Genomic DNA, 54,772 nt, shown 5'->3' on the forward strand with positions numbered 1-54,772 from the left:
GGTCGGCATACTGAAAGTTACCATCGTCCAGTGTCTGGTCCGGGTGCGATACCTCCTCGTCATAAATACCTTTACCAACCGTGGTGTTATCCTCAATCTTAATGGTGAGGGTGCCACCAACAGTTTCTACAAACACCTTGTCGAGTATCGACACATGCGGGTGCTTGCCATAACGCTGCATATCGCGGGTGGTTTCCTGCAAGCGGAAATCGTGCTGGCGCGGGAATTTGTATTCGTGGTCGCTGCGGTTATCTATATAAGTAAGCGTGTTGTCCTTAATCAGCCACTTAAAGGTCTTTATGTCGCTAAGGCGGTCGCTTATCTGGAACACCATGTGCAGGTAGTTGCCGGCAATAAAGAATTTACGGAAACTGGTATCCCTGTAGTATTTATAAAGGTTGAAGAAATCGGAATGGAAGGTTTCGTCATTTATAAACTCAAGCCCTTCTTCACGAAATTCTTCATTTTCATATATATAGATGCTGAAAACATCTTCCGCCTTAATATCGGTACGCAGCCCAAAGTGCACGTTATAGCCCAGTATGCACCTTTCACCTATCGACACAATATCGGCAGGGATGCAGTTGTTTTGGGTAATAATGCGGTTATTGGCTATGAGTTTGGTTTCTATACTGCCAAAAACTTCCTTACGGGCTTCATTAAGCTTTTGCAGCCTGCCCAAAAGGTCGTTTTTCTGGGTTTGCAAACGCCCCTGTATAATCTCATAGGTACCGCCTTCCAGTGTACTCATGTTTATTTTTAATTAAAGTTAAAAGGTTTGAAGCAGCAGTAACTATATGCTTAACAAACTTTTATGCGGTAATAAGGAAAAGTAACCTCCGGCACCATGGGGCGCCGAAGGCATTATTTAAAAAAATCAACTAAACTGCCTATCCCAGCTTTTTATCCGATAGGCCCATGCTTTTGGCCATCAGCATCAGGTTAGAGAACAGGCCTTTCTCGCCCGAGTCGTCACTGCGTTTTTGCAGCTCCATCAATAATCCGGCAACGGTAAGGTTCTTAATGTCCTCGCTTGAAATGCCATATTTATCAGCAAAACCCTTTATACGGTCCAGCAGGTTTTCCCTGCTTTCGCCGCCCTCGCCAAGAATGGCATCTTTTATCTCGCTGATGTTCTCGCTGTGGTTTACCAGCCTGTCAAAGCCTTTAGCGCGGGTAATCTGGTTCACGATCTGGTCAAAGAACATCGTTTCGCCACCCACAATATCAATCTTGGCAGCCTTAAGCGCTTCGCCTATAACATTGGCTTGTGCATCGGCTATATCCTTCTGTATGTTGATGTGGGCAAGATCTACCTGTAGCTCTTTGTTAAGCCTTAGCTTGAACTCTTCGTGCTCTTTACCTACACCGTCAAGCTTTTTCATCGCTTCGGCTTTTTCTTCTATGCCGCTTGCTTCTGCCATTGCTTTTTCTTTAATAACAGTAGCTTCAGAAAGTCCAAGTTCCCTTTCGGCTTCGGCTTTTGCCTTAAGGCCTGCGGCCTCGGCAAGCGCCTTCTTCTCAATAACAAGGGCATCAACAATACCCTGCCTTTCGTTAGCATCGGCTTTGGCGTGCATTACCTGCGCTTCAGAAAGTCCGAATGTAGCATCTTCCTTCGCTTTGGCTTCGGCAAGTATTTTGCGGGCTTCGGCTTCTTTTTCGCTGGCAGCCATCCTTGCGGCAGCCTCTATGTTAATCTCTTCGGCTTTTTGCTTGGCGGCTTCTTTCTCTGCCTCGGCAGCCTTAAGACGCTTAATGTACAGCTCTTCACTTTCTTTTTCAGCAAGGGTAACCGCTACTTTTTTCTTCCTCTCGGCATCCTTAAATGCCTCGATATCCTTAACGCTTTCCTGCTCTGTAACCACTCCTTTTTCGAGCATTACCCTGTCGCGGATAACATTTTGTATGTTTTTGCGCTCAACCTCAACCGCCTTGTCTTTTTCAATCTGGGCAAGGGTAACAATACGCTCCCTCTCGGTTTGCTCTAATGCGCGGTCTTTTTCTACCCTTTCGGTTTCTACGGCGGCGGTACGCTCTTTGTTCTTGGCGGCTACAATAACCAGCCTGTCTTTATTTTCTTCTGCAACAAGCACTTTTTCAGCCGTGTTGATTCGGGCTGTTTCACTCTTAAGCCTTTCTTCTTCGTTTACTTTTGCTATCTCGGCTTCCTCACGGGCTTTGATGTTCGCAATTTCACGTTTTTGTATCTCTTCCTTCTCGGCAAGCTGGCGGTCTAACGCCAAGATAGCCTCACGTGCCTCAACGTCCTGCTTGCGGATGGTTTTCTCTTCATCCCTACGGATAAGGTTCGATTTTATGTTTTGTGCCGCTGTAAGCTCTGTAATCTTCTTAATACCTTCAGAGTCAAGAATGTTATCGGTCTTAAGGTGGCTTAATGAAGTCTGCTCCAGGTCGTCTATAGCACAGTCATCCAGTATATACCCGTTAAGGTCGGTACCGATGATAGAGATAATCTCTTCGCGGAACTCGCTGCGCGCTTCGTATAATTCGATAAAGTCGAACTTCTTACCTACTGTTTTAAGTGCTTCAGAAAATTTAGCATCAAACAGGTTGCGAAGTACTTCTATTTCGCTGGCCCTTTCGCAGCCAATGGTTTGTGCCACATTGATAATATCGGCAGCCGATTTGTTTATCTTGATAAAGAAGGTAACCTTAATATCGGCACGGATGTTATCTTTACAGATAAGCCCGTTTACGCCGGTGCGCTCTACTTCGAGCTTTTTTACAGAGATATCCATTATCTCCATTTTGTGCAGTACCGGCACTACAAGCCCGGCATTAAAAAATACCTTGGTACCGCCTGCGCCTGTGCGCACAAGAACTTTGCCCTGTATGGTTTTCTTATACATAGAGATAACCCATACCAAAAGGCCGATAACCACAATGATAATGGCTATCATAGTAATTAACAGAGTGTTTCCTAACATTGTAATTTAGTGTTTAATTGATTGGTTTATAAAATAAATTCAAGAACAGATGTTATCAGGCCTATTAGTGCCCTGATAAGCGTGGTAAAAAAATATATCATGGTTGTTGGATGTTATGATGGTTATGCAGTTTAAATCAATAGTCAAACTTTTCTACAAGGTAATACCTCCTGTCGTCGCTTTCGCGCACTATTACAGCCTGCTGCCCTGCGGCAATATCCTCTTCTGTATTGCTTCTGGCATACAGCTTCATAGGGTCGCCGTTAACGGTTAACTCTATCATGCCTGTTTTTTGCGGCCCTACTGTTGACACCACACTACACCTGCGCCCTAAAAAATCTATTTCGGGCTCACCTTTGTGGTTTACCTGCCTGTACAGGTAACCCAGCGGCTTTGCCAGCAGCTTTACAAAGAAAAGGCTCAGCAACAGGTTGGGTATTATCAGCAGGAAGCCCAGCAGGGTGCTCTCTATACCCAGGTAATAGGTAATGTTTACACCTATAAGCCACATGCTGAAGAACATAATGGTAACAATAAACATCAGGGGCAGCTCATCAAAGTTAAAGTACTCCAGTACCTTCATAAAACTGCTGCCTTCTGTAGCGCCTTCGCTGCTGGTGGGGTCGGCATCAAAATCAGCATCAATATCAGCCGAGTCAAAGTCTATGCTGAAATGGTCGGGGTCAAGGCCGGCAATAATTACCAATATCCAATATATCACCATAACGATAGACATTATGGTAAAAAAGGCATTTACGGGCGAAAAAGAAATTTCTATTAATTCCTTCATTGGGTTTGTTTGTTACTCGTTCTTTTCGCCGCCGATGCCCATTTGCGCCTTTAGCTTTTCAAGCTCGCTCACCGCTTTGGATTTTTTTACATCAACAGCATTATCTATCTCTGCATCTATAGATTTAGATGCACCGGCAATTTCGCCATAAGCTTCGGCAAGGGCTTCTTCCTGCAACACCTTTTCCTTCATGCGCTCCAGTAAAGAAATAGTTCCGTTACTGTCTATCTTTGCCATCTGCTTGTTCAGGTTCTTAGTGGCATCGGCCACCTTAACACGGCTGCGCAGTATTTTAAGCTCGTTCTCCCATTTATTTATGTTCTGCTTAATGGTCTGCACGTTGGCTTCCATCTGCAGTACATTATGGTCAAACTTCTCTTTATCGGTTTCTGCCCGCTTTTGGTGTACTAACGACTCTTCTTTCTTAACAAGCGCTTCGGTAGCCAAACGGTCTGCCTCCTCCGGCTCTATGCCGCCTTTCTGGGCTTTTTTGAGTATCAGCATGGCTTTTTCACTGTAATCTTCAGCTTTGTTACCATACTCTTCCACCTCATTCTTGGCACGTATGCTCATTGCCTTAACCTGTGCAAGCGCCTCAAGGCTCTTGTCAAGGTCGTCTTTCATATCCCTTATGCCCTGCTCGGTCATTTTTATCGGGTCTTCCATCCCGTCTATCGCATGGTGCACTTCGGCCTGCCCAATTTTGAATAATCTTCTTAAAAATCTCATCGCATTAATTTTTTGAAAAGTTAATAATCTGTTCCGAATACTCGCTTAGCAGCAGGCTCAGCGAATTTAACGTTGCCCCAAACTCGTTCTGGTCTAAATTTTCGAGTTGAAGCGAGTCCCTGAAAATTACTTTTCTGCCTGTATCATCAAGCACAAACGCCCCGTGAATAATATCGCGGTTCTTTTGGAGCAGCTCCTTAAACACCGGGTAAGCATCCGGCTTTACCTCAAACAGGAACTGTTCGAAAATAACAATTGGGTATGCCACACAGATAATAAGGTTAACTATACCCTCCTGCTCGTTGCTGACCATGAAAACGCATTCGCTCTTGTTTTCATATTTAATTTCCAGCTGAAGCTCATTCAGGTAATTCTTTACCACTCCGAAATAGTCTTTCATGTTACAGTAATTAAATAATTTTATAAAACTCGCTTTTTTTTCGTGTGTTCACAAATATTGTTTTAAGTAGTTTTTAACAACATACTACTCAAATAATCTTCGCAACACGCTCATCATATTAGCAATATTTGTATATTTGCTCATATTGTTAGCACAAAGTTATATAATTTATTCTACATTGCAAATATTATTAGCAAAATATTTTAGGTTATGTTCGGAAAGAATTTAAAAAAAATACGCAGCGTTCACGGTATGAGCCAGCAGGAATTTGCAGAACTATTTGATTTAAAGCGTGGTACGCTTGGCGCTTATGAAGAAGACCGCAGTAATCCAAAGCTGGAAACGGTAATGAAAATTGCTAAACATTTTAGCATAGGTGTAGAAGACCTGCTCACTAAAGAGCTTACCGTGAATAAATTACTACGCTTTAACGAAGCCATAACCACAGGAGATGCGGCAGAACAAGATACTGCATTTAAAGGCATTCCCTGTATTATTGAAGGAAAGGCAGCAGAATTTATAGCAATTTACACTAATACTAATAATATTAGCAAAACGAAATTGCCTCTTGTTTGCCTGCCTAATGTAGAAGGCGACGATAAAATAGCACTGGTTGTAGATGACTTAACTATGTCGGGCGGGGCTTCCGGTTTTTTACCAAAAGATATGGTTATAGGGCAAAATATTGATTTAAAAGACATAGCATCAACCAACAGGGAACTTGTAATAGCACTAACCGAAACAGCACTGCTGCTGCGTAAAATGAGTTATCAGGGCGACAAGGTAGTGCTTAAGGCCAACCACCCGGGGGTAGAACCTGTAGCACTGGACACAACAGAAGTTAAGGGCATCTGGAGAGTAGTACATGTTTTTAGGTACACCATGCCTACCGGCGAAAATGAACTGGAACAACGACTTGCCCAGCTTGAAAATACAATTGCTGCTTTACGCCAAAGGCCGGGATGGTAAAAATGATAATAGCTGATATATTAACTTCAATTTAGATGGAAGAATTTAATATGTTTAAAATACTAAATAAGGATGATAAGGAATTAATACATTCAGCCTTTATAAGGTATCTTATGTTAAGAAATAATTGTTTTTATAACTTTATAAATGCTCCTTTATTAAAATATGACATACCTATTTTAGAAAAGGCATACACTACAAAAGTAAACCGAAAAAACAAAAAATACAGAATTGATATTGAAGTAAGTAGTTTTGATAAAAGTACGATAATAATAATCGAAAATAAATTCAAGTCGTTTCCTAACAACAAACAGTTAGAGTGTTATGATCGAATATATAACGAAAAATACAATGGGATCAGAATAATTAAATATTTATTTTGTTTTGATAAAAATATTTTTAAAAACACTACTGAATGGATAGTTTTTGATTATAATGATTTAATCGATTATATTAAAATTATTCTTTCAAAAGTCAATTCAAAAGATGAAAGAATATTTATTCAACACTATTTAAACTTTTTAAATGAATACATAGAAAAATATTCAATTTTAAAAGCTGATTTTAGTAAACTACTTATAAATCAATCTAATAATGAAAATAAATTTTGGCTTAAAATCTTTTACTCTGCATTAGAAATTAGATTACATGAATATTTTAAAAAAGAAGGAATAACAATAAATTTTTTTTTTTAGGTGCGGGTAATACTACAATCCCACTACTAAACATACATCCTACTCATTGGAATAAAAACTCTAAAGATCTGCTTATACAATTACAAGGAAATGTGATTAAGTTTTATTCACATTGTGGTGATAATGAATTTTTAGAGCCTCTTATATTAAAATCTAAAAATTGCCCATATAATATAAATACTAAATACAAAAAACTCACATACAAAAAAGAAAAAACTGCTTTTATTCATATGGAAAATGTCTTGGAATCAAACGAAGAGAGTTTAGATATTTCTAAATTTGCAAATATTGTAATTAAGTTTTACTGGCATATTGAAAATAATGGTTTGTATAATTAACAGCTCATTAACCATCAGCATATACTTACAAAAGGAATGATTTTGTAAATTTACAGATAAACGTAAATTGATATATGCAGATAGAGATTAGCAAGGTTGAGCTGCGCAACCTTAGGATTGAAGACTATAAACAGCTAAAGCTGAGCATGCAGCACGCTTATCATGACATGGATGAGCCCTACTGGGGCGAAAAAGATATTGAAAGGCTTTTAAAGATTTTTCCTGAAGGGCAACTTGTGGTACTGGTTGACGGTAAGGTAGTCGGTTCGGCACTTTCTTTAATTGTAGATTATAAAAAAGCAACATCTAACCATACCTACGAAAAGATAACCGGGAACTACAGCTTTGACACTCACGACTATGATGGTGAAGTACTATATGGTATTGATGTGTTTATAGACCCTGAATATCGTGGCCTGCGCCTTGGTAGGAGGCTTTATGATGCGCGCAAGGAGCTTTGCGAACAGCTTAACCTGAAGTCGATAATTTTTGCAGGCAGGATACCTAATTATACCGAGCATTCAAAAGAATATTCCCCTAAAGAATATATTGAAAAAGTGAGGCTTAAAGAAGTACACGACCCTGTGCTATCTTTTCAGCTAAGTAATGACTTTCACGTTATACGGGTTATGCGCAACTACCTTGAGGGCGATAAAAGCTCTCAGGAGTATGCGGTGCTTATGGAGTGGAACAACATTTACTACGATAAAAGCCCCAAACTGATAAACGCGCGTAAGAGCGTGGTGCGCCTGGGCCTTGTGCAGTGGCAGATGCGACCGCTGGCGAATGTGGAGGCGCTTTTTGAGCAGGCTGAATTTTTTATTGATGCCGTTTCGGGCTATGGGAGCGATTTTGCATTATTTCCGGAACTGTTTGTTGCCCCGCTGATGGCCGACTTTAACCACCTTACCGAAGCTGATGCCATACGTGAAATTGCCCGCTACTGCGAACCCATAAGGAAGCGTTTCCAGGAAATGGCAATATCCTATAATATAAACATCATTACCGGCAGTATGCCGATGGTAGAGGATGGCAACCTGTATAATGTTGGCTTTTTATGCAAGCGCGATGGTACCAGCGAGATGTACCGCAAAATACACATTACCCCTAACGAAATACACTACTGGGGTATGAAAGGCGGATCTGAAATACAGACTTTTGATACCGATTGCGGCAAAATAGGTATTATGGTGTGCTATGATGTAGAGTTCCCTGAGCTTTCCAGGCTCATGGCAGATGAAGGCATGGAGATATTGTTTGTACCTTTCCTTACCGATACACAAAACGGCTACACCCGCGTTAAGCACTGCGCACAGGCACGGGCCATAGAAAATGAGTGCTACGTAGCCATTGCGGGTTGCGTTGGTAACCTGCCCGGCGTTAATAATATGGATATTCAGTATGCACAAACCGCGGTGTTTACACCGTCAGACTTTGCTTTCCCGTCAAACGGAATTAAAGCTGAGGCTACACCGAATACAGAAATGACACTTATAGTGGATATAGACCTTGACCTGCTTAAGGAGCTGCACGAATATGGAAGTGTGCGGATATTAAAAGACCGCCGTAATGATTTGTATAAAATTAAAAGGCTTAGTGCATCTGCAAAGCAGGAAACACCTGATAATGTACCCTCTAACAAAAAACAGCCTGTAAAATAATGGCGGGTAAGCATATTTCGATACTCGGTTGCGGGTGGCTTGGGCTTCCGCTTGCAAAGCACCTTATAAAGCTTGGATATAGTGTAAAAGGCTCTACTACAACAGCAGCAAAGACAGAGAGCTTAAAGCAACAGGGTATAGTGCCTTATCTTGTAAAACTTGGTGAAAACAATATTGAAGGAGATATTAAAGGATTGCTCGAAGATACTGAAACACTTATTATTGATATACCGCCCGGGCTGAGAAGCAACAGCAACGCAAACTTTACAGCAAAAATTGAACGGCTTATTCCGCATATTGAGGAAGCACAGGTAAAAAATGTACTTTTCGTAAGCTCAACTTCAGTGTATGGAGACAGCCAGGGCATAGTGACCGAAGATACTGAGGCACTGCCGGCAACAGAAAGTGGCAGGCAGTTACTGGAAACAGAGCAACTGCTGCAGGAAAACAAAATGTTCAACACAACAATTATACGCTTCGGGGGGCTTATAGGTGAAGACAGGCACCCTGTAAACCATTTGGCAGGCAAGGAAAATATTAAGGATGCAGACGCGCCAATTAACCTTATACACCAAACAGATTGTATTGGTATTATAACAGCAGTAATAGAAAAAGGTATATGGGGAGAAATCTTTAACGGGGTTGCTCCATACCACCCTTCGCGTAAGGAATATTATACGGAAAAAGCTAAACAAAAAAACCTTCCATTACCTTTGTTCAGCCGGGAAGAAGCATCAGGAGTGAAGGTGATAGCTGCCGATAAGGTAACGGAGGTTTTAAAGTTTAGATTTAAATTTGCTGAACTCTAACTTAAATACTGCCCCCGGCAAACGCATTGGCAGGAGCAGTAATTAAAATTAGCTGAATGTATAACATTAGTTGGATGTGATGTAAAATAACATATAATTAACGACTTAAAATTGCGGTTTTTCCGCAATTAACATTTTTTTAAGAAATTTTTATGTATAGAAAATCTGCTTTAATCTGAGTATATTTGTTATACCAACAGGCCGCAAATGAAGTACCTCTTAAAATTATGGCTCACAACGCTTTTAGTTTCGCCCTTTGTGGTGTGCTGCCTGCTCGCTTTAGGTGATGATAAAAGCTGGATAAACAGTGGTACCGCGATACTCTTACTTTCACTTATGGTGCTTACAGGCCTTACTATGTCAGTCCCTGCCATGGCAATACTTTTTGTACTAAAAACGTATCTCGAAAAAAAGAATATAGGCATAGTTAAGCTGAAAGCACTTATAAGCCTTTATGCCATAGCCGCCATATACATAACCTTTGTTATTGCAGATTATACTTTTGTATTCAGCCTGCGCAACAACCTTTGGTGGCCTGTGGTATATTGCATATCAGCATTATTTTCCATTTACTATTTCAGAATAAAAACGGACACAATTCAGTCCCAAATAAACCGCAATGAGCAACCCCGCACTGATACATAAAACAATACTTTTCGTAAAAGAACAATTAAAAAATGCCGAAGGCGGCCACGACTGGTTCCACATTCAGCGGGTGTATAATAATGCGCTTAAAATAGCAGAATCTGAAGAATGTGATTTACTCACAGTACAACTTGGTGCACTATTACATGATATCGCTGACAGCAAATTTCACGATGGTGATGAAGCCGTAGGCCCTGCCTTAGCAAGGCAGTTCCTTGAAAGTGAAGGTACGCCCGAAGATGTTATCAGCCATGTTGAAAACATAATAAAGAACATTTCTTTTAAGGGTGGTAACTTTATGCCCGATTTTAATTCGGCTGAACTGCAGATTGTTCAGGATGCCGACAGGCTTGATGCACTGGGCGCTATAGGTATAGCGCGTACCTTTAACTATGGCGGATTTAAAAACCGCCCGCTTTATAATCCGGAAATAGCACCGCAACTTAACATGACAAAAGAAGAGTATAAAAACAATAACGCTCCTACCCTTAATCATTTTTATGAAAAGCTGCTGTTGCTTAAAGACCGTATAAATACCAAAACCGGTAAAGAAATGGCAGAAGCGCGGCACAAGTATATGGAAGGTTTCCTCTCACAGTTCTATGCTGAATGGGAAGGTGAGCGTTAATGCTTATTGTTTACCATTTCTATGATGGTATCATAAACAGGCTTTCTTTTAACCTTAGCTGTAAGCCACCCTATAAAGCTTATAATAAAAATATCGCCTTTTTTTGCCATTGTACTAAATGCTTCTATACGCTCTAAATATTTTTTATCGTGTATGCTTTCCGGTTTTAAAAGTAACTGTTCTAAAAGCTGCACATAGGTTAGCACCCTATCTTCATTAACCTGCATAAGATACTTCTTGTAGCGTTTCCTAAAGCTTTTAATGCGCGATAGGGCAAGCTCTTCTTTATCAAATTCTGTATAAAGCAATATTTCTACCAGTACTTTCTTTATTGCCCAGTCCATACCCATACGGGTTTCATACCAACTGTCAGAGTGGGTATATCGCAACATGTACTGTATAGCTTCCTTATCAGAATTTTGCAGATGCATTACAGCAAGGCACAACCAAAGATCATTTATATCTGTAGGGTCGCCTTTCTTTTGTTTCAACAGGGCTTTTTGTGCTGTGGCTACTGCCTCTTTTGCCCTGCCGGAATAATTTAATGCAAGCGCTTTCAGTAATTGATGGCGCAGGAAAAAGCGGTTAAAATATTTTTTCTGCTTTAGCTCCATTTGTTCACCCATCTGCTCCAGGTAAAGCAATGACTTGTCAAACTGCCTGTTGCGTAAATAGCCATTCGCAATAAAATAGAGTACATATATGTGGTAGTATAAATGGTGGCTTCCGTCTTTTTCATCAATAAATTTCAGGCTGCGCTCTATAAAAGGTTCAATGATAGTAAAGTCGCTGTTTATAGAGGAAAATTCGTTGGCTATATATAATATCTGGTACAGTGATTTGTATGAAAGTATTTCATTCAGCGAAACTCCCAGTGTCTCGATAGTATTACGCACAATCGTACGGAAGTCGGTTATCTTGCCCTTATGATAAATCTCGGCAAGTTCGCGGCGCAGCAAAGCATAACCAATGTTTAACTGTTGCTCATGGTAGAGTTTTTTGCTGTTAGCTTTAAACTTTACTATTGTTTCATCGAGTTGCGGGCTGGCTGATAAGTGAGCAAACTGTATTTGCGTAAGATATATTTCATTCAGCAAGCTGAATTGCTCTAATGGCAACGCTTTGCTTTCGGCTTTAGCAAGGCATTTAAATGCCGTTTTGTACAATTTATGTTCTAAGAAAACACGGCTTACTACCAGAAGTTTCAACACTTCGTGTTCAGCGGAAGTATCTACTTCAAAAGTCCGGTTTGCCATAAATTCTATCATACAATCATATACCCTTTTACGCAAAGCATGATAAGCATCTGCATTTTTACCTGATATAAATTCATTTTTTAAAATATTTATATCGTCAGTTTCAAGCAAGTTAAAAAAGTGGATGTTTTTTACATTATGCCTTTTGTTCCGTTTAGACATAAAGCTTTTGAAAGCCTTTCTATCTTCATTGGACATGATTGAGAGTATATCAGTAACAGCATTCATAAAGCAGAATTTAAGACTCAATAAATATATATAATTAAAAGTATATCGTCAGTTTATAAATGAAATTAACTTTAGCAGGTTGCAGATTAAACGGAGATTTGCCTCATAATCTTAAAACAAAGAAATTATGGATCCGCTAACATCTAATGAAGTAAATGAGAATTTTAAAGCTGCTAAAAAGCAGCATAGCAAGAGTGTTTCACTTTTAAAACCGAGCCCTGCCTTTGTAGGCGCATCATGGGTAGCGTTGCTGACCGGAATGGTATCGTTTTGCATTGGCCTGATTAATGCCGACATGGAACTGAATGAGAAAGGGTATTACTTTACCATATTACTCTTTGGTTTGTTCTCGGTAATATCAGTTCAGAAAAGCGTGCGCGACAGGCAGGAAGGCCTGCCTGTTACCGATATGTATTATGGCATAAGCTGGTTTACCACAATAGCATCTTTACTGCTGCTGGTAATAGGGCTTTGGAAAGCCGACCTGTACCTGAGCGAAAAAGGATTTTACGGCATGTCTTTCGCACTAAGCCTTTTTGCTGCTATAGCCGTACAAAAAAACACCCGCGACCTTAAACATTTTGAAGAGCTATAACACTTAGCGGATGCCCCGTAGCTATGTGCCAACTACAGGCTGCGGGGTTTTTTATATATTTATTCACTCAAAAATTAATTCATGATACCTTTCAATGTTTCATTTGGAATATTTGCATTCCTACCACAAGGATGGCTGTTTATGCTTTTTGTTATATTTATTGAAGGAAGCCTGCTCTCCAAATCCCTTACCGGCAGTTGGAAGCAAAAGAAATTTTACCGGGTTTCATTAGTAACAAATGTGGTAAGCGGGATTGCCGGGTTTCTTCTTTCGATGGCACTTAATGGCGGGTGGTGGTTGGTAATATGGATTCCTTGGGTTAGCCGCAATGAGGTTAATATTTTTACTCGCACAGGCTTGTTTAATTTAGTGATATATTACACTTTAGCTTTTGTGCTAACAATAGTTATAGAAACTGTAATCAATTTACTTTTGCTTAAAAAGCAATATAATAATATAAGAATTATTAAAACAACGCTGGCAGTTAACCTGATAAGCTATCTTATAGGCTCTATAGTTTTGTATTCCTACAGTTTCAGTTAAACATGAATTATCTCATCTTCTATTAACAAATCTTCACGGCGCATGCGCAATAACACCTGTGCAACGGCTACCACATCTTTTTCGCAATAGGTTACAATACGGTCTATGTCTTTTTCATTATAAAACACATGGCTAACCTGGCTGCCGTCTATATCACCTTTAGAAGATGGTATTCCCAATATCTTGCACAGCAGCTTTAGCGATGTAAAACTTTTATAATCGCCGAATTTCCATAATTCCATAGTGTCGAGGTGCGGCACCTCCCACGGCTTCTTGCCGAAAAGGTTAAGCTTGGGCGGCAATGGCATCCCGTGAATGATCATGCGCCGGGCTATAAATGGAAAATCAAACTCTTTGGCATTGTGCCCGCACAATATGTGCTGCGGCCCGTTAAAATGATTGATAAGCAGGTTGCTGAAATCCTTTAATATCTGTTTTTCTTCTCCGCAGAAAGAGGTAACTCGAAAGTGGCGTATATCTCCCCTAAAGGTAAAGAACCCGGCAGATAGGCATATTATCTTGCCGAACTCTGCCCAAATGCCAGCACGCTCGTAAAACTCTTCGGGGGACTGGCCGTCTTTGCGCTGGTATTGGGTTTTAAGGTCATATAAAAGCTGCGTTTCCTCATCCAGGTGCCCGAAATGGGGCTGTTCTGGAACGGTTTCTATATCCAGGAAAAGTATATTTTCAAGGTTTACTTTTTCAATCATGCTTATTCTTGTAGTAAAACATCTGCTTCGGTAAGGGCTTTGCTGTTGCCTGCACCCTCATTTGGCTGCATCATACCCATCATTTTATAGGCTTCATCCACATACACATAAAAATCATTGCTATGCGGGTCGGTATCCGTTTGCAGACCCTTAAGGTGCCCAAGCCTTGTAATGATAATATTATCCTGCGGAATTACAATAACAAACTGCCCTAAGTGCCCGCGCATATAGTACATTTTTTTGCCGAGGTAATTGTGTATCCACCAGCCATAGCCATATTGCGGGGACTCACCAAAACGGGGTGTTACCATTTTTTGTACTGATTCAGCCGACAATATTTGTGTACCGTTCCAGTTGCCGTTGTGCAGGAACAGCCTGCCAAAACGTGAAAAGTCGCGGGCATTGCTTGCAATACAGCAATATGCCTTTTCTATGCCATCGGGGTTATCTACTTGCCATAAGGCATCATTGGCTGCGCCCATTGGCTTCCAGAATTTATCTGAAACATATTCTGAAAGCGTCTGCCCGGTAGCTTTTGTTATTACCATACCTAAAAGCTCTGTTGCGCCACTAAGATATTTAAACTCTTTGCCGGGCTGCTCGGTAATATCAAGGCCTAATATTACATCTTCAAGGTTATCATCAAAATAGGCACGTGTAACGATAGAAAAAGGGCTGTAGTAACGCTCATCCCAACTAAGCCCTGATGCCATGGATGAAAGGTCGCCTACTGTCATATCAGCGCCCATGCCAGTGCCGAACTTCGGGTAAAAATCGCTTACCTTCTGGTCGAGGCTTTTAATCTTTCCTTCTTCAATGGCTTTAAACAGGGCTGCCGACACTATGCTTTTTGCCATAGAGAATGAATTGGAGCGGCTGTCTTTGCCGTAACCGTCATAATAGCTTTCGTGCCATATACTGTCGTTCTTTATAATAAGGTAGGCAACTGTTTCAAGGTCTTTATGTGCTTCGGTAAGCCTTTGGGTAGGTTTTACTTTATTGTAGTCTTTATGCAATGCCCAGGGCTGCGCTGTGCCTTTTTCTATTGTCCTGTTGGGGAACTCACGGTAATCATCTAAAAAAGCGGTGGTTTCGCCACGGAAATAAATCGTGCGGACAGCACGCAGCAGGTAATCTACATCAAAAATATACATGAGTATAATGATGAAGCCAAAAACAACAATCAGCCAGAAAAGGAAATTTTTAATGAAACGCATAACTACTGCATAATGGTTATGCAACGAATTTAATTAAAAATGTAATGCAAACGCGATTAAAATAAGCTTTGCTGTATAGGTGGGCATTCATGCTCCAGCAGCCATTTTTTACGCCATAGCCCTCCTGCATATCCGGTTAATGAACCGTCAGAACCTATTACCCTGTGACAAGGCACCACAATCCAAAGCGGGTTTTTACCGTTGGCAGCGGCTACGGCACGTATGGCTTTTACATCTCCCAGCTTTACGGCAAGTTCCTGGTATGAGGTTGTTTTACCAAAGGGTATTTGCAATAAAGCACTCCATACTTTTTTCTGGAAATCAGTTCCCTGCGGGTTGAGCTTAAACGTAAATGCAGTGCGGTTACCATTAAAATAGTCGGTAAGCTGGTTTACCGCTTCCTGCAGTGCTTCCGGAACCATATCTGCCTGTATAGATTCAGCTTTGTTATCGAGCACCGTTATTCTGGCAATACCTGTCGCATCGCCTTCTATTGCGGTGATTCCCAAAGGAGTATTTATATAGGCTGTTTCCATAAGGATAAAATTAGCATTAAATACTAATCGTTCGCTTCCAGTTCAAATATTTCATTAACAGGCTTATCAAATAACTTCGACAGCTTTAAGGCAAGCACTGTAGAGGGTATATATTTACCTGCTTCCAGCGCGTTGATAGTCTGCCTGCTAACCCCTATCTTTTCAGCAAGTTCCTGCTGGGTAAGGTTTAAAATAACGCGCTGCACTTTAATATCGTTCTTCATTACCCTCTGTTTTGTAAAAGCGAAACATCCTGTAGCGGAAAAGAATTATAAAGATAAGGAGTTGCGAGACCATTGCAAACATCAGAACATTCAAAAACACTATTCCGTAAATAAACAAATAACCAAAAAGGATTATGGTATAATTTGCGATTGTAGCCCACGCAAGGCTGTTAAGCCTGATTGTGTTTAGCAGCTCATCTTCAAATTTCTCTTTTGAAAAAGCATAAATTATCCCTGAAGGGATTACTAACAACATCAGCAACTCGTCGGTAATAGAAGTTTCAAGCCAGTAAAAGTCACCTTCGTCTCCCAACAGTCCGGAACCGCCGGCAATTGAAAAAACCTTCGCCTTAAATTCAAAAGTTCCGAACTCGCCAATAATGTATAACAAGGCTAACAATACAAAACTGATGACAAACAAAATCCCGCTTACTTTCTTAAAGCGATAAGGAAATAAAAAATTTGTTTTCATGATTAATAGTATTTATTAATCCAAATGTAAAACAAATTTTCCAATATGTAAAATAAACTTTACATACAAATTTATAATAAAAGCCACTTTAAGTGGCTTTTATTATAAATTGAGGTATAACTTACGACTTTGTTCCTGTTGCAGGTGCCTCTTCATTTTCAGGAGTAAGCACTTTACCCTTAATAATAAGCACTTTCTTTACATCACTATCACTTGTGGTTACAGTAACAGTTTTGTTGAAGCTTCCAACGCTATGGGCATTGTATGTTGCAGTTACATTACCTGTTTCACCCGGCTTGATAGGTGTTTTAGTGTAGTTGGTAGCCGTACATCCACATGATGCCTTTACATTTGTGATCAGGATTGTCTGGTCTGTAGTGTTTTTAAAAGTAAACTCATGAGAAACAGGCTTTCCTTTCTCTATATCACCAAAGTTATAAGAGTCTTCTTTCCAGCTAATCTTGCTTGGCTGGGTGTTCTTTTCTTCGGTAGAAGCAGCTGCTGCAACCGATGTACCGGTTTTAATTGTTGGTTTGGCAACACTTTGTGCCTGGGCAGCTACAGTAAGCATAAATGCACCTGCGGCAGCAAATAAACTAAGTTTTAATGATTTCATAATTTTTAAATTAATTATAGGGTTAATATCAAATTTGTTGTTTTAGCATTACAAATATATTTACTATTGTAAAGAAATATGTTAACCGGCTTCAAAGTCTTGTTAATGACATGTTAATGGTTTGCTGCACATCCTTTTTTATAGTAATATCGGGCAATATATTGTGCAAAGAGCGTTCCAAAGCAAATGAAAGTCAGTAAACTTAACATAATTGTTTTTATAGGTCTTATAGCCATAACGGGGGTTTTAACCATGCAACTCGTTATGTTAAAGGAAGCTTTTATGTTTGAGCGCAAAGAGTTTGCCGAGAAAATTCACTTTGCATTGCAGGATGTGGTAGATAAAATTTACAGTGATAATAAAAGCGAACTGCCTGCCACCAGCCCTATAAAAAAAGTTTCGGACGATTATTATGTGGTGAATGTGGATGATGTTTTTGAAGCTGATATCCTGGAGTATTACCTGAAAAGCGAGTTTGAAAAGGTAAAGCTTGAGCTTGATTATGAATATGCCATTTATGACTGTGCCAGTGATGAGATGGTATATGGTAATTACATAAATGCCGGAGGTGAAAGTAAAGATGAGAATGCACGCTGCGAAAAATGCTTTACCAAAAAAGAAGGGCTTATTTATTATTTTGCCGTAAGGTTTCCGCAACTGCGGTATAACTACATAGCTTCATTACAGCAATACTGGATATATACCGGGGTTTTATTCCTCGTACTGGTAATTTATGTTTATTCGGTGTTTATGCTGCTGAAACAGAAAAAATACAGCGAACTGCAAAAAGATTTTATCAATAACATGACGCATGAGTTTAAAACACCTTTGTCGTCTATACTGATAGCTTCTAACTATGCGGTTAAGCAGGAAGAGATAGAGAACAACCCCAAGCTGAACAAGTACCTGAAAATTATTATTGAGCAGAGCAATAAGCTGAACCAGCACATAGAGCGCATACTGAACGTGGCTAAGGCCGACACCCGCCTAATGCAGCTTGATAAGCAAGAAATTAACCTAACAGAAACGCTGGAGCTGGTAAAAGAAAATGCAGCAATGAAATATCCGCATGCTGCAATTAGCCTGGATACTCCCGAAAACAACATCCCTATTCTTGCAGATGCTTTCCATCTGTATAATATCACTTATAACATTGTGGAAAATGCAGTGAAATATGGCAACAATTCCCCACAGGTGGCCATAACAGCAATAAAAACCGACAATGGGCTTAAAATACTTTTTAAAGATAATGGCCCCGGCATACCTCCTGCCCATATCGATTATGTGTTTGACCGGTTTTACCGTGTACCGCGCGAAAACAAAAAGGAAGTGGAAGGTTTTGGGATAGGGCTGTTCTATGTAAAAAAGATATGCGAGCTGCACGGGTGGAAAATAAGCATTAAGAACAACTTCGATGCAGGCATAACCATAAGCATTGCCATACCTAAAAGCAGTTTAGCATGAAAAAGAAAATACTGTATGCCGAAGATGACAATACACTTGCATTTTTAACTGCCGATAACCTTGAGCAGCATTATGATGTAGTGCATTTTGATAATGGCAAAGCAGCGTTTGACGCTTTTAAGCAGGATGATTTTGACCTGTGCATATTGGATGTTATGCTGCCGCAGATGGATGGTTTTGAGCTGGCTGCCGCCATTCGTGAGCGTGATGTGGAAGTGCCGATAATTTTCCTTTCGGCAAAGACATTGAAAGAAGACCGTATTAAAGGCCTTCGCCTGGGCGCCGATGATTACCTGGTTAAGCCTTACAGCATGGAAGAGCTGATACTAAAGATTGAAGTGTTCCTGCAACGCAGCCAAAAGCAAACGCCGCAGAAAAACAGCATTTTTACGTTATGCGACTTTACGTTTGATGCCGTAAATTATACTATTAGTAAAAACGGGGAAGAAACACAGCTTACCGAGCGCGAAGCGGCACTCTTACAGCTTTTTATTGAAAATAAAAATACTATACTAAAGCGCGAAAAGATACTTACCTCTATTTGGGGAACAGACGATTACTTTATGGGCCGAAGCATGGATGTGTTTATATCGCGCCTGCGGAAGATTTTTAAAGATGATAACCGCATCCGTATAGAAAATATACCGCGTGTAGGCTTCAAGCTTGTTGCCCCATAGCCCCCTAACCCCAATGGGGTGAATCATATAAAGTAACACATAGGCATCTGAAGGCTGACAGCTAACTGCTAAAAGCTGACAGCTAATTACTGAAAACTCATTACATAATCTACCACTGCCTGCATTTCCTCATCGGTAAAATGCTTGGTAATATAAAAATTAGTTTTCATGGTAGCATATTGAGACGGGTCAACTATAGGCTCAGCCTTTTCCCTTAAAAATGCAGCCATGTCGCCGCCTTTTGCTTTATATGCCTTTGCGATTACCTGTAACGACGGGCCTATTGCCTTTTGCTCAGGTTTGTGGCAGGTGTAGCAATTGCCTTTACCATTAAATATTTCCTGCCCAAGCTTTTGTGAGGCAGTCATGTTAGCAGTTGCCCCCTCTGATACTTCAGTTTGCCCTGTAGAGAAATCTTCTTTTTGCTTATTGTCTTTACATGACAAGAACGTAAAAACCGCTATTATAAAAAGTAACTTTTTCATTTGCTTTCCGATTATTTATTTAAAAGTATTGCAGCCTCTTTAGCAAAATAGGTAGAAATAAGGTCGGCTCCGGCACGCTTAATACAGTGCAACTGTTCCAGCATAATCTTATCATGATCCAGCCAGCCCTTTTCAGCGGCAGCTTTTACCATGGCATATTCGCCCGAAACGTGGAAAACACTAACCGGTACATTTACTGCATTCTTAACTTCACGTACTATATCAAGATAGGCCAGCCCTGGTTTTACCATTACCATATCGGCGCCCTCTTCTACATCCTGTAGCGCTTCTTTTACAGCCTCTGTGCGGTTAGCATAGTCCATCTGGTAGGTTTTTTTATCTTTTGGCACCGGCACACCCGATTCTTTAGGGGCACTGTCCAGCGCATCGCGGAATGGCCCGTAAAATGAAGAGGCATACTTGGCACTGTAGCTCATAATACCCACATTGTGATGGCCTGTTTCCTCAAGCGCCTTGCGGATTGCATATACACGCCCGTCCATCATATCGCTGGGTGCTACAAAGTCGGCGCCTGCATCGGCATGGCTCACGCTCATACGGGTAAGGGCATCTACAGTAGCATCGTTAACCACATAACCATTTTCAATAATGCCGTCGTGACCGTATATGCTGTAAGGATCCAGCGCAACATCGGGCATTACTATCATGCCGGGTACGGCATCTTTTATGGCTTTAATAGATTGCTGCATCAGCCCATCAGGATTCCATGCCTCTTTCCCTGTATTGTCTTTAAGGTCGTCACTGACTTTTACATAAATGTTTACAGCCTTAATGCCCAAATCCCAAAGCTCCTTAACCTCCTTTACGGTAAGGTCAAGCGAACGGCGGTATATGCCCGGCATACTTGGTATTTCAACCTTTACATCTTTCCCCTCTGCAATAAACATAGGGAATATAAAATCGTCAGTGCTTATGGTTGTTTCGCGAACCAAAACACGAATGCTGTCATTGGTTCTTAGTCTTCTGTTTCTTTGTATTGGATACATATATTATAGCTTTTAGCTGACAGCTATTAGCTTTCAGCATTTGAATTATTAATTTTCTTAATCAGGCCATTAAGCATTTTCTTAACCTCTTCTAACTCCGTTAAAAGTGTGGCACTTTGTTCCTGATCAAGATAGCTTAGATCAGTACTTAAAATAACCTGATATTCAAGTTCATTAGCTGAACCGAATGCAATCACTAAAAATCTTGCAAAATCTTTATCAGTATTCCTGCCACATCCTTCTGCGATGTTCATCGGGATTGAGGATGCTGCTCTTTTCATTTGACTTGTCAGTCCATATACTTCTTCTTTCGGAAAATTCTTGGTAACCCTATATATTTCCAGGGTAAGCTGATGTGCTTTCTGCCAGACTAAAAATTTTTTATAATCTTTCATGTTTTGTACTTATCTGAAAGCAAATTGCTGAAAGCTGACAGCTATTTTACCCATTCCCTCGGCTCCTTCAAAACCTTCAATAGCCTCTCTTCCTCGCTGCCCGGCTCCGGGTGGTGGTTATATACCCACTGCACGTGTGGCGGTAAGCTCATCAATATACTCTCTATACGCCCGTTGGTTTTTAAACCGAAAAGCGTACCCTTATCGTGCACGAGGTTAAACTCTACATACCTGCCACGGCGTATTTCCTGCCAGTTACGGTTAGCTTCGGTATATTCAATATTTTTTCTTTTCTCCACTATCGGCACATAGGCCTCAAGGAAGCTGTTACCGACCTCTGTTACAAAATTGTACCAATGCTCCATGCTGAAATCTACAGAAGCCTTACAATGGTCAAAGAACAGGCCCCCGATTCCCCTTGCTTCGTCGCGGTGAGTGTTGCGGAAGTACTCATCGCACTGCTTTTTATATTTCGGGTAAAATTCAGGGTTGTGCTTATCGCAGGCTGTTTTACAGGTTTGGTGAAAATGCACCGCATCCTCATCAAACAGGTAGTACGGCGTTAAGTCCTGCCCGCCGCCAAACCAGCTATCAACCACATTACCCTCTTTATCATACATTTCAAAATAGCGCCAGTTGGCATGCACTGTAGGCACAAACGGGTTTTTAGGATGAATTACCAAACTAAGCCCACAGGCAAAAAAATCGACATCGCCCACATTAAAATAAGCCTGCATGGCTTTAGGCAAAGGCCCGTGTACCGCCGAAATATTAACTCCGCCTTTTTCAAAAACATTACCATCCTCTATAACACGGGTACGGCCACCGCCACCTTCAGGACGCTCCCAAAGATCTTCGCGGAATTTTGCCTTGCCGTCAACTGCTTCAAGCCGGGCGGTTATAGAATCCTGTAATTGCTGTATGTATGCGTAAAATTTATCCTTCATTGCTAACTGTTAACTGTCAACCGTTAACCGTAAACTGATTTTATTTATACTCCTTTACTGCATCAATAAATGCCTTTGCATGATCTACCGGAATGTTTGGCAGTATGCCATGCCCTAAATTGACGATATAGCTGTCTTTACCAAACTCATCTATCATTTGATGTACCATTTTTTTAATGGTTGGGATAGGTGATAGTAAACGGCTCGGGTCAAAATTACCCTGCAGGGTTATCTTTCCACCGCTCAGGTAGCGTGCATTGCGCGCCGAGCACGTCCAGTCCACACCAAGTGCCGAAGCCTTGCTCTGCGCCATATCACCCAATGCAAACCAACAGCCTTTGCCGAATACTATCACGTGGGTTTCAGGAGCAAGCGCCTCTACAATTTGGTTAATGTACTTCCACGAAAATTCCTGGTAATCAACCGGGCTGAGCATACCGCCCCAACTGTCGAAAACCTGTACCGCATTTACGCCTGCTTTTACCTTTTCTTTTAGGTAGGCTATGGTTGTATCGGTTATATTTTGCAGCAATGCATGCGCGGCTTCGGGCTGGGAAAAGCAGAAACCTTTTGCCGTATCAAAACTCTTAGACCCTTTGCCTTCTACCGCATAGCAGAATATCGTCCAAGGGCTGCCCGCAAAACCAATTAGCGGAACCTCATCGTTCAGCATTTCTTTGGTTAGCTTTATGGCATCCATTACATAACCCAGCTCTTCATTTACATCCGGCACGCGCACCTGCTCTACATCCTGCGCAGTGCGTATAGGGTTAGGCAGGAAAGGCCCGACATTCTCTTTCATCAGCACCTCTATGCCCATTGCCTGCGGCACCACCAGTATATCACTGAATAAAATAGCGGCATCCGGCTTTACTATGCGTATGGGCTGTACCGTTATTTCCGCGGCAAGCTCGGGTGTCTGGCAACGGGTAAAAAAATCATATTTATCACGAAGCGCACGAAATTCAGGCAGGTATCGCCCGGCCTGGCGCATCATCCATACGGGTGGGCGCTCAACAGTTTCGTTGCGTAATGCTTTTAAAAAAAGGTCGTTCTTTATGCTCATATCGTTATATTAGGTTAAAAACCTGTATTCATTACTCTTTCTTTATACTTTTTATCTTTTACCACAAACACAAGGCAATACCCGCCGGTGCCATCACTATTTAAAGTAGTTATGTATAAAGCATCGGCTGCCTTATCATAATAGGCACGTGTATGTGTAAAATTGGGCTGGTACAGGTTATACAGGGCTTCTTTAGGCAAGGTAACTGTATCACCATTAAAACTTATAGTAACCGAGTTATACTCGGTTGTGGGCATACCACCGTCAGTCCCCCATACCCGTTTATCGTCTATAGCAATTATATATTTGCCCGTTTCATCATATTTAAAAGTATGCTGCTCTTTATCAAAAGGGTTTGTGCTAATTATAATCTCTATTCCCTGTCCTTGTAAAACAAGCTGATGCTCTTTTGTATCAATTGTTTTTAACTCTGTAAATGCATGTATCGGGGTTGCAAAACTTTTATATATATATCCCTGCTTTATTTCATTTCCTGTCATGGTTTCAACGTCTGCCCAGTTGCCATTACTCCCAAAACAAAACATTACAGTGCCATTAGGAACTACATTAATAATACTGCTTTTCGCAGAATTGCTTTCCCTTATATTAACAATAGTATCTGTCGGGTCTTTAATAACCACAAATTCCATAATATCCTGAGCCCAAAGTACCTGGGCAGATAACACTAAGAACACTATGGATATAACGCTATTCAAAAAGCTATTTGTAATAATTAATACACTGTATTATAACATTCTCTATGCTTGGCTTATTGGCAATAACTATGTTACCTGTAACACACTCTAAAGCCTGAGCTGTTGTAGTGCCAATGCAAAAACATACGGCATTACCTATAGTATTTTCTTTTAAAAACCCCTCTACCCCGCTTGGGCTGAAGAACAAAATGCCATTTGGCACTGTATTAATTTTATGAGGTGTTACAATTGTTTCATAAACCTCAGTTTCATTCAGCGCAACCCCGGCTTCTTTAAGCATTTCGGGCAGGGTGTCCCGCCTCAGGTTACCCGAAGAAAAGGTAAACGCTTCATGGCGGTACTTCTCTGTTATTATTGCTGCAAGCGCTTCGGCATAATCGGCTGCGGCCTCTACCCTGCAGCCAGCACGTTCAAGCAGTGCCTTTGTTTTGCTGCCTACGCAAAAAAGCTTTTTACCCGCTAACAACTCCAATCCGCACTTTTCTGCAACAGCCTTAACTGCATTCTGGCTTGTGAATATCAGGTTGTCTGCAATATCCCGGGCAGCAAAGTCTTTATACTTAATCCCGATAAAATCGGCCTCTGTAACAGCAAAGCCTGCATTAAGCAGGTATTGCCGCTGGTTAGGCTGCAGCTTTTTTGCCGAGAGTATCCGGATGTTTTGCATTAGCGGTTGGCACGGTTACAAAACTTACCAATATCTTTATTAAGCCCGAACACCACCAATATGTCATCTGTGGTAATAACGCTGTCTTTGGTTATAAAACCCTCCGACTGGTTTACCACATTTGTAGTACCCAAAATGGTTTTGCGGTCTTTTTTACGGATAATGGTTACCACCTGCAAATGGTACTTTTCCCGAAACTCCAGTTCCTCTAAGGTTTTGCCGTCAAATTCCGGCAACGCCTTTATTTCAGATATACTGTAATTTTTATCTATCGTAAAGTTATCTACTATGCCCTTTAAATTAATTTTGCGGGCCAGCCTTTCGGCAAAATCCTGCTCAGGGTGAATAATGGTCTCTATACCCATGGCGTGCAATACCGTATCATGTATGGGCGAAAGCGACCTGCCGATGATTTTAGCCTTTGTCAGTTTTTTTACTACCGCAGTGGCAATAATAGCTGCGCCCTCATTCTCGCCAATGGCAATAACGGCAAGGTCGGCATCTTTAACGGGCAGCGCCTGGTAAGCCAGCTCATTGGTAGCATCCATGCAAATGGCATGTGATATCTGGTTCTTAACAATATTTACCTTGTTCATGTTGTTATCGATACCGATAACCTCATTTCCGGACTCTGTAAGGTTAACTGCCAGCGACATCCCGAAATTCCCTAAACCGAATATGATAATTTTCATAAAATCCTTTTTTTAGTTAATTAAAATGTTCTCTTCAGGATATTCATAACTATGGGCCTCCATTGTTTTAAGCATACCTATAAGCAGGTTTAAAAGCCCTATTCTGCCCAGGAACATTACAACTATTATTACATATTTGCTGCCAAGGCTAAGGCTTGCGGTTATACCCAGGCTAAGCCCTACGGTACTGAAAGCCGAGAACACCTCGAAAGCGATTTGTATGAGCGAAAAATCTTTTTCAAAGAACAGCAGCATTAAAATACCCATGCCTATCACCATAAGTGATATGCACACAATGGCAAATGCCCGCTTTACAGACTGGTTGTTGATTTTCCTGCAGCGCATTTCTATATTTTCCCTGCCGCGCGCTATTGCAAAAATATTCATAGTAGCAAGCGCAAACGTACTGGTCTTGATACCACCCCCTGTTGAGCCGGGCGAGGCGCCAATCCACATAAGCAATATGGCAAACAATATGGCAGGCATAGACAGCGCTGCAAAATCGAATGTGTTAAAACCTGCTGTACGTGTAGTTACCGATGTAAAAGCGGCAGAGGTTATCTTACCAAATACTGTTTCGCGGGAAAATGTAGTACCCGACTCTGTACAGTAAAAGAAAATAGTTCCTGCCGTTAGCAATATGGCTGTTGTGGTAATAACAATGCGCGAATTGAGCGTTAGCACCCTTACAGGTGTGTGCAGCCTGCGGTTTACAATGCTGTTTACCACAAAATCGCGCACATAGCGTATAAAGTTGAATACTATGTTATAACCAAGCCCGCCCAGTATGATCAGGTGCATTATTACCCACTGAAAAGCATAAGCCTGATTTATAGAAGGATCGCTAAGCCCTGCCGAAAACGTTGAAAAGCCCGCATTACAAAACGCCGACACCGAGTGGAAAATCGAAAAGAATATTTTGTTTTCGACAGCAGATATATCGGCAACAAAAGAATAAATTAATATCGCGCCCACAAGCTCTATACCCAAAGTAAAAGCTACAACACGCATGGCAAACCGCATTACGTTCTGCAGGTTTTCGCTGTCCATAAAACTCCCTACGTTCATACCTTCACGAAAGGTAGAGCCCTGTTTAAAGAAGAATGAAAAGAAAGAGGTAAACGTTAGCATACCTATACCGCCAAGCTGTATAAGGCACAGTATAACGGTTTTACCCATAAAGGTAAAATCGTTAGCGGTATCAAGCACTACAAGGCCGGTAACACAAACCGCGCTTATAGAGGTAAAAAGTGCATCGGCAAAGTCTATCCCTTTTGTGGTGGCATTGGGCAGCATCAGTAAAAATGCTCCTATAAAGCCTGTAATGGCAAAACTGCCAACAAACAAAATGGTTGGGTTATAATATAGCGCATACAGTTTCCGGATAAGGCTTGTAAGCCTCAGGAAAAAGTAAAGTATAAGCCCGGTGTCTATAACAAGGTTGGTATTGTAAAGCCTGTCAAGCTCATCGGCGGAAAGGTAAACAATAGCAGCGCTTATAAGCGTGAGTGCCAGTATAAGCACATTAGCTTTAAGCATTTTTTTCATCGGGGGCTTGTGGGTATAAATATAGCGCGCCACATTAAAGCCTATCAGGGCTATAATCAGCAACCCGAATATTACGGTTTTATTATCGAACCAAGATGAAAGGGTATCTTCAAATCCAAAGTCAAAAATCAGGAATACGATGAGGAGCACATCCACAAAGCCGTAAATTTTTGACAATACATTTGAAATATTCTTAAACATCGCCCTGTTCTTTTTTATTCAGTACTGCGCGTATCTGCTGCATAACTTCAGCACCTCCGTTATCAAGTACTTCCTGTGCACACATAGTACCGAAATCCGTATAATCGGCATCTACCGGCAATGTGCGCTCTATATGTATCTTTTGCTTACCATCTACAGAGAGCAGTACGCCTTCAAATCGAATCTCTCCGTCTAAAAAGGTAACCAACGCACCTATTGGCGCGGTACAGCCGCCTTCCAGCTTTTTAAGGAACTGCCTTTCTATAAATGTGGCTATTTGTGTAGGCTCGTGGTTGAGCTGTGCCAGTGCTTCGCGGCAGTAGCTGTCGTTTTCCATGGCTACGGCTACCATAGCGCCCTGTGCAGGTGCGGGTATCATCCAGTCCAGCGGTTCTGCAAACCCGTTAAAAGTAGGGCTGCTTACTGTTTCACCGTTCAGGAACTCCAGCCTTTCCAACCCTGCGGCGGCAAATATAGCCCCACCCCAGTTACTATCATGCAGCTTTTGCAGGCGTGTGTTAACATTGCCCCTAAGATCGGTTACATTATGGTGCGGATAGCGGTTAAGCCATTGCGCCTGCCTGCGAAGGCTGCCCGTGGCTATAGTAGTTTCGGTAGTATAAAAAGAAGTGTCGCCTTTGTGCACAAGCACGTCCAGCGTATTGGCACGTTGCAGCACGGCTGCCTGTACTATACCTTTTGGCAGGGCGGTTGGCACATCTTTCATAGAGTGTACCGCTATATCCACCTCGCCTTTAATCATGGCAACATCAAGCGTTTTAGTAAAAATGCCCGTAATGCCGAATTCATAAAGCGGCACATCCAGCACTACATCCCCGGCAGATTTTACGGCTACAATTTCGGTAGTATATCCAAGCTGCTCCAGCTTTGCCTGTACGGTATGGGCCTGCCATAGCGCCAGTTGGCTGTCGCGTGTGCCTATTCTTATGGCTTTGTTCATTTTGCAGTATTTTCGATACGGAAGACTTTTTCTATCCATTCGATACTTTCGTCTACCAGTGTATCTCTTTCTTTGAGGTGGTTGGCAAAGTGTGTTGTAATTTTATGGATTATCCTCTGGCTGATAATTTCGGCCTGTTCCTCATCAAAATTACTGATTTTTTTGCGCTGGAAGTTTAATTCGGTTTCTTTTATTGTGTTAAGCTTTTCTTTAAGCGCATTAATTGTAGGGGCAAATTTCCTGGCGTTCATCCAACTAATGAAATCTTCCTCAATTTCTGCTATTATGGCTTCGGCAGCCGGAATGTGACTCTTCCTGCTCTCAAGGGTGTCATCTGTTATCTTCGAGAGATCATCCAGATGCACTACGGTAACACCTTCAAGCTGCTTTACATCATCATCTACATTTTTGGGTATAGAAAGATCCAGTATCAGCAACGGCTTTTTCAGCATCAGTATATCCCTGTCAATAGTTGGGGTTTGTGCGCCTGTTGCCACTATAAGCACATCTGCTTTAGGTATTTCCAGCGGCAGCACATCATAATCTTTTACCAGCAGGTTAAACTTGCCGGCAATTTTCTCTGCCTTGTCCTTAGTGCGGTTAATAAGGGTTATATGGTCATTCTTGGTGTGTTTTACCAGATTCTCGCAGGTGTTGCGCCCAATCTTTCCGGTACCAAAAAGCAGTATATTCTTGTTTTGCACATCGGGCACATTGTTCATAATGTACTGAACCGATGCAAATGATACCGATGTTGCACCCGAGCTAAGACCGGTTTCGTTCTTTATGCGCTTACTTGCCTGGATAACGCTGTTAACAAGGCGCTCTAAAAAAGCATTGGCAAGCCCAAGGCTTTTAGATTCTGTAAATCCTGATTTTATCTGGCTTATAATTTCGAAGTCGCCCAGTATCTGGCTGTCGAGGCCCGAGCCCACTCTGAATACATGGTTAATTGCTTCAGTGTTTTTGTAAACAAAAGCAACTCTCTGAAATTCTTCTACAGTACCCTGGCTGTTATCCGTAAGCAATTTAATTAACTGGAAAGGGTGTTGGGCAAAGCCATATATCTCAGTACGGTTACAGGTACTCACTACCAAAAGGCTTTCTATGCCCTCGCGTTGTGCCTGCAACAGCACATCGTGCCTGCCCTCTGTACTTAAACTGAATTTTCCCCTCATCGCTGCATCAGCCTTCCTGTAACTTATACCTACTGCATAAAAGTACTGGTGCCGCGACACATTATGATTCTCCATATTACTCACTTTCCTAAAAGTATCACAAAATTATTATTAACATTATTTTAAAAATAACGCTGCAGGTTCTTTTTGTGTCGCTCACGGATATTTTGGCACGAATTTGACATGATATTGTCAAATAGATTAAATTTGCAATAAAATCAGCACTTTGCATTAAAATAGTTTAGAACTGTTCTAAATAAAAAATAAATGTAATGTGTAAATTGCTTCTAAAAAAATACCGCTATGGGTACCGGGGAAGAAATACAGATTGAGGATAATTTTTTTGTACTGTGTTTTCAGAACGACACAGATGAAACCCAGCATTTTGAACGTGAAGTGGGTGTTGACCTTATACAATTCCACTTTGGGGTTAAGGGGCGCGCCAAGTTTATCTTTAACCAGGGGCGCTATGCGCTGGACCTGCGTGAGGAGGTATCGTTATTCCTCTACAACCCGCAAAAAGAACTGCCCGTACACCTTGAAATTGCGCCGCACTCGTGGGTGCTCAGTGTGCTTATATCCATTAAAAAGTTCCATAGTTTTTTCTCTGAAGAGGCCGATTACATTCCATTCCTGAGTGAAGGCAACAAAGACAGGAAATACTATAAAGACGACAAGATAAACCCGAGTATGGCCATTGTGCTGAGCCAGCTTTTCCATTTTAACCTGCACCAGTCAATCAAAAAATTGTACTTTAAGGGAAAGGTTTACGAATTACTGAGCCTGTATTTTAACCGTGCGGAAGACCCGAATGCCGAACAATGCCCATTTTTGATAGACGAAGAGAACGTAATTAAAATACGCAAGGCAAAAGATATTGTTATTGCCAACATGGCAGAACCGCCCGGGCTGCAGGAACTTGCTGACCAGGTGGGCATCAACCTTAAGAAACTGAAGATGGGCTTTCGCCAGATATATGGCGACAGTGTATATAGCTTTTTGTTTGATTATAAAATGGAATATGCCCGCAAGCTTTTAGACAGCGGGTCGTATAACGTAAATGAAGTAGGGCTTAAAATAGGCTACAGCACGGCGAGCCACTTTATAGCCGCCTTTAAAAAGAAATTCGGCACAACGCCCAAAAAGTATTTAATGAGTATTAATGAAAGAGTTTAGGAATTATAGCGAATATCCCTAAACAACTCATAAAAAAGCAATAAGCACAGTATCTCGCATGGTTTTTGAGCAGAAGCTGTGTCACCAATAACAAACATTACCTTAAAGAAAACATGAAAGGAGTACTACTTGTAAACCTTGGCTCTCCGGATAGCCCGGATCCTAAAGATGTAAAGCCATACCTCGACGAGTTCCTGATGGACAAATATGTTATAGACGTACCATTCCTGTTAAGGGCATTACTGGTACGTGGCATTATACTACGCAAAAGGCCTAAAGCCTCGGCACACGCTTACAAGCAGATATGGTGGGACGAAGGCTCTCCGCTAATCGTGCTTTCGCAGCGCATGCACAAAAAAGTTCAAGAAAAAACAGATGTGCCTGTTGCACTTGCCATGCGCTACGGCAAACCCTCTATAGAAACGGGGCTGCAGGAACTGCACGACAAGGGTGTTACCGAGGTATTACTTTTCCCGCTGTACCCGCAGTATGCCATGGCTTCTACCCTTACTATTTTGGTACTGGCAGAAGAAATACGCAAAAAGAAATTCCCGCACATGACCTTTACTGATGTGCCTGCTTTTTACAACAAGCCGGATTATATTAAAGTGCTGGCTAAAACCATAAAGTCATCACTGGAAGGTTTTGACTACGACCACCTGTTGTTTAGCTATCACGGCATACCGGAGCGCCACATCCGTAAAACAGACGTAACCAAATCGCATTGTAAAATAAACGATACCTGTTGCGTAACGCCATCGGCAGCACACAAGTTTTGCTACCGCCACCAATGTTATGAAACCACAAGGCTGGTTGTGGAAGAGCTTGGCATACCCGAAGACAAATACTCGTTAACCTTCCAGAGCCGCCTTTCCGGCGACAAATGGCTTGAGCCTTACACCGATGTCGAAATAAACAAAATGCCTGATAAGGGCATTAAGAACCTCGCGGTAGTAACCCCTGCTTTTGTGGCAGACTGCCTTGAAACACTTGAAGAAATTGCCATGCGTGCCAATGAAGACTTTAAAGAGCACGGCGGTGAAAAGTTTTTAGCAGTGCCATGCCTTAATGATAATGAGGAGTGGGCAGGTGTTGTTGCCGACTGGATACAAGAATGGGTAACGGCTGAAACACCGGTAATGTAATGTCAGTCTCCTCTGCCGACCTGGCTAACAAAAGCATCAAAAGCCTGCTGATAAAACAGGCTGTTCCGGCATCGGTAGGGATACTGTTCATGACGATAAATATACTGATAGACACCATATTTGTGGGCCGTTGGATTGGCCCGCTTGCTATAGCGGCATTAACAGTAGTTATGCCGCTTACTTTTTTGATATCATCGCTTGGCATGGCTATCGGTATAGGCGGCAGCTCGGTGCTGTCGCGGGCTTTAGGTGCCGATAATAAGGAAAAAGCGGTTAACACCTTTGCCCACCAGATTATCATGGCTTTCGGGCTGGCTTCGGTTTTTGTAATTACAGGCCTGTTTTTCAGCAACGAAATGCTGTATGCTTTTGGCGCCAACGGCGATATTGCAGAACCCGCACGCATATTCTTTATTCCCGTGCTGCTTGCAGTACCGTTTCAGGCGCTTGCCATGATGGGTAATAATGTGGTGCGTGCCGAAGATAAGGCGCGCCATGCCATGACAGCCATGATACTCTCGGCATTAGGCAACCTCATCATGGATGTACTGTTTATCAAAGTGCTCGACATGGGCATTTTTGGCGCGGCGCTTGCCACGGCAACGTCTTTTTTTATAGCCTTTGCTTACCTCGTGTGGTTCTTTATTTATAAAAGCGAACTGCGGCTTCAGCTAAAGCATTTTAAATGGCATAACAAGCTGGCGGGAGAGATAACCTCGCTTAGCTTTGTAACATTTGCCCGGCAGGGTGTAATAGGTGTATTAGCCATAATACTTAACCATACACTTTTTGAAGAAGGCGGCGAACATGCGGTAACGGTTTACGGCATTATCAGCCGTATGCTTATGTTTATGCTCTTCCCGGTTTTGGGGGTAACACAGGGTTTCCTGCCCATTTCGGGCTATAACTACGGTGCAGGTAACTACGACAGGGTGCGCGAGTCTATATTCACAGCTATAAAATATGCGGGTGCACTTGCTATAGTGATATTCGCTGTAATTTTAATTTTTGCCAAACCAATTGTAGCCGTATTTACAAAAGACCCTTCTGTAATAGAAGATACACCCGGTGCACTGCGGTGGGTTTTTGCCGCTTCGCCCATTATAGCAGTACAACTAATTGGTTCGGCTTATTTTCAAGCGGCAGGCAAGGCAACCAAAGCTTTGTTGCTCACGCTGAGCAAGCAGGGTTTTTTCCTGATACCGCTGGTGCTTATTTTGCCTCATTTTTTTGGTATTTTTGGCGTGTGGGTATCTTTCCCTATTGCTGATATTTTATCTACACTGATAACAGGATTATTCCTTAAAAAAGAGATGGACACGCAATTAAAACAAGTATAGCTATGAAATGCAAACTGCTCCTTTTAGTTATCATGCTTACAGCCTTTATAAAGGTTGAGGGGCAGGACACACTACAGCACGAAAATCTTAAATCTGTAGTTACGTTAAGCCTTTTATCGCCAACAATAACGTATGCCCCCCGGTATAACGCGGGTTATATGTACCGCTTTGCTAACAGGTGGTGGGCAGGCATAGAGGCCGGGTATGGCAATGATGCTACAGCCATTAACATGACTCAGGGTGCCGATAATGAATTCTTTTTTGACCGCTATAAACTTTTTGAAATAAGACCCGAAATATTTTACAGCCTCCGCAATAATCCAAAAATCAAGCACCTCGTTTCGGCAGAATACTTTTACATTCGCCATACCGACACCCAGATAAAGAATATTTACAATACTGGCGGCCCTTTTGAATATAGATTTGAAAGCGCTGATTATAAGCGTATTAAAACAGGGATAAATATAAATTACACACTCCTGTTTTACTTTACCGAAAAGTTTGGCCTGCTCACTAAAACAGGCTTCGGCATAAAGCGCCGTGATGTTAGCTATACTAATGTTAAAAATCCTGTTTATATAGACACGAGCGGTAATGATGACGAGGACTGGTTCGGGATTTATAATTATCTTGAAGATGCCGGCACAAAAACAAATGCAAATTTTAACTTTGACCTGAAACTTTTTTACAGATTTTAATTTGATGGAACCCTACTACGACTATATAAAATCACTGCACCTCATCTTTGTAATAACATGGTTTGCCGGGTTGTTTTATATTGTCCGCCTGTTTGTATATCAAATAGAGGCACATGCCAAGCCATCTCCCGAAAAGGAAATTTTAACCAAACAATACAAGCTGATGAGCTACAGGCTATGGTACATTATCACATGGCCCTCGGCGGTTCTGGCAAGCCTCTTTGCCTTCCTTATGCTGTTTGGTACCCAGCGTGGAGCAGTGTGGCTCAACTTTTCGTGGATGCATGTAAAGCTGGCTTTTGTTTTCCTGCTGTACCTCTACCATCTTAAATGCCACCATATATTTAAGCAGTTACAGCGCGATGAAGTAAAATACTCCACCAACTTTATGCGCTTGTGGAATGAAGGCGCTACAATTATTTTATTTGCTGTTGTTTTTTTGGTAATTTTAAAAAATGCCGTAAACTGGGTGTATGGTGTTATCGGTATTATGGCATTTGCCATATTGCTGATGCTCGGGTTTAAATTTTACAAACGCATAAGGGAAAAGAACAACTCCTGAAAGGATGAAGCAACGGTTAAAGATAAAAAGGTGGTCTTTGCGGGTAAGGATATTCATGTCGATGATATTCATTACGCTTATCGCCTCTCTGCTAATTGCCGCAGTTTCTATTTACCAGTTTGATAAAGAAGCCAAAGATTATCACCAGGACCGAGTTGACCGTAAGGAGAAAGCCATAAAAGAACACATCAACTACATTCTCAGCACTACTACCTATCCGCTTACTACAGAAAACCTGCCACTGATATTCCGCGAGCGCATACATGAGCTTGCCAATATCCACAGCATGGAGATTAACATTTACGACCTTAACGGGCACCTGCTTAAATCATCTAAAGCAGCCTTTTCTGTAGACACGCTGAGCCAGAAGATACCCGACAGGATATTGCGCATTGTGCGCTCTACTGCCGAAAAGCGGTTTGTTGACCTGCTTACTTCCGAAAAAGGGAATAAGTACCGCTCTTCTTACAGTTATATAAAAGATACTAAGTTTAAGCCGCTGGGCATATTAAGCCTGCCCTATATAGAAGATGACGGTTATTATGAAAAGGAAGTAAAAAATTTCATGATACGTTTTGCGCAGGTATATTCGTTCATGCTGCTTATTTCTATAATTATAGCCTATTTCCTTTCCAGTTATATTACAAAATCGTTAAAAGCAATAAGCGACAGGATTACCGAAATACGCCTTAGCAGTGCAAATGAAAAGATAGACCAGAAAGATTCGCCACAGGAAATAAGCCAGCTCGTTAAGGCATATAATCTTATGGTAGATGACCTAGAAGAGAGCGCCGCCAAACTGGCACAGAGTGAGCGCGAGCAGGCATGGCGCGAAATGGCGAAACAGGTAGCGCACGAAATAAAGAACCCGCTTACACCAATGCGCCTTACCGTACAAAGCTTTCAGCGCAGGTTTAACCCTGAAGACCCTGATATCCGTAAAAAGATGGACGAGTTTGCTTCAACCCTTATCCAGCAGATTGATACCATGACATCGGTTGCATCGGCATTTTCGAGCTTTGCCTCTATGCCCGCACAGCAGAATGAAACCATTAACATGGTAAAAATTGTGCAGCTTGCGCTGGAAATATTCAATGAAAGCTACATTACCTTTATTGCATATGAGCCGGAGGTTATTACCCGGATGGACCGCACCCAGTTGATACGCATTATTACCAACCTGGTTAAAAATGCCATACAGGCAATGCCCGACAATAAGCCCGACCCGCTTGTAGAAGTAAGGGTGTACCGCGAAGGCAGCAACGCCCGTATTTGTGTTAAAGATAACGGCAAGGGTATAAGCATGGAAAACAAGAACCGTATATTTGAACCTAAATTTACCACCAAAACCAGCGGAATGGGGCTAGGGCTTGGTATTATTAAAAATATTGTGGAGAACTATAACGGCAGCATCACTTTTGAAAGTGAGCGCGGCAAGGGCACAATGTTTATTGTTACCTTTCCTATAACCGAAGAAGACAGTACTGAAACAACAAACAATATATAACCATAAACCTGAAAAAATGAACTACGAAAACATACTGGCGGAAGCTGAAGGCGGCATAGGTATTATCACCATAAACAGGCCAACCAAGCTAAATGCGCTTAACAAAGCCACAATAGAAGAACTGCATAATGCCTTTAAAACCTTTAATGAAGATACCGCTGTAAAAGTTATAATTGTTACCGGCAGCGGCGAAAAGGCTTTTGTAGCGGGTGCTGATATAGCCGAGTTTGCCAATTTCTCTGTAGAGGAAGGTGAAAAACTGGCGGCCAAAGGGCAGGAACTGCTTTTTGATTTTGTACAGAACCTTGCTACACCGGTTATTGCGGCAGTAAACGGCTTTGCACTTGGCGGCGGACTTGAACTGGCTATGGCGGCACACTTCCGCATAGCGTCAGATAACGCAAAGATGGGCTTGCCCGAAGTATCGCTTGGCGTAATACCGGGCTACGGCGGCACGCAGCGTTTACCTCAGCTTGTGGGCAAAGGCCGCGCTATGGAAATGATAATGACTGCCGGAATGATTGGTGCCGAAGAGGCGAAGGCATGGGGGCTTGTAAATCATGTAGTACCGCAACCGGAACTTGTAGAATACTGCAAGGGGTTAGCGGGTAAAATCCTTAAAAATTCATCGGTTGCCATTGCAAAAGCCATTAAGGCGGTAAATGCCAATTATGAAGACGGCGTAAACGGCTATGAAGCAGAAATAAAAGCATTTGGCGAATCATTCGGTACAGAAGATTTTAAAGAGGGTACAACAGCATTCCTTGAGAAAAGGAAAGCAGCATTCCCGGGAAAATAATATAGATGGAGCAACCCCTGCTGCAAATAAATCAAGTAACCATATCGGCCCGGAAAGAAGGCCAGTGGCTGCCCATTGTTAAGGACAGCGACTTTGTGCTGCACCAAAACGAGATACTGGGCATAGTAGGTGAATCGGGTTCAGGTAAGTCGGTTACCTCACTGGCGGTAATGGGGCTATTGCCCAATGGGATTTTACAGGTTACAAAAGGGGCCATATTGTTTGAAGGAAAAGATATTGCCGCGCTTCCGCAGAAGGAACTGCAAAAAATGCGCGGCAATGCCATCGGCATGATATTCCAGGAGCCTATGAGCTCGCTTAACCCTTCGCTTAAATGCGGTTACCAGGTTGCCGAAATACTAAAGCAGCACACTAAACTTTCTGCAGCGCAGATAAAAACAGAAGTCCTCTCACTTTTTGAAAAGGTAAAGCTGCCCGAGCCGGAAAAGATATACAACCGCTACCCGCACGAAATTTCCGGCGGGCAAAAGCAAAGGGTAATGATAGCCATGGCTATTGCATGCAAACCTAAGATACTGATAGCCGACGAGCCCACCACGGCGCTTGATGTCACCGTTCAGAAAGAAATAATATTATTGCTAAAAGAGCTGCAACGCGAAACAGGCATGAGCATTATTTTCATATCGCATGACCTTTCGCTGGTATCTGAAATTGCAGACAGGGTACTGGTAATGTACCGGGGTGAAATTGTGGAACAGGGCAACGCTGAAAGTATATTTAATAACCCGCAGCACCTTTATACGAAAGCGCTTATTAACTCGCGCCCTTCACTGGATGTGAGGCTTAAACGCCTGCCCACCATTCATGATTATCTTGCGGGCACTGTTACTAAAGCAGAAGTTACACCTCAGCAACGACAGGCCGAACATAGTAAGCTTTATGCACAGGCGCCTTTACTGGAAGTCATTAATGTAGAGAAAGAATATGTTTCCTCTGCAGGGCTTTTTGGTAAGGATATAAAGTTTAAAGCGGTGAATGATGTAAGCTTTACCATTTATGAAGGCGAAACATTGGGATTGGTTGGCGAAAGCGGCTGCGGCAAATCTACCCTCGGCAATGCTATACTTCAACTGGATAAGCCTACGGCAGGCACTATCAAATATCGTGGCACCGACCTTTCACAACTTTCTGCAAAACAAATACGGGAACTTCGTAAAGAAATACAGATCATATTCCAGGATCCGTATTCATCCCTAAACCCGAGGCTAACGGTGGGCCGTGCCATTATGGAGCCTATGCAGGTGCACAAACTCTATAAAAACGACAGGGAGCGCAAAGCAAAAACACTCGAAATACTAAACCGCGTTGGGCTTGGCGCCGAACATTTTAACCGCTACCCGCACGAGTTTAGCGGAGGGCAGCGCCAGCGTATTGGTATTGCGCGCACCATTGCCCTGCAGCCAAAACTGATAGTGTGCGACGAATCGGTTTCCGCTCTGGATATTTCCGTACAGGCGCAGGTGCTTAACCTGCTTAACGAATTAAAGGAGAACTTCGGCTTTACCTATATTTTCATTTCGCACGACCTTGCTGTTGTTAAATACATGAGCGACCAGGTAGTTGTTATGAACAAAGGCCGCATAGAAGAAATGAATGAAGCCGATGCGCTTTACGAACATCCGCAAAAAGAATATACCAAAAAACTGATAGCCGCCATACCGGGGAGGTAACTACGAGTTAAGGGTTGCGGGTTAATGGTCAATCGTTTCGGGTTGAGCGTTCCGAGTTGTTGGTTTTTAGGTTACTGGTTATTCGTAACTTAGTTGTTTTCCCAAATCTGAAATCTGAAATCTAATAGCTGATAGCTGATAGCTGATAGCTAAAAGTAAAAAAGCCGCCCTGAGGCGGCTGGTTCTTAGTTGGAAGAATCCTTTTTCCTGGACTTTTTGCCTTCCTTTTTTTCTGACTTCTTCAGCAGGGCTTTTTTATTTTTAACCCGTTTTAGCTGCTCGTCAAGCTGGCTCATGAAATAGTTGTTCATACAGTGCTTTTTAGCTTCGGTATAATATTCTGTCGCCGACCTGTACATCTCAAATTTTTCATATAAGAGCCCTTTGTAGTAATACATAGTGGCAACATCTATACCCTGCACAGTAAGGCCTATATCAATTACTTTTAATGCTTCATCGAGCCTGTTGTGGTTAATAAGCAGGTTTATGTAATAGTAGTATGTAGTGGTATATTCCTTATCAAGGTATAATGCCATACGGTAGTAATACTCTGCCTGTTTATAATCATTAAGCTGCTCATCATAAATCTGCCCCATAAGGCAATGTGCGCCGGCATGCTCATCATCCGCCGCTATTACATATTGTAATTTTTCAATGCATTCATCCACGTTATACGGGTAATTGTCCCTCGCCTGAATGTACATCACTTCATAGGTATTAATGCCCATATCTGTTATTATTGTGCCTTTCGGCGATTAATATTTTTTAAATAATAATAAAAGGGGCAGGCAAGCTGCCCCTGAAAACTATTTGTCCAGATGATCCAGCCTGACTGAGCCATCCGGCATCTTTTCGAACCTATATTCAGGTTCCTGCCTGTTGCTGCTGCACATTTTCATCGATATCAACAATATGAAGAAAGCAAATTTCAACCATATCCATGCAGGTTCAGTTTCTGCCTGTGGTCGCTGCACAACTACCGGTGCAGGCTCATAAAATCCATCTTCATAGTCATATACTAAAGCAAGGTTTTCCTGTTTAGCCCATATTACAAGTAAAGCCTGTACATCATCAGTAACGTAGGCATTATATTTACTTTTAGCTTCAACGATTTCTCTTTCCCTCAGGGAAACATCAACGGTAGCCAAACGGGTAAAACCTTCCTCACCTTTTGTGTAGCGGCGCAATGAGAATATTGCTATATTACCCTCATAGCAATCATAATCATAACTGGCTACACAGTGGCTCATCTCTGCACCCTCTTCATACAACATCTCAGAATCGGTAAGTTCAACCGTTGCAAAAACTGCCTCGTCCTTTTCTACACGCAAAGCTCTTATACCCGACTTTGGCCAGTAAAGGCGGTCTTCTTCCGCACGCCTTTTTGCCTGTTCCGCATGCCGTTCTTCGGCCTGCCGCAACAAAGCTGCCCAAGTACGGCCCTGCATGCTCATTTGTGGCTGATACACCCTAAGGCTCTCTACATACTGCAATACAACCTGCAACTTGTCAAGGGTTATGGTATCCTCTGCATTGCATATAAATTGTATAACACCACTCCAAAAAGCTTCATGCTCAAAACCGTCTGCGAGCATGCTCCATGCCATCATTTCTGCACGCTCTGTGCCTGCGCCATAGCCAAGTGCCTGTGCACGCCTTATTGCCTGGTTTACGGTATAACCCGCAGGTGTAAGCCTGAAAAAGTGGCTCATTTTATTCGTAAATTTTACCGGAAAACCACTTAATGCAAGCACGCTTTCACCCCTGCCAAGCTGAACATACCAATACATGTGTATTTTATTGCCGGTAGCAAATACATGCTCCATAAACTGCGGAACAGGATATTTTGCAAAACAGTGACGTATTAATGATGCTAATTGCTCATCCGGAGTGCTGTCGGTTTTTTGCCATACTTCCACATCGCGCACCAGCTTATTGCCAAAGCTACTCATAGCCGCAAGTACGTCTATATAATCGGGCATACGCACCACACTAAAACAACGCTGCTCATACAGGTGCAGCAATAACGCCCTGAAGGTATCTCGCTTCCATAGGTTGCCGGTTGCACTCATTTGTGCAAAATGTGCAGCTATAATAGATTGCAGCGTACCCTTATTGCCTGTAAGCACCTGTTGCTGGCTGTATGCCCTGTTTACCATATCGGTAAAACCTGAGGCCGCTGCGCCCGGCAGCATTGTTTTAAGTGTTGTTGTTTCCATAGCTTTAGCTGTTACGGATTCAACTTTTTCAGATGAACCCCATTTATTAATCTGTCATGTATTACTTGTTTATCAGAACTTATTTAAAATAAAAAGCCCGGTTCCTGTAACAGAACCGGGCCTTGCTCATGCGAAAGCATTTCTCTCCTTTCAAGAGGAAATATCCGGTTCAGTGCATAGGTAGTCCAGCTCACTTATTGGTAAGTTCCACCCTGTCTGGCTAAATACTGTATGTTGTACAATGTTTAAAATCATGGCATAAAAAAAGCCCGGAGCTTTCAGGTTCCGGGCGTATATATTTGTAAGTTTATAAATATCTATTTAAAACTAAACTGCGCTACAAAACCCGGGGCCAACGCAAGAATGCTTTCTCCTGCATCGTTAAGCTGATATGTAAGTTTTGTGAAACGCATTTTATTTCTTTTTTATTTGTGTGGTGCAAATGTACAGTATTATCTTAATAAAGCAAATACTACCGGTTATTTATATTAAATCTAATTCTTTGATAAGCAAGACTGTATCAAGAAATATCCGGTTAGTCTGCAGGCTGTAGCTGCACCGTTATTATTTCGCTGATTACATGGCACTCATCTTCTCCCACGGCTATCGGTTGCGATGTAAAGGTTTCATAACCTTCTGCGGTAACAGTAAGCGTATAAGTACCTGCACGCTCCCAAGCCCCTACAAACTGAGCCGGCGCATCAAGATACTGGAGTGTTTCGGTATAAGCACCATCTGTGGCAACAACTGTAACGCCTTCTCCAAGCACCTGGGCAGTTTCGGCATCTTTAACCGTTACGTTTAACCCGGCACGTGCCTCTTCGGTACAAATAACATCATTGTTATCATCATCATCACCGCTACATGCAACCGACAGAGATAACATCATTGCAAAAAGAATTATTTTTTTCATAAGTACGTGTTTTTTGGATATAGATGCATTAATTGTATAAAGGTTGCGCTTCTTCTACTACAACTGTTATTTTTTGGTTAAAATAAGTAGGAAAAAACCAGCCGCACTGCATTATTTGTAAATTAGTAATATATCTATTGCTAATGAACCTGTTACAAGACTACCTTTCTGTAAGGCAGCGCACTGAAGAAATATGCCGTGTGCTGCACACAGAAGACTATATACCCCAGCCTGCCGTATTTGTGAGTCCGCCCAAATGGCACCTTGCACACAGCACCTGGTTTTTTGAAGAATTTATCCTGACAAAGCACCTGCCGGGTTATAAGGTTTTTGATGCAGATTTTTGCTTCCTGTTCAACAGCTACTATAACAATATAGGCGACAGGACATTCAGGGCTGACAGGGGCGCCATAACAAGGCCGGGAGTTGATGCTGTTTACGAATATCGCAAATATGTAGATAGCCACATGGAAGCTGCCTTGCAAAACGAAAGCATACACGAGCTGGTAATGCTGGGCATTAACCATGAGCAGCAGCATCAGGAGCTTTTACTGGCAGACATAAAATATATATTAGGCTGTAACCCAACTTTCCCCATATATAATAAAGCTATTGACTGGGAAAGCCAGGTAAATGATAGTAGCGGATTTATTACTATTGAAGAAGGAGTTTATGAGACAGGCTATAACGGTAACGGATTTTGTTATGATAACGAGCTTGGCAGGCACAAAGTATATCTCAACCGTTTTGAGATAGCCAACCAGTTGGTTACAAATGCCGAATATATAGCTTTTATTGAAGCCAGCGGCTATACTGATTTTAATTACTGGCTGGATGAAGGCTGGGCGTGGGTAAATGAGAATAGCGTTGATGCCCCAATGTACTGGTACAAAATAAACGGGCAATGGAAACATTATACTATGCGCGGGCTAACCGATGTAGACCCTGATGCTGTGGTTACCCATATAAGCTTTTATGAAGCGGCAGCCTATGCCGAATGGAAAGGCATGCGGCTGGCAACAGAGTTTGAATGGGAAGCTGCCTCCGATAAATTAGACTGGGGCAAACGCTGGGAATGGACACACAGCGCATACCTGCCCTACCCTGGTTTTGCCAAGGCAGACGGAGCAGTTGGCGAGTATAATGGCAAATTCATGATAAACCAGATGGTGCTTCGCGGGGCATCATGTGCAACCAGCCCCGGGCACAGCCGGGCTACTTACCGCAACTTTTTTCACCCGCAGGAACGGTGGCAGTTTAACGGCATCAGGCTTGTAAAAAAATAACAAAAGAACCATGAACACAGCAACAACAATAACCACCACGCCTTTTGCAGAAGATGTACTGGAAGGGCTTTCGGGCAAGGAAAAACATCTTTCATCAAAATACTTTTATGATGATAATGGCAGCCGTATTTTTATGCAGATCATGAAAATGGCTGAGTACTACCCAACCGGGTGTGAGTTTGAAATACTTTCGCAGCAGTCGGACAGGATATTGCAACAACTGCCTTTTGCCAACCAGGAGTTTAATATTGTAGAGTTTGGTTGTGGCGATGGTATGAAAACACGCCACCTGCTGGCCACTTTTATGGCTAAAGGTGCAAACTTTACTTATATACCCATCGACATTTCTCAGGAAGCTATAGATACGCTCGAAAAAAATGTTAGGGCAGTTTTGCCGGACATAGATTTGCAACCGCAAACTGGCGATTATTTTGAAATACTAAATGGCCTTGCACAAAACAGCAAGCCGAACCTTTTCCTGTTTTTAGGGGGCAACATTGGCAACTACAGGCATGAGGAAGCGGTAAGCCTGCTCAAGAAGTTTAATGCCGGTATGCACAAAGGCGATATGCTGCTGATGGGTATGGACTTAAAAAAGAATCCGCGCACCATACAGAAGGCTTATGACGACCCGCATGGTATTACCAAGGCGTTTAACATGAACCTGCTTAAGCGGATTAACGATGAGCTTGATGCCGATATTAAGCTTGACCAGTTTGATTTTTACTGTGACTACAACCCAAAAAGCGGCGAGGTTAACAGTTACCTGGTGAGCCTGAAGAAACAGCACTTTCATAGCACTGTACTTAACACTACTTTTTATTTTGAAAAGGATGAAATGATTTGGACGGAGCTGTCACAGAAATACAATCCTGATGACATTAAACAACTGGCTACTGAAACCGGCCTTACCGTTGCCCATAATTTTATGGACTGCCGTCATTATTTTACCGATAGTTTGTGGATAAAGTAGAGCGTTGATATTTGAATATTTTTCAATTTTGACCGTAGCGTTAGCGTAGTGGCGAAATCCCAAACAAAGAATAGATTTCTCGACAGGCTCGAAATGGAAAACATAACAATACCCAAAGTTTAGTTCCATTTCGAATGAAGCGAAGCGAAATTGAGAAATCTCAAAATAAAAGATTCCTCCATTTCAATCGGAATGGAAATGGAATAATAAATACAAAAGGCAGCCCAATGAGCTGCCTTTTGTATTAAAATACTTTATAGTATAAGATGATGAACTACAAATCAAAACGGATACCCTGTGCCAATGGCAGTTCAGAACCGTAGTTAATGGTGTTGGTTTGCCTTCTCATATAAGCTTTCCACGCGTCAGAACCACTTTCGCGGCCACCGCCTGTTTCTTTCTCACCACCAAAAGCACCGCCAATTTCAGCGCCCGATGTACCGATGTTTACATTGGCAATACCACAGTCAGAACCCGCCTGGCTAAGGAAAAGTTCCATTTCCCTCATATTCTGGGTAAAGATAGAAGAAGATAATCCCTGCGGAACGTCATTCTGCATAGCAATGGCATCTTCAAGCTTGCTGTATTTCATTACATACAGTATCGGGGCAAATGTTTCGTGCTGTACTATCTCAAAATTATTTTGAGCTTCTATAATGCATGGCTTTACGTAGCAACCGCTTTCGTAGCCTTCGCCCTGCATAACTCCGCCTTCTACAATTACTTTACCGCCTTCGGCTTTAGCCTTTTCTATGGCGTTAAGATAGTTGCTTACAGAATCTTTATCGATAAGCGGGCCCACGTGGTTATTGCTGTCCAGCGGGTTACCGATTTTTAACTGGCCATAAGCGCTCTTAAGCACCTCAAGGGTTTTATCATACATACTTTCGTGTATGATAAGCCTCCTTGTGGTGGTGCAACGCTGCCCTGCTGTACCCACAGCACCGAACACAGCACCCACAAGCACCATATTGATATCGGCGTGTTCAGATACTATTATGGCATTGTTTCCGCCAAGCTCCAATATGGTATTACCAAAACGCTCGGCAACGGTTTTAGATACATGACGGCCCACACGTGTAGAGCCTGTAAACGATACAAGCGGAATACGCTTATCGTTATTGATGCGCTCGGCTATTTCCCTGCCGTTGATAAGGCAGCTAACACCTTCCGGCACATTATTTCTTTCCAGTACGGTTTTAATAATATTCTGGCAGGCTATACCGCAAAGTGGTGTTTTTTCGCTTGGTTTCCATATACATACATCGCCGCATATCCAGGCAATCATAGAGTTCCAGCTCCATACCGCTACAGGGAAGTTAAATGCAGAAATGATACCTACAACACCAACCGGGTGCCACTGCTCATACATGCGGTGCATTGGCCTTTCGCTGTGCATGGTAAGTCCGTATAACTGGCGGGATAAGCCTACAGCAAAATCGCAGATGTCAATCATTTCCTGTACTTCGCCAAGGCCTTCCTGCAGGCTTTTGCCCATTTCATAAGAAACAAGCTGCCCCAGCGGTTCTTTATACTTGCGAAGCTCATCACCCATCTGGCGCACAATTTCACCACGCTTGGGTGCAGGCACAAGCCTCCAGCTTTTAAAAGCTTCGGTTGCTTTTGCCATAGCGGCTTCATAATCTTCTTCTGTAGAAGCTTTTACTTTTGCTATAAGTGTGCCATCTACCGGCGAATAAGATTCTATGATATCGCCATTGGCAAAGCTGTTGCTGCCTGTAGAAGTACCGTCGTTAATTTCTTTTATACCCAGCTTGGCAAGGGCTTCCTGTATGCCGAAGTTATCGGTTAGTGTTGCCATATTTAACTTTTATGTTGTTTATTGTTATTAATTCACAAATATAGCCCTTTTTTGTAATTCTGATAATTTTAACCGATTTAGCGGGTTACTAAATAATTATCTTTCATTTAAAGAGCGGTTTTGCTTACTACTTCACAAATTTAGGATCGGTTGGCATTACAGAACCGCATTTATCGCAGGTGCGCAGCTCTTCCGAGTTATAATAATGTTCAAAATGCGGCAAAAAGTCCTTCTCAATATCATTCAGCTCAAAATATACCTCATGCAGCTTATTGTTACAATTTTCGCAGAACCAAAGCAAACCATCGGTATAGCCTTTGCCTGCTCTTTTGCGTTCTATAACCAACCCTATGCTCCCCTCGCTCCTGCTTGGCGAATGCGGCACGCCGCCGGGGTGCAGGTACATGTCGCCGGCATTAAGTTCCATTTCCTTTCGTTCACCATCTTCCTGTATCACTACTTTAATACTGCCTTCAAGCTGGTAAAAAAGCTCTTCGGTTTCATTATAATGGTAATCTTTACGGGCATTTGGCCCGGCTACTACCATAACAATATAATCGTCAGAAAGCGGGTAAATGTTTTTATTGCCAACGGGCGGTTTAAGCAGGTGACGGTTATCTTCTATCCATTTAGTAAGGTTAAAGGGTTTCATTACTGCCATAATTGTTGTCATTAAAATTATGTACTAAAAGTACTAAATAAAAAAGGTTAGCCGAAGCTAACCTTAATATATATATTATAATGGAAATTACATCTGTTTTATCAGGTACAGGTAAACCGGGAAGTGGTCGCTGTAGCCGGGAACACCGTTCCAGTTACGGGCAGGGTAGCCTTTGTACTGCCCTGAGGTTTGCATTAGGTAACCTTTATTGAATACTCCCGCTTTCCAAAAGGTAAAGTTAGAGTAATCTTTACGGATAAGCGGTTCAGACACGATCATCTGGTCAAAAAGATCCCATGCATCGCGATAGGCAAGTGTACCAATACCCCTGTCGCTCATCTCTTCCATAGGGTTAAATAATCCCTGCTTTTGCACATCTTCTTTTTTAGCCTGTGCACCCAATACTTTTTTCACACTTTTATTATAAGGGCCATCATTAAGGTCGCCCATAGTGATGATTTTAGCGTTAGGGTTTATCTGGTAAAGCGAGTCAATTATCTTTTTATTTAGAGCAGCTGCCGCCTCACGGAAAGGGCTGCTGCGCTTTTCTCCGCCTGAGCGTGAAGGCCAGTGGTTCACTATAAAGTGTATTTCCTCGCCATCAAGCAGTCCCGAAACTAGTAACTGGTCACGGGTATATACCCTGCCCAGGTTGTCTGCTTCTGTTTTATCATCTGTTTTTTCTTCTTCGTCTTTCTTTGCTTTAGCATTTTCGGCATTGCGGTAAATGATAAGCGGAATGTTTTTATAGCTGGTAGGCTTAAAATGTTTTTTCTGGTAAAGCAGGCCAACATCTATACCCCTTTTATCAGGAGAATCGAAATGAATAATGCCATAATCTTTATTCACCAGCAAAGGCTGTTTAACCAGATCTTCCAGAACCTTGCGGTTTTCAATTTCCGCCACACCTAAAACCGTTGGCGAGTTAGGGTTTTCTCCCACGCCTATTTCAGAAATTACCTTACTAAGGTTGTCAAGTTTTTTCTGGTATTTTTCGGGTGTCCAGCTTTGCGAACCACTCGGCAGCCATTCCTCGTCATTAATCTTCGGGTCGTTCGTTGTGTCGAACAGGTTCTCACAGTTATAAAAAGCAATTGTATGCACTTTATACTGTTTTTGCTGTGCAATGGCAGCAAAAAATGAGAATAACACAAAAAAGAGGACAATTGATTTTCTAATCATTATTTAACATATATTAATTTAACATCAAGTTTTATAACAAAACGGGTGCCAAAAGTAGTTAATTATTTTAAATGGTGTACATTTGCGCCCGTTAAGAAATATTTAACTTGACAAAAAAGGAAATAATTTAATTTTATCTATGAAAAAACTAGTATTCAGCCTTTTACTCACAGTGCAGGCGGTTGTGGCATGGTCGCAACAAACGGCATTGATAACGGGTAAAGTAGTCGATTCAAAAACGCAGCAGCCTATCCAGAATGTTGTGGCAACACTTGAAGGAACAAACCAGACTGCACTTACTAACGTGCAGGGTGTGTTTACCTTTGAAAAAGTTGCCAAGGGCAACCTTACCCTTACGGTAGGGAGCACAGGCTATGTTACGCAGACGTTTACACTGCAGGTAACAGAAGGCCAGACACTTGATATTGGTGTTGTTGCGCTTGAACAGGACATTACCTCTGAACAACAGCTAAGCCTTATAACGCTGACAGAGAGTGATTTGGGAGATGACAACGGAAACTCTGAAAGTACAGCGGGCTTATTGCAGGCATCGAGGGATATTTTTATGCAGGCTGCCGCTTTTGATTTTGGACAGGCAAGATTCCGCGTTAGGGGACTTGACAACGAATATGGTAAGACCATGATAAATGGTGTGCCAATGGATAAACTTTATGACGGAAGGCCGCAATGGAGCAACTGGGGCGGACTTAACGATGTAACCCGTAACCAAGAGTTTACCATAGGTTCTGATGCATCTGATTATACTTTTGGCGGTATATTGGGTACACAGGAAATAAACATAAGGGCATCTACTTTCAGGCCCGGAAGCAGGATATCATTTTCAGGAACCAACACCAACTACAGCTGGAGGGCAATGGCTACCCATGCTTCCGGTATGGATGAAAATGGCTGGGCTTATGTAATTTCAGCTTCAAGAAGGTGGGCTCAGGAAGGTTACTTTGAAGGTACCGATTATGATGCAAATTCATTCTTTGCAAGCGTAGAGAAAAAGATAAACGACCACCACAGCATTAACTTTACCAGTATATATGCACAAAACAGCCGCGGCAAAAACTCTCCTAACACTCAGGAAGTTATAGACCTTGCAGGCGAAAAGTACAATTCATACTGGGGATGGCAGAATGGCAAAAAAAGGAACTCTCGCGATAAAGACGTAGAGGAGCCTATTTTTATGCTGGGCCACTACTGGAAAATAAACGAGAAGAACACGCTTAACACTAACATTGCTTACCAGTTTGGTAAAATTGGTAACAGCAGGCTCGATTTTAACTATACCAGGAACCCTGACCCAACTTACTACAGGAACCTGCCAAGTTTTTATACTACACAATTTGAATTCCCTGCACCCGATGCACAGGCACCGGTTTACGTAGGCGACAGCCCTGAAAACCAACTGTATGCAAACCTTGCAAGAGAAAGGTTCCTTGCCAACAGGCAAATTGACTGGGACAAATTGTACAGAGATAACATTGAAAACGGCGAAAGCCTTGCAGTACTTTATGAAGACAGGACGGATGACCGTATGTTTACTGCAAACTCTATCTTAAACTCTCAGCTTACAGACCATATCGTGCTAAATGCTGGTATTACCTACAGGAAACTGAAGTCGCACAACTTCCAGAACCTGTTAGACCTTTTAGGCGGTAGCGGTTACCTTGATATAGACCCTTTCCTTATTGGTGATGCAAGGCAAAGCGACCTTAACAACCCTAACCGAGTAGTAGGTGTGGGCGATGAGTTTGGTTATAACTACAACCTGTTTGCCGATATTATTGATGCCTTTACACAGTTCAGGTTCAACTATGGCAAAACAGAGTTCTACCTTGCACAGAACTATTCATGGACAGAATACCAGAGAGAAGGTATATACCAAAATGGTAACTATTCTACCAACTCGTTTGGTAAAAGCGAAGAGCGCACCTTTAACAACTTTGGCTTTAAAGGAGGCTTTACTTATAAATTTACAGGCCGCCACATGTTCGACTTCAATGGTATCTTTATGACAAAGGCACCAACATTAAGGAATACTTTCAGCAATGCCAGGTTAAATAACAATATTGTTGAAGGGCTTGAAAGTGAAACAATTTATGGCGGAGACATCAGCTATATCATAAGGGCTCCTAAATTAAAAGCACGTATTACAGGTTACTTCTCAAGGATTACAGATGTTACCGACATCAGCTTCTACTATGCGGAAGGTCTTGCTCTTGTTATTCCTGAAGGAGACGGTACCAACGGACAGGCTGGCCAAAGGCTTAACAATGCTTTTGCAGCAGAAATTGTTACCGGCTTAGATAAGCAGAACATAGGCGGTGAGCTTGGTATAGAATACCAGATTACTTCTACCATTAAGGCTACTGCGGTTGCTGCTTACGGTCAGTATACCTATAACAGCGACCCTAACGTAAAGCTTAACGTTGATAACTTCCGTTCTACTATAGATTTCGGACGTTCTACAATGAAAGACTACAAGCAGCCGGGGATGCCTCAGCAGGCATACTCGTTTGACCTTGAGTACAGGGATCCGCATTACTGGTGGATCGGTGCAAGTGTTAACTACCTTGCCGACAATTATATAGATATTTCGCCGTTATTAAGGACAGACAACTTCTTTATAAACAATGAAGATATAGATGGTTTCCCTTTCCCTGAAGCTACAGAAGCAGGTGCAAGGCAATTGCTGAAGCAGGAAAAATTAGACCCTGCCACTATCATCAACCTTACGGGCGGTAAGTCATGGAGGATTGGCGATAAAACCCTTGGTATATTTGCAAGCATCAACAACCTGTTCGATTTTTCATATAAAACAGGTGGTTTTGAGCAGGCAAGGAATGCCAACTACAGGCAGCTTAGCCAGGATATGGCAGGCCCTGCACGTTCTTTTGGCCCTAAATACTTTTTCGGTTACGGAAGGAACTATTTCGTAAACCTTTATCTCAACTTTTAATTAAACAAAAATTAGATATGAAAACTAAATTTTTAAAATCAATTTTATTCATGGCGCTTGCAGCAGGTACCCTTACCAGCTGTGTTAATGATGACGATTACAACATTCCTGCACTGGAGTGTACAGAAACTTCTATCACTGCAACTAAAACTGTTGAAGAAATATATAACCAGGCTACAAGTGTTGCTACCCTTTACCAGGCTGCAGACGAAAATGCTGATGACTATATAGAGGCTGTAGTAGTATCGAGCGACAAAGGCGGTAACTTTTACAAGACAATTTACCTTAACAACATTGTTACAGATGAGAATGGCGAACTTCGCGCGGGTAACATTGGCTTCTCTATACAGGTAAACCAGGCTGAGCTGTTTACTGATTATGGTGTGGGAAGAAAAGTTTATATTAAGCTTGACGGCCTTTACACACAAATAAGGAGCAACACCCTTCAGATAGGAGCTCTTTTTGGAAGTAACGTTGGTCAGATACCAACAGAGCTTTACAAAAACCATATTTTCAGGTCCTGTACTATCATTGATGAATCAAACCTTGTAAATGTAATTACTGACCTAAGCCAGATCAATGACAGCTACATAGGCAGGTTAATCCGTTTTGAAGGTGTTCAGTTTACTGACGGCTCTCTTAACCAGACGTACTACAACGCTGCAAACGTTGATGCGGGCGGGCAAACCCTTACTTATATAACCAACTCTGAAGAGGAAACTTATACTGTGCCATTCAGAACAAGTTCATTTGCTGATTACGCCGGTATACAGGTTGCATCAGGTAACGGTAGCATTACAGGTATCCTTACTAAATTCAACACTACTTACCAGTTTGTTTCACGTTATGAAACTGATATAAACCTCAACAGTGAAAGGATTGGCGACTTGCCAATTGAAGTCGGAGACCCGTTCTTTACTGAAGATTTTCAGACTGCAGTTAATAACACTACTTTTAACTTTGAAGGCTGGTATAATATTGCGGAAACGGGTATAAGGCAATGGAGCGAAAAAGTATTCCAGGAAAATGGCTATTCAGAATTTAATGCATATGGTTCAGGAAGTACTGTTAATGAAGGATGGATGATTACCCCTGCCATTAACCTTGATGACTACAGTAGTGTTAGCTTTACCTTTGAGACTGCTCAGCACCATCTTGAAGTGGACAACTCTGATGATAACAAGCTTGAAATATTTATCATCAGCAACTTTAACGGCACTGATATTGTTAGCGCAACTAAAGTAAATGTTACTGACCAGGCTACTTTACCAACAAGCACTACAGCATGGTATGAGTTTGTAAACTCAGGTGTTATAGACCTTTCAGGTTTTTCAGGCCAAGTACACATTGGCTTTAAAGTTACAGGATCAGGAACTGACGATACCCTAAGCGGTGCATTCCAGATAGATAACCTTACAGTTAGCGGTGTAAACTAAAAACTGCTTACAGCATATAAAAAAAGGGTGGCCGTTTAGAGTGCACCCAAAAGTTTAGACAAATTTATAATTAAATTTGACAATAATGAGCCCGGTATTTAACTGGGCTCATTCCGTTTAAATTAAGTTTAATTCTATCGTTATTATAGTAAGTAATATACTTTGTTATCTGTTCTTTTAGATGATTAACCGAGCTAAATTTCTCAAGGTAGAACAGTTCTGATTTAATTATACCAAAGAAGTTTTCAATAATGGCATTATCCAGGCAATTACCTTTTCTTGACATACTTTGTCTAATACCTTTATCTTTAAGTATTTGTTGATACTGTTTCATTTGATATTGCCATCCCTGGTCAGAATGTAGTATAAGATTAGTGTTCTTTTCTATTTTTCTAAATGCGCTCTTAAGCATATTAATTACCTGTTTAAAGTTTGGACTCTCTGATAATTCATAGCTTATTATTTCTCCATTAAATAAATCACAGGCGATAAGTATAGTTTCTTCCCTTTAACATTAAACGCTGTTATATCAGTCGCCCATTTTTGATTGGGTTGCTCTGTTTTAAAATCACGCTGTAATTATTAGGAGGTATTTTACCACGCTCACCTTTATAGGACTTATATTTCTTAACTCTTATTAAACTTTTAAGCCCCAGAACCTTCATTAACCTTAATATCGTTTTGTGATTTATTACATACCCTCTCTGCTTAATCTCTAAAGTAATACGCCGGTAACCAAACCTTCCTTTGTGAGTATGGTAGACTGACTTAATAATTTCTTTTATCTGCTGATACTTATCTTTAGACTGACTTTTTTCCGATAGTAATAATAACTGCTACGTGCCATACCTATATGATCTAATAAAGCATTTAAATCATATTTATGCCTTAACTCCTCTATGGCTTGCGCTTTTTGTTTTGAGTGTGGTTTTTTCGATTTGAATTAAGGCCTGTAACTTTTTTAGGTAATCCACCTGCATACGTAAAGATTCATTCTCAAGTAAAAGCTCTTCTTCCCGGGTAAGTGGTTTGGTAGGTTTCTTTTTTGCTCTTTTATAATTCATGGATCTGGGCCTGCCTTTGGGTTTATCTTCCAGGCCAGAGAATCCTTGTTCTTGAAATTGCTTTTGCCAATTTACGATAACAGAATCGTTTGGAATATTAAAAAACAAACAGGCCTCACTCAAAGATAATGACTTCTTATCAATCGTATGCAAGACCTTAAACTTAAAATCAGGACTATATCACTCGTTTTTACGCGGTAAAAGCCCTTTATTACCATACTTACGATAGAAGCCAACCCATCTTCTTAAATTGGTTTGACTAATAGCTTTTTCATTAGAAACAGATTCCATAGATCTGTCTTTTTTTAAAACTTCTTCTACGCAGTGAAGTTTAAACTCATAACTGTACTTGACTTTTCTTTCCATTAAAATGCCCCCAAATAGTGTCTAACTTTTTGGGGGCAGTTCAGTTAAGCCACCCTTTTTATTTATTATAATTTTTTACTCTTCTTCCGTTGCGCTGTTCTCGTTATAATCCGGATACAAAAAGTTATTATAGGGGAAACGGGTAATGTGTATCTGCCTTACGGCTTCATAAACCTTTTGGCGGAACTCCTCCATGTTCTCTTTGTTTATTGCAGAAATAAACAAGGCATTGTTCTCACCCACATTAGCCATCCATGTAGCCTTCCATTCCTCTAAAGAGTAATGCCTCGTCGTCCTTTCAGTAACAAGATCGTCTTCGTCAATAGTTAAGGGCTTATAAGCATCAATCTTGTTGAATACCATTATTGTAGGCTTATCATCAGATTGTATCTCCTTCAGTATACTATTTACCGACTGTATATGGTCTTCAAAGTCAGGATGCGATATATCTACAACATGCAGCAGCAAATCGGCCTCCCTGACTTCATCAAGCGTACTTTTAAACGATTCAATAAGCTGGGTAGGTAGCTTTCGTATAAATCCAACAGTATCGCTTAACAGGAACGGCAGGTTCTTTATCACCACCTTCCTTACAGTTGTATCAAGCGTGGCGAAAAGCTTGTTCTCTACAAAAACTTCGCTTTTGCTAATAACATTCATTAATGTAGATTTTCCTACGTTAGTATAACCCACAAGGGCTACCCTTACCAATGCACCCCTGTTGCTGCGCTGCACCGACATCTGCCTGTCGATGGTTTTAATTTTGTCTTTCAGCAGGGCAATCCTGTCGCGCACAATACGCCTGTCGGTTTCAATCTCTGTTTCACCGGGGCCACGCATACCAATACCACCCCTTTGACGCTCAAGGTGCGTCCACATACCACTAAGGCGCGGCAGTAAGTACTGGCACTGTGCCAACTCTACCTGCGTGCGGGCATAGCTGGTTTCGGCACGTTGGGCAAAAATATCAAGGATAAGGTTCGTACGGTCAAGCACCTTGCAGTCCAGTATCTTGTTCAGGTTTTTTTGCTGTGCCGGCGATAGCTCATCGTCAAAAATTACCGTCTTAACATCGTGCTCTTTAACATAGGTATGTATCTCCTCTATTTTTCCGGTACCTAAAAAAGTTTTAGGGTTGGGTTTATCCATTTTTTGGGAGAACCTTTTTACCACTTCGCCACCTGCGGTAAAGGTTAAAAATTCAAGTTCGTCAAGATATTCAGCAAGCTTATCCTCACTCTGTTCCTGCGTTACAACACCTGCTATTACAGTTTTCTCAAAATTTATAATTTCTTTTTCCAGCATAATCTTTACATAAATAACAAAAATACAAAAAACAACACTCACATTTTTGAATTATTGTTTATAAACAAACTGTTTATTCCTACAATGTTAAATTTCAATAAAATGTTATGAATTAGTTATATTTTTTTAAATTTGGAGATTAAAATTAGCTAAACCATTAATTTATGAAAAAAATTACTCTATTATTTTTCATGTCATTAATGTCATTCTGCGCCTTCGCACAGTTGCCTCTTGAAGGCTTTGAAGGCACCTGGCCGCCTACCGGCTGGGAGATATACAATAATGGCATTGGGCCGGCTGTCACCTGGGCGCAAAGCCAGGCTGGCAACCCTACACAACCCCCTTATGCAGGTACGCACGCTGCCTACCTTAACAGGGAGAACGTTGCAACCGGCATACCTGAGGACTGGCTGGTAACCCCTACTTTCCCGGTACCGGCAAACCCGCAGCTCCGTTTCTTCTCCAGGCTGACACAGCCGCTGGATGACGGATCAATCTACAGGGTGCTTATTACCACCAACACCGCTAACGCCGGTGTGTTTGCGGATTATACCCTTCTTGAAGAGTGGACCGAGCTGGAGATCAACCCGGTTCAGACCGTTTATAACGAAGTGGTGGTGCCGATTCCGGCATCATTTGTAGG

At 41.8% G+C, this 54,772-nt stretch carries 57 protein-coding genes (1 of these 57 only partly in view); 23 read left to right on the forward strand and 34 right to left on the reverse strand.

The annotated features are described in order from the left end of the window. The 5 genes from KJK34_RS09785 to KJK34_RS09805 form a co-directional block, all read right to left on the reverse strand. Positions 1-751: the 5' portion of a DNA repair ATPase gene (locus KJK34_RS09785; RefSeq protein WP_223053692.1), read on the reverse strand. 4,103 nt of this gene lie to the left of the window's left edge; only the first 751 of its 4,854 coding nucleotides appear in the window; the start codon lies at positions 749-751; the stop codon falls past the left edge of the window. Positions 752-890: 139 nt separating this feature from the next. Then, positions 891-2,951 (reverse strand): flotillin family protein, encoded by a 2,061-nt coding sequence (locus KJK34_RS09790; protein WP_223053693.1) that lies wholly within the window; start codon positions 2,949-2,951, stop codon positions 891-893. A 136-nt stretch (positions 2,952-3,087) separates the two neighbouring features. After that, entirely contained in the window at positions 3,088-3,741 is a 654-nt protein-coding gene (locus KJK34_RS09795) for an OB-fold-containig protein (RefSeq protein WP_223053694.1), read from the reverse strand. 12 nt (positions 3,742-3,753) lie between these two features. Next, positions 3,754-4,470: a PspA/IM30 family protein gene (locus KJK34_RS09800; RefSeq protein WP_223053695.1), complete on the reverse strand. Its 717-nt coding sequence runs from the start codon at positions 4,468-4,470 to the stop codon at positions 3,754-3,756. A 4-nt stretch (positions 4,471-4,474) separates the two neighbouring features. Further along, a complete protein-coding gene (locus KJK34_RS09805; protein WP_223053696.1) occupies positions 4,475-4,870 on the reverse strand; it encodes a type III secretion system chaperone family protein in 396 nt (131 codons plus the stop codon). Positions 4,871-5,080: 210 nt separating this feature from the next. On the opposite strand from KJK34_RS09805, the gene KJK34_RS09810 reads away from it, so the two are divergent. From KJK34_RS09810 to KJK34_RS09835, 6 genes are all read left to right on the forward strand, one after another. Then, a complete protein-coding gene (locus KJK34_RS09810) occupies positions 5,081-5,839 on the forward strand; it encodes a LexA family transcriptional regulator (RefSeq protein ID WP_223053697.1) in 759 nt (252 codons plus the stop codon). A 35-nt stretch (positions 5,840-5,874) separates the two neighbouring features. Then, positions 5,875-6,534, forward strand: a complete 660-nt coding sequence (locus KJK34_RS09815; RefSeq protein ID WP_223053698.1) for a PD-(D/E)XK nuclease family protein — start codon at positions 5,875-5,877, stop codon at positions 6,532-6,534. Positions 6,535-6,946: 412 nt separating this feature from the next. Beyond that, entirely contained in the window at positions 6,947-8,533 is a 1,587-nt protein-coding gene (locus KJK34_RS09820; protein WP_223053699.1) for a bifunctional GNAT family N-acetyltransferase/carbon-nitrogen hydrolase family protein, read from the forward strand. Then, complete coding sequence (locus KJK34_RS09825; RefSeq protein ID WP_223053700.1) at positions 8,533-9,342, forward strand: SDR family oxidoreductase; 810 nt, start codon at positions 8,533-8,535, stop codon at positions 9,340-9,342. The genes KJK34_RS09820 and KJK34_RS09825 overlap by 1 nt, the downstream gene beginning before the upstream one ends. A 207-nt stretch (positions 9,343-9,549) precedes the next feature. Next, on the forward strand, positions 9,550-9,987 hold the full coding sequence (locus tag KJK34_RS09830; protein ID WP_223053701.1) for a hypothetical protein: 438 nt from the start codon (positions 9,550-9,552) through the stop codon (positions 9,985-9,987). Continuing rightward, the gene (locus KJK34_RS09835) at positions 9,962-10,615 is read left to right on the forward strand and encodes an HD domain-containing protein (protein ID WP_223053702.1); all 654 of its coding nucleotides are present in this window, start codon (positions 9,962-9,964) and stop codon (positions 10,613-10,615) included. Before KJK34_RS09830 ends, KJK34_RS09835 begins: the two co-directional genes overlap by 26 nt. Here KJK34_RS09835 and KJK34_RS09840 read toward each other — a convergent pair. Next, positions 10,612-12,033 (reverse strand): hypothetical protein, encoded by a 1,422-nt coding sequence (locus KJK34_RS09840; protein WP_223053703.1) that lies wholly within the window; start codon positions 12,031-12,033, stop codon positions 10,612-10,614. The genes KJK34_RS09835 and KJK34_RS09840 overlap by 4 nt on opposite strands. Before the next feature lie 193 nt (positions 12,034-12,226). Here KJK34_RS09840 and yiaA point away from each other — a divergent pair, with 193 nt between their 5' ends. Continuing rightward, on the forward strand, positions 12,227-12,694 hold the full coding sequence (yiaA, locus tag KJK34_RS09845; RefSeq protein WP_223053704.1) for an inner membrane protein YiaA: 468 nt from the start codon (positions 12,227-12,229) through the stop codon (positions 12,692-12,694). An 81-nt stretch (positions 12,695-12,775) separates the two neighbouring features. Continuing rightward, entirely contained in the window at positions 12,776-13,237 is a 462-nt protein-coding gene (locus KJK34_RS09850) for a hypothetical protein (protein WP_223053705.1), read from the forward strand. On the opposite strand, the gene KJK34_RS09855 is transcribed toward KJK34_RS09850, so the two are convergent. The 6 genes from KJK34_RS09855 to KJK34_RS09880 form a co-directional block, all read right to left on the reverse strand. After that, positions 13,234-13,947, reverse strand: coding sequence for a 3'-5' exonuclease (locus KJK34_RS09855; RefSeq protein WP_223053706.1), 714 nt, complete (start codon positions 13,945-13,947; stop codon positions 13,234-13,236). The genes KJK34_RS09850 and KJK34_RS09855 overlap by 4 nt on opposite strands. Before the next feature lie 2 nt (positions 13,948-13,949). Next, positions 13,950-15,164, reverse strand: coding sequence for a serine hydrolase domain-containing protein (locus KJK34_RS09860; RefSeq protein WP_223053707.1), 1,215 nt, complete (start codon positions 15,162-15,164; stop codon positions 13,950-13,952). 56 nt (positions 15,165-15,220) lie between these two features. Further along, the gene (locus KJK34_RS09865) at positions 15,221-15,700 is read right to left on the reverse strand and encodes a methylated-DNA--[protein]-cysteine S-methyltransferase (protein WP_223053708.1); all 480 of its coding nucleotides are present in this window, start codon (positions 15,698-15,700) and stop codon (positions 15,221-15,223) included. Between the two features lie 23 nt (positions 15,701-15,723). After that, entirely contained in the window at positions 15,724-15,924 is a 201-nt protein-coding gene (locus tag KJK34_RS09870; protein WP_223053709.1) for a helix-turn-helix transcriptional regulator, read from the reverse strand. Further along, on the reverse strand, positions 15,908-16,396 hold the full coding sequence (locus KJK34_RS09875) for a hypothetical protein (RefSeq protein WP_223053710.1): 489 nt from the start codon (positions 16,394-16,396) through the stop codon (positions 15,908-15,910). The genes KJK34_RS09870 and KJK34_RS09875 overlap by 17 nt, the downstream gene beginning before the upstream one ends. A gap of 121 nt (positions 16,397-16,517) precedes the next feature. Then, positions 16,518-17,012, reverse strand: coding sequence for a DUF1573 domain-containing protein (locus tag KJK34_RS09880; RefSeq protein ID WP_223053711.1), 495 nt, complete (start codon positions 17,010-17,012; stop codon positions 16,518-16,520). 186 nt (positions 17,013-17,198) lie between these two features. Between KJK34_RS09880 and KJK34_RS09885 the strand changes: the two genes are divergently transcribed. Next, positions 17,199-18,476, forward strand: a complete 1,278-nt coding sequence (locus KJK34_RS09885; protein WP_223053712.1) for a sensor histidine kinase — start codon at positions 17,199-17,201, stop codon at positions 18,474-18,476. Then, entirely contained in the window at positions 18,473-19,153 is a 681-nt protein-coding gene (locus tag KJK34_RS09890) for a response regulator transcription factor (protein WP_223053713.1), read from the forward strand. The genes KJK34_RS09885 and KJK34_RS09890 overlap by 4 nt, the downstream gene beginning before the upstream one ends. A gap of 86 nt (positions 19,154-19,239) precedes the next feature. On the opposite strand, the gene KJK34_RS09895 is transcribed toward KJK34_RS09890, so the two are convergent. The 11 genes from KJK34_RS09895 to hemA are packed head-to-tail and all read right to left on the reverse strand — an operon-like array spanning position 19,240 to position 29,091. Further along, positions 19,240-19,638: a c-type cytochrome gene (locus tag KJK34_RS09895; protein ID WP_223053714.1), complete on the reverse strand. Its 399-nt coding sequence runs from the start codon at positions 19,636-19,638 to the stop codon at positions 19,240-19,242. Positions 19,639-19,649: 11 nt separating this feature from the next. Further along, entirely contained in the window at positions 19,650-20,645 is a 996-nt protein-coding gene (gene hemB / locus KJK34_RS09900) for a porphobilinogen synthase (RefSeq protein WP_223053715.1), read from the reverse strand. A 26-nt stretch (positions 20,646-20,671) separates the two neighbouring features. Continuing rightward, a complete protein-coding gene (locus KJK34_RS09905) occupies positions 20,672-21,040 on the reverse strand; it encodes a four helix bundle protein (protein WP_223053716.1) in 369 nt (122 codons plus the stop codon). A 41-nt stretch (positions 21,041-21,081) separates the two neighbouring features. Further along, entirely contained in the window at positions 21,082-21,987 is a 906-nt protein-coding gene (gene hemF / locus KJK34_RS09910) for an oxygen-dependent coproporphyrinogen oxidase (RefSeq protein ID WP_223053717.1), read from the reverse strand. A gap of 40 nt (positions 21,988-22,027) precedes the next feature. After that, positions 22,028-23,053 carry a uroporphyrinogen decarboxylase gene (gene hemE, locus KJK34_RS09915; RefSeq protein ID WP_223053718.1) on the reverse strand — a complete coding sequence of 342 codons (1,026 nt, stop codon included), beginning with the start codon at positions 23,051-23,053 and terminating at the stop codon, positions 22,028-22,030. Positions 23,054-23,067: 14 nt separating this feature from the next. After that, positions 23,068-23,769, reverse strand: coding sequence for an SH3 domain-containing protein (locus KJK34_RS09920; protein ID WP_223053719.1), 702 nt, complete (start codon positions 23,767-23,769; stop codon positions 23,068-23,070). Positions 23,770-23,773: 4 nt separating this feature from the next. Then, complete coding sequence (locus KJK34_RS09925; RefSeq protein WP_223053720.1) at positions 23,774-24,436, reverse strand: uroporphyrinogen-III synthase; 663 nt, start codon at positions 24,434-24,436, stop codon at positions 23,774-23,776. Further along, positions 24,436-25,128 carry a potassium channel family protein gene (locus KJK34_RS09930; RefSeq protein WP_223053721.1) on the reverse strand — a complete coding sequence of 231 codons (693 nt, stop codon included), beginning with the start codon at positions 25,126-25,128 and terminating at the stop codon, positions 24,436-24,438. Before KJK34_RS09930 ends, KJK34_RS09925 begins: the two co-directional genes overlap by 1 nt. Positions 25,129-25,140: 12 nt before the next feature. Then, complete coding sequence (locus tag KJK34_RS09935) at positions 25,141-26,877, reverse strand: TrkH family potassium uptake protein (RefSeq protein ID WP_223053722.1); 1,737 nt, start codon at positions 26,875-26,877, stop codon at positions 25,141-25,143. Next, positions 26,870-27,838 (reverse strand): hydroxymethylbilane synthase, encoded by a 969-nt coding sequence (hemC, locus tag KJK34_RS09940; RefSeq protein WP_223053723.1) that lies wholly within the window; start codon positions 27,836-27,838, stop codon positions 26,870-26,872. Before hemC ends, KJK34_RS09935 begins: the two co-directional genes overlap by 8 nt. Continuing rightward, a complete protein-coding gene (hemA, locus tag KJK34_RS09945) occupies positions 27,835-29,091 on the reverse strand; it encodes a glutamyl-tRNA reductase (protein WP_223053724.1) in 1,257 nt (418 codons plus the stop codon). The genes hemC and hemA overlap by 4 nt, the downstream gene beginning before the upstream one ends. Positions 29,092-29,319: 228 nt before the next feature. On the opposite strand from hemA, the gene KJK34_RS09950 reads away from it, so the two are divergent. From KJK34_RS09950 to KJK34_RS09985, 8 genes are all read left to right on the forward strand, one after another. Further along, the gene (locus KJK34_RS09950) at positions 29,320-30,192 is read left to right on the forward strand and encodes a helix-turn-helix transcriptional regulator (protein ID WP_223053725.1); all 873 of its coding nucleotides are present in this window, start codon (positions 29,320-29,322) and stop codon (positions 30,190-30,192) included. Between the two features lie 113 nt (positions 30,193-30,305). After that, a complete protein-coding gene (gene hemH / locus KJK34_RS09955; protein ID WP_223053726.1) occupies positions 30,306-31,337 on the forward strand; it encodes a ferrochelatase in 1,032 nt (343 codons plus the stop codon). Beyond that, on the forward strand, positions 31,337-32,677 hold the full coding sequence (locus tag KJK34_RS09960; RefSeq protein WP_223053727.1) for an MATE family efflux transporter: 1,341 nt from the start codon (positions 31,337-31,339) through the stop codon (positions 32,675-32,677). The genes hemH and KJK34_RS09960 overlap by 1 nt, the downstream gene beginning before the upstream one ends. Positions 32,678-32,679: 2 nt before the next feature. Then, a complete protein-coding gene (locus tag KJK34_RS09965; protein WP_223053728.1) occupies positions 32,680-33,375 on the forward strand; it encodes a hypothetical protein in 696 nt (231 codons plus the stop codon). Between the two features lie 4 nt (positions 33,376-33,379). Next, positions 33,380-33,937, forward strand: coding sequence for a CopD family protein (locus KJK34_RS09970; protein ID WP_223053729.1), 558 nt, complete (start codon positions 33,380-33,382; stop codon positions 33,935-33,937). Positions 33,938-33,941: 4 nt separating this feature from the next. Beyond that, positions 33,942-35,444: a sensor histidine kinase gene (locus KJK34_RS09975; RefSeq protein WP_438839208.1), complete on the forward strand. Its 1,503-nt coding sequence runs from the start codon at positions 33,942-33,944 to the stop codon at positions 35,442-35,444. A gap of 16 nt (positions 35,445-35,460) precedes the next feature. Beyond that, a complete protein-coding gene (locus KJK34_RS09980) occupies positions 35,461-36,243 on the forward strand; it encodes an enoyl-CoA hydratase/isomerase family protein (RefSeq protein WP_223053730.1) in 783 nt (260 codons plus the stop codon). Positions 36,244-36,248: 5 nt separating this feature from the next. After that, positions 36,249-37,934, forward strand: coding sequence for an ABC transporter ATP-binding protein (locus KJK34_RS09985; protein WP_223053731.1), 1,686 nt, complete (start codon positions 36,249-36,251; stop codon positions 37,932-37,934). Positions 37,935-38,119: 185 nt separating this feature from the next. Here the strand turns inward: KJK34_RS09985 and KJK34_RS09990 are convergent, their stop codons facing one another. The 3 genes from KJK34_RS09990 to KJK34_RS10000 form a co-directional block, all read right to left on the reverse strand. Next, positions 38,120-38,662 (reverse strand): hypothetical protein, encoded by a 543-nt coding sequence (locus KJK34_RS09990; protein WP_223053732.1) that lies wholly within the window; start codon positions 38,660-38,662, stop codon positions 38,120-38,122. Between the two features lie 78 nt (positions 38,663-38,740). Beyond that, complete coding sequence (locus KJK34_RS09995) at positions 38,741-40,153, reverse strand: PcfJ domain-containing protein (protein WP_223053733.1); 1,413 nt, start codon at positions 40,151-40,153, stop codon at positions 38,741-38,743. 535 nt (positions 40,154-40,688) lie between these two features. Next, complete coding sequence (locus KJK34_RS10000; RefSeq protein WP_223053734.1) at positions 40,689-41,066, reverse strand: carboxypeptidase-like regulatory domain-containing protein; 378 nt, start codon at positions 41,064-41,066, stop codon at positions 40,689-40,691. Between the two features lie 143 nt (positions 41,067-41,209). On the opposite strand from KJK34_RS10000, the gene egtB reads away from it, so the two are divergent. Next, complete coding sequence (gene egtB / locus KJK34_RS10005) at positions 41,210-42,352, forward strand: ergothioneine biosynthesis protein EgtB (RefSeq protein WP_223053735.1); 1,143 nt, start codon at positions 41,210-41,212, stop codon at positions 42,350-42,352. Between the two features lie 10 nt (positions 42,353-42,362). Next, the gene (locus tag KJK34_RS10010) at positions 42,363-43,325 is read left to right on the forward strand and encodes an L-histidine N(alpha)-methyltransferase (protein WP_223053736.1); all 963 of its coding nucleotides are present in this window, start codon (positions 42,363-42,365) and stop codon (positions 43,323-43,325) included. Positions 43,326-43,599: 274 nt separating this feature from the next. Here the strand turns inward: KJK34_RS10010 and amaB are convergent, their stop codons facing one another. The 3 genes from amaB to KJK34_RS10025 all read right to left on the reverse strand — a co-directional run bounded on the left by amaB (position 43,600) and on the right by KJK34_RS10025 (position 46,990). After that, positions 43,600-45,147, reverse strand: a complete 1,548-nt coding sequence (gene amaB / locus KJK34_RS10015; protein WP_223053737.1) for an L-piperidine-6-carboxylate dehydrogenase — start codon at positions 45,145-45,147, stop codon at positions 43,600-43,602. 127 nt (positions 45,148-45,274) lie between these two features. Further along, complete coding sequence (locus KJK34_RS10020) at positions 45,275-45,808, reverse strand: 3-hydroxyanthranilate 3,4-dioxygenase (protein ID WP_223053738.1); 534 nt, start codon at positions 45,806-45,808, stop codon at positions 45,275-45,277. Positions 45,809-45,895: 87 nt separating this feature from the next. Next, positions 45,896-46,990, reverse strand: coding sequence for an endonuclease/exonuclease/phosphatase family protein (locus KJK34_RS10025; RefSeq protein WP_223053739.1), 1,095 nt, complete (start codon positions 46,988-46,990; stop codon positions 45,896-45,898). A 139-nt stretch (positions 46,991-47,129) separates the two neighbouring features. Between KJK34_RS10025 and KJK34_RS10030 the strand changes: the two genes are divergently transcribed. Both KJK34_RS10030 and KJK34_RS10035 read left to right on the forward strand, forming a co-directional pair. Continuing rightward, the gene (locus tag KJK34_RS10030; RefSeq protein ID WP_223053740.1) at positions 47,130-49,958 is read left to right on the forward strand and encodes a TonB-dependent receptor; all 2,829 of its coding nucleotides are present in this window, start codon (positions 47,130-47,132) and stop codon (positions 49,956-49,958) included. A 17-nt stretch (positions 49,959-49,975) separates the two neighbouring features. Then, positions 49,976-51,394 carry a DUF5689 domain-containing protein gene (locus KJK34_RS10035; protein WP_223053741.1) on the forward strand — a complete coding sequence of 473 codons (1,419 nt, stop codon included), beginning with the start codon at positions 49,976-49,978 and terminating at the stop codon, positions 51,392-51,394. 70 nt (positions 51,395-51,464) lie between these two features. Here the strand turns inward: KJK34_RS10035 and KJK34_RS15380 are convergent, their stop codons facing one another. From KJK34_RS15380 to hflX, 5 genes are all read right to left on the reverse strand, one after another. Next, positions 51,465-51,890: an IS3 family transposase gene (locus KJK34_RS15380; protein WP_223053753.1), complete on the reverse strand. Its 426-nt coding sequence runs from the start codon at positions 51,888-51,890 to the stop codon at positions 51,465-51,467. A 28-nt stretch (positions 51,891-51,918) separates the two neighbouring features. Then, positions 51,919-52,179, reverse strand: a complete 261-nt coding sequence (locus KJK34_RS15385) for an IS3 family transposase (RefSeq protein ID WP_223053754.1) — start codon at positions 52,177-52,179, stop codon at positions 51,919-51,921. Positions 52,180-52,275: 96 nt separating this feature from the next. Next, positions 52,276-52,611, reverse strand: a complete 336-nt coding sequence (locus tag KJK34_RS10050) for a helix-turn-helix domain-containing protein (RefSeq protein WP_223053742.1) — start codon at positions 52,609-52,611, stop codon at positions 52,276-52,278. Positions 52,612-52,638: 27 nt separating this feature from the next. Continuing rightward, on the reverse strand, positions 52,639-52,824 hold the full coding sequence (locus KJK34_RS15390) for a transposase (protein ID WP_223053743.1): 186 nt from the start codon (positions 52,822-52,824) through the stop codon (positions 52,639-52,641). 75 nt (positions 52,825-52,899) lie between these two features. Beyond that, on the reverse strand, positions 52,900-54,129 hold the full coding sequence (hflX, locus tag KJK34_RS10060; protein WP_223053744.1) for a GTPase HflX: 1,230 nt from the start codon (positions 54,127-54,129) through the stop codon (positions 52,900-52,902). Between the two features lie 164 nt (positions 54,130-54,293). Between hflX and KJK34_RS10065 the strand changes: the two genes are divergently transcribed. Then, a partial coding sequence (locus KJK34_RS10065) for a choice-of-anchor J domain-containing protein (RefSeq protein WP_223053745.1) occupies positions 54,294-54,772 on the forward strand: 479 nt, incomplete at its 3' end.

This window comes from Flavobacterium coralii (assembly GCF_019891545.1).
In the GTDB taxonomy this organism is placed as follows: domain Bacteria; phylum Bacteroidota; class Bacteroidia; order Flavobacteriales; family Flavobacteriaceae; genus Flavobacterium; species Flavobacterium coralii.

Coding starts and splice junctions, on each gene's coding strand:
- KJK34_RS09790 (WP_223053693.1), bottom strand. CDS start 2,951: ATGTTAGGAAACACTCTGTTAATTACTATGATAGCCATTATCATTGTG.
- KJK34_RS09795 (WP_223053694.1), bottom strand. CDS start 3,741: ATGAAGGAATTAATAGAAATTTCTTTTTCGCCCGTAAATGCCTTTTTT.
- KJK34_RS09800 (WP_223053695.1), bottom strand. CDS start 4,470: ATGAGATTTTTAAGAAGATTATTCAAAATTGGGCAGGCCGAAGTGCAC.
- KJK34_RS09805 (WP_223053696.1), bottom strand. CDS start 4,870: ATGAAAGACTATTTCGGAGTGGTAAAGAATTACCTGAATGAGCTTCAG.
- KJK34_RS09810 (WP_223053697.1), top strand. CDS start 5,081: ATGTTCGGAAAGAATTTAAAAAAAATACGCAGCGTTCACGGTATGAGC.
- KJK34_RS09815 (WP_223053698.1), top strand. CDS start 5,875: ATGGAAGAATTTAATATGTTTAAAATACTAAATAAGGATGATAAGGAA.
- KJK34_RS09820 (WP_223053699.1), top strand. CDS start 6,947: ATGCAGATAGAGATTAGCAAGGTTGAGCTGCGCAACCTTAGGATTGAA.
- KJK34_RS09825 (WP_223053700.1), top strand. CDS start 8,533: ATGGCGGGTAAGCATATTTCGATACTCGGTTGCGGGTGGCTTGGGCTT.
- KJK34_RS09830 (WP_223053701.1), top strand. CDS start 9,550: ATGAAGTACCTCTTAAAATTATGGCTCACAACGCTTTTAGTTTCGCCC.
- KJK34_RS09835 (WP_223053702.1), top strand. CDS start 9,962: ATGAGCAACCCCGCACTGATACATAAAACAATACTTTTCGTAAAAGAA.
- KJK34_RS09840 (WP_223053703.1), bottom strand. CDS start 12,033: ATGTCTAAACGGAACAAAAGGCATAATGTAAAAAACATCCACTTTTTT.
- yiaA (WP_223053704.1), top strand. CDS start 12,227: ATGGATCCGCTAACATCTAATGAAGTAAATGAGAATTTTAAAGCTGCT.
- KJK34_RS09850 (WP_223053705.1), top strand. CDS start 12,776: ATGATACCTTTCAATGTTTCATTTGGAATATTTGCATTCCTACCACAA.
- KJK34_RS09855 (WP_223053706.1), bottom strand. CDS start 13,947: ATGATTGAAAAAGTAAACCTTGAAAATATACTTTTCCTGGATATAGAA.
- KJK34_RS09860 (WP_223053707.1), bottom strand. CDS start 15,164: ATGCGTTTCATTAAAAATTTCCTTTTCTGGCTGATTGTTGTTTTTGGC.
- KJK34_RS09865 (WP_223053708.1), bottom strand. CDS start 15,700: ATGGAAACAGCCTATATAAATACTCCTTTGGGAATCACCGCAATAGAA.
- KJK34_RS09870 (WP_223053709.1), bottom strand. CDS start 15,924: ATGAAGAACGATATTAAAGTGCAGCGCGTTATTTTAAACCTTACCCAG.
- KJK34_RS09875 (WP_223053710.1), bottom strand. CDS start 16,396: ATGAAAACAAATTTTTTATTTCCTTATCGCTTTAAGAAAGTAAGCGGG.
- KJK34_RS09880 (WP_223053711.1), bottom strand. CDS start 17,012: ATGAAATCATTAAAACTTAGTTTATTTGCTGCCGCAGGTGCATTTATG.
- KJK34_RS09885 (WP_223053712.1), top strand. CDS start 17,199: ATGAAAGTCAGTAAACTTAACATAATTGTTTTTATAGGTCTTATAGCC.
- KJK34_RS09890 (WP_223053713.1), top strand. CDS start 18,473: ATGAAAAAGAAAATACTGTATGCCGAAGATGACAATACACTTGCATTT.
- KJK34_RS09895 (WP_223053714.1), bottom strand. CDS start 19,638: ATGAAAAAGTTACTTTTTATAATAGCGGTTTTTACGTTCTTGTCATGT.
- hemB (WP_223053715.1), bottom strand. CDS start 20,645: ATGTATCCAATACAAAGAAACAGAAGACTAAGAACCAATGACAGCATT.
- KJK34_RS09905 (WP_223053716.1), bottom strand. CDS start 21,040: ATGAAAGATTATAAAAAATTTTTAGTCTGGCAGAAAGCACATCAGCTT.
- hemF (WP_223053717.1), bottom strand. CDS start 21,987: ATGAAGGATAAATTTTACGCATACATACAGCAATTACAGGATTCTATA.
- hemE (WP_223053718.1), bottom strand. CDS start 23,053: ATGAGCATAAAGAACGACCTTTTTTTAAAAGCATTACGCAACGAAACT.
- KJK34_RS09925 (WP_223053720.1), bottom strand. CDS start 24,436: ATGCAAAACATCCGGATACTCTCGGCAAAAAAGCTGCAGCCTAACCAG.
- KJK34_RS09930 (WP_223053721.1), bottom strand. CDS start 25,128: ATGAAAATTATCATATTCGGTTTAGGGAATTTCGGGATGTCGCTGGCA.
- KJK34_RS09935 (WP_223053722.1), bottom strand. CDS start 26,877: ATGTTTAAGAATATTTCAAATGTATTGTCAAAAATTTACGGCTTTGTG.
- hemC (WP_223053723.1), bottom strand. CDS start 27,838: ATGAACAAAGCCATAAGAATAGGCACACGCGACAGCCAACTGGCGCTA.
- hemA (WP_223053724.1), bottom strand. CDS start 29,091: ATGGAGAATCATAATGTGTCGCGGCACCAGTACTTTTATGCAGTAGGT.
- KJK34_RS09950 (WP_223053725.1), top strand. CDS start 29,320: ATGGGTACCGGGGAAGAAATACAGATTGAGGATAATTTTTTTGTACTG.
- hemH (WP_223053726.1), top strand. CDS start 30,306: ATGAAAGGAGTACTACTTGTAAACCTTGGCTCTCCGGATAGCCCGGAT.
- KJK34_RS09960 (WP_223053727.1), top strand. CDS start 31,337: ATGTCAGTCTCCTCTGCCGACCTGGCTAACAAAAGCATCAAAAGCCTG.
- KJK34_RS09965 (WP_223053728.1), top strand. CDS start 32,680: ATGAAATGCAAACTGCTCCTTTTAGTTATCATGCTTACAGCCTTTATA.
- KJK34_RS09970 (WP_223053729.1), top strand. CDS start 33,380: ATGGAACCCTACTACGACTATATAAAATCACTGCACCTCATCTTTGTA.
- KJK34_RS09975 (WP_438839208.1), top strand. CDS start 33,942: ATGAAGCAACGGTTAAAGATAAAAAGGTGGTCTTTGCGGGTAAGGATA.
- KJK34_RS09980 (WP_223053730.1), top strand. CDS start 35,461: ATGAACTACGAAAACATACTGGCGGAAGCTGAAGGCGGCATAGGTATT.
- KJK34_RS09985 (WP_223053731.1), top strand. CDS start 36,249: ATGGAGCAACCCCTGCTGCAAATAAATCAAGTAACCATATCGGCCCGG.
- KJK34_RS09990 (WP_223053732.1), bottom strand. CDS start 38,662: ATGGGCATTAATACCTATGAAGTGATGTACATTCAGGCGAGGGACAAT.
- KJK34_RS09995 (WP_223053733.1), bottom strand. CDS start 40,153: ATGGAAACAACAACACTTAAAACAATGCTGCCGGGCGCAGCGGCCTCA.
- KJK34_RS10000 (WP_223053734.1), bottom strand. CDS start 41,066: ATGAAAAAAATAATTCTTTTTGCAATGATGTTATCTCTGTCGGTTGCA.
- egtB (WP_223053735.1), top strand. CDS start 41,210: ATGAACCTGTTACAAGACTACCTTTCTGTAAGGCAGCGCACTGAAGAA.
- KJK34_RS10010 (WP_223053736.1), top strand. CDS start 42,363: ATGAACACAGCAACAACAATAACCACCACGCCTTTTGCAGAAGATGTA.
- amaB (WP_223053737.1), bottom strand. CDS start 45,147: ATGGCAACACTAACCGATAACTTCGGCATACAGGAAGCCCTTGCCAAG.
- KJK34_RS10020 (WP_223053738.1), bottom strand. CDS start 45,808: ATGGCAGTAATGAAACCCTTTAACCTTACTAAATGGATAGAAGATAAC.
- KJK34_RS10025 (WP_223053739.1), bottom strand. CDS start 46,990: ATGATTAGAAAATCAATTGTCCTCTTTTTTGTGTTATTCTCATTTTTT.
- KJK34_RS10030 (WP_223053740.1), top strand. CDS start 47,130: ATGAAAAAACTAGTATTCAGCCTTTTACTCACAGTGCAGGCGGTTGTG.
- KJK34_RS10035 (WP_223053741.1), top strand. CDS start 49,976: ATGAAAACTAAATTTTTAAAATCAATTTTATTCATGGCGCTTGCAGCA.
- KJK34_RS15390 (WP_223053743.1), bottom strand. CDS start 52,824: ATGGAAAGAAAAGTCAAGTACAGTTATGAGTTTAAACTTCACTGCGTA.
- hflX (WP_223053744.1), bottom strand. CDS start 54,129: ATGCTGGAAAAAGAAATTATAAATTTTGAGAAAACTGTAATAGCAGGT.